The 57,671-nt window shown below is 43.9% G+C and carries 55 protein-coding genes, 1 pseudogene and 1 riboswitch (2 of these 57 running past the window's edge); of the genes and pseudogenes, 39 read left to right on the top strand and 17 right to left on the bottom strand.

Translation table 11 applies throughout. The features are described from left to right. Positions 1-142 carry the 3' portion of a bifunctional metallophosphatase/5'-nucleotidase gene (locus tag L4D79_RS04060; RefSeq protein WP_428647715.1) on the top strand. The gene continues 1,622 nt to the left of window position 1, outside the view, so 142 of the gene's 1,764 nt are visible here — the last part of the coding sequence; its start codon lies beyond the left edge, outside the window; the stop codon is at positions 140-142. Between the two features lie 354 nt (positions 143-496). Here L4D79_RS04060 and ribB read toward each other — a convergent pair whose 3' ends face one another. Both ribB and L4D79_RS04050 read right to left on the bottom strand, forming a co-directional pair. Beyond that, positions 497-1,174, bottom strand: a complete 678-nt coding sequence (gene ribB, locus L4D79_RS04055; protein ID WP_428647713.1) for a 3,4-dihydroxy-2-butanone-4-phosphate synthase — start codon at positions 1,172-1,174, stop codon at positions 497-499. 159 nt (positions 1,175-1,333) lie between these two features. Continuing rightward, positions 1,334-1,506: riboswitch (FMN riboswitch) on the bottom strand. Between the two features lie 93 nt (positions 1,507-1,599). Beyond that, on the bottom strand, positions 1,600-2,544 hold the full coding sequence (locus L4D79_RS04050) for a hypothetical protein (protein WP_428647710.1): 945 nt from the start codon (positions 2,542-2,544) through the stop codon (positions 1,600-1,602). A 270-nt stretch (positions 2,545-2,814) separates the two neighbouring features. Here L4D79_RS04050 and L4D79_RS04045 point away from each other — a divergent pair, with 270 nt between their 5' ends. The 10 genes from L4D79_RS04045 to L4D79_RS04000 all read left to right on the top strand — a co-directional run bounded on the left by L4D79_RS04045 (position 2,815) and on the right by L4D79_RS04000 (position 12,473). Then, on the top strand, positions 2,815-3,006 hold the full coding sequence (locus L4D79_RS04045) for a hypothetical protein (RefSeq protein ID WP_428647707.1): 192 nt from the start codon (positions 2,815-2,817) through the stop codon (positions 3,004-3,006). Positions 3,007-3,271: 265 nt separating this feature from the next. Next, positions 3,272-3,553, top strand: coding sequence for an HlyU family transcriptional regulator (locus L4D79_RS04040; protein ID WP_428651699.1), 282 nt, complete (start codon positions 3,272-3,274; stop codon positions 3,551-3,553). Positions 3,554-3,997: 444 nt separating this feature from the next. Next, positions 3,998-5,554: a Re/Si-specific NAD(P)(+) transhydrogenase subunit alpha gene (pntA, locus tag L4D79_RS04035; protein WP_428647705.1), complete on the top strand. Its 1,557-nt coding sequence runs from the start codon at positions 3,998-4,000 to the stop codon at positions 5,552-5,554. A gap of 10 nt (positions 5,555-5,564) precedes the next feature. Beyond that, positions 5,565-6,941: a Re/Si-specific NAD(P)(+) transhydrogenase subunit beta gene (gene pntB / locus L4D79_RS04030; protein ID WP_428647702.1), complete on the top strand. Its 1,377-nt coding sequence runs from the start codon at positions 5,565-5,567 to the stop codon at positions 6,939-6,941. Between the two features lie 300 nt (positions 6,942-7,241). After that, entirely contained in the window at positions 7,242-8,681 is a 1,440-nt protein-coding gene (gene vxrA, locus L4D79_RS04025) for a sensor histidine kinase VxrA (RefSeq protein ID WP_428647699.1), read from the top strand. Further along, positions 8,656-9,318, top strand: coding sequence for a response regulator transcription factor (locus L4D79_RS04020; protein WP_428647697.1), 663 nt, complete (start codon positions 8,656-8,658; stop codon positions 9,316-9,318). The genes vxrA and L4D79_RS04020 overlap by 26 nt, the downstream gene beginning before the upstream one ends. A gap of 5 nt (positions 9,319-9,323) precedes the next feature. Then, positions 9,324-10,187 (top strand): DUF2861 family protein, encoded by an 864-nt coding sequence (locus L4D79_RS04015; RefSeq protein WP_428647695.1) that lies wholly within the window; start codon positions 9,324-9,326, stop codon positions 10,185-10,187. A gap of 101 nt (positions 10,188-10,288) precedes the next feature. Beyond that, positions 10,289-11,518: an NnrS family protein gene (locus L4D79_RS04010; RefSeq protein WP_428647692.1), complete on the top strand. Its 1,230-nt coding sequence runs from the start codon at positions 10,289-10,291 to the stop codon at positions 11,516-11,518. 67 nt (positions 11,519-11,585) lie between these two features. Further along, positions 11,586-11,756, top strand: coding sequence for a YoaH family protein (locus L4D79_RS04005; protein WP_428647690.1), 171 nt, complete (start codon positions 11,586-11,588; stop codon positions 11,754-11,756). A 201-nt stretch (positions 11,757-11,957) separates the two neighbouring features. Beyond that, on the top strand, positions 11,958-12,473 hold the full coding sequence (locus L4D79_RS04000; RefSeq protein WP_428647687.1) for an HD domain-containing protein: 516 nt from the start codon (positions 11,958-11,960) through the stop codon (positions 12,471-12,473). 66 nt (positions 12,474-12,539) lie between these two features. On the opposite strand, the gene nadE is transcribed toward L4D79_RS04000, so the two are convergent. Beyond that, positions 12,540-13,376, bottom strand: coding sequence for an NAD(+) synthase (nadE, locus tag L4D79_RS03995; RefSeq protein WP_428647684.1), 837 nt, complete (start codon positions 13,374-13,376; stop codon positions 12,540-12,542). Between the two features lie 182 nt (positions 13,377-13,558). On the opposite strand from nadE, the gene L4D79_RS03990 reads away from it, so the two are divergent. Together L4D79_RS03990 and L4D79_RS03985 are read left to right on the top strand one after the other, a co-directional pair. Beyond that, positions 13,559-14,080: a nicotinate-nicotinamide nucleotide adenylyltransferase gene (locus L4D79_RS03990; RefSeq protein ID WP_428647681.1), complete on the top strand. Its 522-nt coding sequence runs from the start codon at positions 13,559-13,561 to the stop codon at positions 14,078-14,080. 50 nt (positions 14,081-14,130) lie between these two features. After that, positions 14,131-14,592: a hypothetical protein gene (locus tag L4D79_RS03985; protein WP_428647678.1), complete on the top strand. Its 462-nt coding sequence runs from the start codon at positions 14,131-14,133 to the stop codon at positions 14,590-14,592. 14 nt (positions 14,593-14,606) lie between these two features. On the opposite strand, the gene L4D79_RS03980 is transcribed toward L4D79_RS03985, so the two are convergent. Then, on the bottom strand, positions 14,607-15,248 hold the full coding sequence (locus tag L4D79_RS03980; protein ID WP_428647676.1) for a hypothetical protein: 642 nt from the start codon (positions 15,246-15,248) through the stop codon (positions 14,607-14,609). A gap of 229 nt (positions 15,249-15,477) precedes the next feature. Here L4D79_RS03980 and L4D79_RS03975 point away from each other — a divergent pair, with 229 nt between their 5' ends. Beyond that, positions 15,478-16,857: a histidine kinase sensor domain-containing protein gene (locus tag L4D79_RS03975; RefSeq protein WP_428647673.1), complete on the top strand. Its 1,380-nt coding sequence runs from the start codon at positions 15,478-15,480 to the stop codon at positions 16,855-16,857. Between the two features lie 57 nt (positions 16,858-16,914). Here L4D79_RS03975 and L4D79_RS03970 read toward each other — a convergent pair whose 3' ends face one another. Continuing rightward, the gene (locus L4D79_RS03970) at positions 16,915-17,391 is read right to left on the bottom strand and encodes a hypothetical protein (RefSeq protein ID WP_428647670.1); all 477 of its coding nucleotides are present in this window, start codon (positions 17,389-17,391) and stop codon (positions 16,915-16,917) included. A 333-nt stretch (positions 17,392-17,724) separates the two neighbouring features. On the opposite strand from L4D79_RS03970, the gene L4D79_RS03965 reads away from it, so the two are divergent. The 13 genes and pseudogenes from L4D79_RS03965 to L4D79_RS03905 all read left to right on the top strand — a co-directional run bounded on the left by L4D79_RS03965 (position 17,725) and on the right by L4D79_RS03905 (position 30,989). Beyond that, positions 17,725-19,818: a TonB-dependent siderophore receptor gene (locus L4D79_RS03965; protein ID WP_428647668.1), complete on the top strand. Its 2,094-nt coding sequence runs from the start codon at positions 17,725-17,727 to the stop codon at positions 19,816-19,818. Between the two features lie 195 nt (positions 19,819-20,013). Continuing rightward, positions 20,014-20,775, top strand: coding sequence for a DUF3450 domain-containing protein (locus L4D79_RS03960; protein ID WP_428647666.1), 762 nt, complete (start codon positions 20,014-20,016; stop codon positions 20,773-20,775). A gap of 1 nt (position 20,776) precedes the next feature. After that, the gene (locus L4D79_RS03955; RefSeq protein WP_428647663.1) at positions 20,777-22,123 is read left to right on the top strand and encodes a MotA/TolQ/ExbB proton channel family protein; all 1,347 of its coding nucleotides are present in this window, start codon (positions 20,777-20,779) and stop codon (positions 22,121-22,123) included. Then, a complete protein-coding gene (locus L4D79_RS03950) occupies positions 22,123-22,683 on the top strand; it encodes a MotA/TolQ/ExbB proton channel family protein (protein ID WP_428647660.1) in 561 nt (186 codons plus the stop codon). The genes L4D79_RS03955 and L4D79_RS03950 overlap by 1 nt, the downstream gene beginning before the upstream one ends. Further along, a complete protein-coding gene (locus L4D79_RS03945; RefSeq protein ID WP_428647658.1) occupies positions 22,683-23,087 on the top strand; it encodes an ExbD/TolR family protein in 405 nt (134 codons plus the stop codon). The genes L4D79_RS03950 and L4D79_RS03945 overlap by 1 nt, the downstream gene beginning before the upstream one ends. Continuing rightward, a complete protein-coding gene (locus L4D79_RS03940) occupies positions 23,087-23,704 on the top strand; it encodes an energy transducer TonB (protein ID WP_428647655.1) in 618 nt (205 codons plus the stop codon). Before L4D79_RS03945 ends, L4D79_RS03940 begins: the two co-directional genes overlap by 1 nt. Next, positions 23,701-24,879 carry a tetratricopeptide repeat protein gene (locus tag L4D79_RS03935; protein ID WP_428647653.1) on the top strand — a complete coding sequence of 393 codons (1,179 nt, stop codon included), beginning with the start codon at positions 23,701-23,703 and terminating at the stop codon, positions 24,877-24,879. The genes L4D79_RS03940 and L4D79_RS03935 overlap by 4 nt, the downstream gene beginning before the upstream one ends. A gap of 325 nt (positions 24,880-25,204) precedes the next feature. Beyond that, positions 25,205-27,229: an elongation factor G gene (fusA, locus tag L4D79_RS03930; protein ID WP_428647650.1), complete on the top strand. Its 2,025-nt coding sequence runs from the start codon at positions 25,205-25,207 to the stop codon at positions 27,227-27,229. A 129-nt stretch (positions 27,230-27,358) separates the two neighbouring features. Then, positions 27,359-27,886, top strand: coding sequence for a GNAT family N-acetyltransferase (locus tag L4D79_RS03925; RefSeq protein ID WP_428647648.1), 528 nt, complete (start codon positions 27,359-27,361; stop codon positions 27,884-27,886). Between the two features lie 244 nt (positions 27,887-28,130). Further along, positions 28,131-28,460: pseudogene (locus tag L4D79_RS03920) on the top strand (DUF3332 family protein); the annotation flags it as partial. A 252-nt stretch (positions 28,461-28,712) separates the two neighbouring features. Next, the gene (locus L4D79_RS03915; protein WP_428647645.1) at positions 28,713-28,898 is read left to right on the top strand and encodes a hypothetical protein; all 186 of its coding nucleotides are present in this window, start codon (positions 28,713-28,715) and stop codon (positions 28,896-28,898) included. A gap of 68 nt (positions 28,899-28,966) precedes the next feature. Then, entirely contained in the window at positions 28,967-30,040 is a 1,074-nt protein-coding gene (locus tag L4D79_RS03910) for a DUF3626 domain-containing protein (RefSeq protein ID WP_428647642.1), read from the top strand. Positions 30,041-30,155: 115 nt separating this feature from the next. Continuing rightward, a complete protein-coding gene (locus tag L4D79_RS03905) occupies positions 30,156-30,989 on the top strand; it encodes a dienelactone hydrolase family protein (RefSeq protein ID WP_428647639.1) in 834 nt (277 codons plus the stop codon). An 89-nt stretch (positions 30,990-31,078) separates the two neighbouring features. On the opposite strand, the gene L4D79_RS03900 is transcribed toward L4D79_RS03905, so the two are convergent. Next, a complete protein-coding gene (locus tag L4D79_RS03900; RefSeq protein ID WP_428651697.1) occupies positions 31,079-31,810 on the bottom strand; it encodes a class I SAM-dependent DNA methyltransferase in 732 nt (243 codons plus the stop codon). A 291-nt stretch (positions 31,811-32,101) separates the two neighbouring features. Between L4D79_RS03900 and L4D79_RS03895 the strand changes: the two genes are divergently transcribed. The 8 genes from L4D79_RS03895 (at position 32,102) to L4D79_RS03860 (ending at position 42,549) form a co-directional block, all read left to right on the top strand. After that, positions 32,102-32,317, top strand: a complete 216-nt coding sequence (locus L4D79_RS03895) for a hypothetical protein (RefSeq protein WP_428647637.1) — start codon at positions 32,102-32,104, stop codon at positions 32,315-32,317. After that, positions 32,310-34,073 (top strand): ABC transporter ATP-binding protein, encoded by a 1,764-nt coding sequence (locus L4D79_RS03890; protein WP_428647634.1) that lies wholly within the window; start codon positions 32,310-32,312, stop codon positions 34,071-34,073. Before L4D79_RS03895 ends, L4D79_RS03890 begins: the two co-directional genes overlap by 8 nt. After that, a complete protein-coding gene (locus L4D79_RS03885; protein WP_428647632.1) occupies positions 34,067-35,860 on the top strand; it encodes an ABC transporter ATP-binding protein in 1,794 nt (597 codons plus the stop codon). The genes L4D79_RS03890 and L4D79_RS03885 overlap by 7 nt, the downstream gene beginning before the upstream one ends. Positions 35,861-36,421: 561 nt before the next feature. Further along, on the top strand, positions 36,422-37,396 hold the full coding sequence (locus L4D79_RS03880) for an autoinducer 2 ABC transporter substrate-binding protein (protein WP_428647629.1): 975 nt from the start codon (positions 36,422-36,424) through the stop codon (positions 37,394-37,396). A 61-nt stretch (positions 37,397-37,457) separates the two neighbouring features. Then, complete coding sequence (locus tag L4D79_RS03875; RefSeq protein ID WP_428647627.1) at positions 37,458-38,951, top strand: sugar ABC transporter ATP-binding protein; 1,494 nt, start codon at positions 37,458-37,460, stop codon at positions 38,949-38,951. Beyond that, on the top strand, positions 38,944-39,942 hold the full coding sequence (locus L4D79_RS03870) for an ABC transporter permease (protein WP_428647624.1): 999 nt from the start codon (positions 38,944-38,946) through the stop codon (positions 39,940-39,942). Before L4D79_RS03875 ends, L4D79_RS03870 begins: the two co-directional genes overlap by 8 nt. After that, the gene (locus L4D79_RS03865; RefSeq protein WP_428647621.1) at positions 39,942-40,901 is read left to right on the top strand and encodes an ABC transporter permease; all 960 of its coding nucleotides are present in this window, start codon (positions 39,942-39,944) and stop codon (positions 40,899-40,901) included. The genes L4D79_RS03870 and L4D79_RS03865 overlap by 1 nt, the downstream gene beginning before the upstream one ends. A 13-nt stretch (positions 40,902-40,914) precedes the next feature. Next, a complete protein-coding gene (locus tag L4D79_RS03860; protein WP_428647618.1) occupies positions 40,915-42,549 on the top strand; it encodes an FGGY-family carbohydrate kinase in 1,635 nt (544 codons plus the stop codon). A 122-nt stretch (positions 42,550-42,671) separates the two neighbouring features. Here L4D79_RS03860 and L4D79_RS03855 read toward each other — a convergent pair whose 3' ends face one another. The 7 genes from L4D79_RS03855 to L4D79_RS03825 form a co-directional block, all read right to left on the bottom strand. After that, positions 42,672-44,276: an ABC-F family ATPase gene (locus L4D79_RS03855; protein ID WP_428647615.1), complete on the bottom strand. Its 1,605-nt coding sequence runs from the start codon at positions 44,274-44,276 to the stop codon at positions 42,672-42,674. Between the two features lie 284 nt (positions 44,277-44,560). Then, positions 44,561-45,361, bottom strand: a complete 801-nt coding sequence (locus tag L4D79_RS03850; protein WP_428647612.1) for a Cof-type HAD-IIB family hydrolase — start codon at positions 45,359-45,361, stop codon at positions 44,561-44,563. Positions 45,362-45,505: 144 nt separating this feature from the next. After that, complete coding sequence (locus L4D79_RS03845; RefSeq protein ID WP_428651695.1) at positions 45,506-46,771, bottom strand: SGNH/GDSL hydrolase family protein; 1,266 nt, start codon at positions 46,769-46,771, stop codon at positions 45,506-45,508. Between the two features lie 215 nt (positions 46,772-46,986). Further along, positions 46,987-47,742, bottom strand: a complete 756-nt coding sequence (locus L4D79_RS03840; protein ID WP_428647609.1) for an alpha/beta hydrolase — start codon at positions 47,740-47,742, stop codon at positions 46,987-46,989. A gap of 5 nt (positions 47,743-47,747) precedes the next feature. Beyond that, a complete protein-coding gene (locus L4D79_RS03835) occupies positions 47,748-48,122 on the bottom strand; it encodes a DUF2784 domain-containing protein (protein WP_428647606.1) in 375 nt (124 codons plus the stop codon). Positions 48,123-48,239: 117 nt separating this feature from the next. Next, positions 48,240-48,551, bottom strand: coding sequence for a hypothetical protein (locus L4D79_RS03830; protein WP_428647603.1), 312 nt, complete (start codon positions 48,549-48,551; stop codon positions 48,240-48,242). Between the two features lie 140 nt (positions 48,552-48,691). Continuing rightward, entirely contained in the window at positions 48,692-49,621 is a 930-nt protein-coding gene (locus tag L4D79_RS03825) for a LysR family transcriptional regulator (RefSeq protein WP_428647600.1), read from the bottom strand. 322 nt (positions 49,622-49,943) lie between these two features. On the opposite strand from L4D79_RS03825, the gene L4D79_RS03820 reads away from it, so the two are divergent. Genes L4D79_RS03820 through L4D79_RS03805 form a run of 4 tightly spaced genes read left to right on the top strand, consistent with a single transcriptional unit; the run spans position 49,944 to position 53,920 of the window. After that, the gene (locus L4D79_RS03820; RefSeq protein WP_428647598.1) at positions 49,944-50,894 is read left to right on the top strand and encodes a ribokinase; all 951 of its coding nucleotides are present in this window, start codon (positions 49,944-49,946) and stop codon (positions 50,892-50,894) included. Beyond that, positions 50,891-51,778 carry a nucleoside hydrolase gene (locus L4D79_RS03815; RefSeq protein WP_428647595.1) on the top strand — a complete coding sequence of 296 codons (888 nt, stop codon included), beginning with the start codon at positions 50,891-50,893 and terminating at the stop codon, positions 51,776-51,778. Before L4D79_RS03820 ends, L4D79_RS03815 begins: the two co-directional genes overlap by 4 nt. Positions 51,779-51,787: 9 nt before the next feature. Then, on the top strand, positions 51,788-53,161 hold the full coding sequence (locus L4D79_RS03810; protein WP_428647593.1) for an MFS transporter: 1,374 nt from the start codon (positions 51,788-51,790) through the stop codon (positions 53,159-53,161). 42 nt (positions 53,162-53,203) lie between these two features. Continuing rightward, the gene (locus L4D79_RS03805) at positions 53,204-53,920 is read left to right on the top strand and encodes an oligogalacturonate-specific porin KdgM family protein (RefSeq protein WP_428647590.1); all 717 of its coding nucleotides are present in this window, start codon (positions 53,204-53,206) and stop codon (positions 53,918-53,920) included. A gap of 180 nt (positions 53,921-54,100) precedes the next feature. Here the strand turns inward: L4D79_RS03805 and L4D79_RS03800 are convergent, their stop codons facing one another. The 4 genes from L4D79_RS03800 to L4D79_RS03785 form a co-directional block, all read right to left on the bottom strand. Then, a complete protein-coding gene (locus tag L4D79_RS03800; RefSeq protein WP_428647587.1) occupies positions 54,101-55,378 on the bottom strand; it encodes a TRAP transporter large permease in 1,278 nt (425 codons plus the stop codon). Between the two features lie 2 nt (positions 55,379-55,380). Then, positions 55,381-55,839 (bottom strand): TRAP transporter small permease, encoded by a 459-nt coding sequence (locus tag L4D79_RS03795; RefSeq protein WP_428647584.1) that lies wholly within the window; start codon positions 55,837-55,839, stop codon positions 55,381-55,383. Between the two features lie 48 nt (positions 55,840-55,887). After that, positions 55,888-56,844, bottom strand: a complete 957-nt coding sequence (locus L4D79_RS03790) for a sialic acid TRAP transporter substrate-binding protein SiaP (RefSeq protein ID WP_428647582.1) — start codon at positions 56,842-56,844, stop codon at positions 55,888-55,890. A 120-nt stretch (positions 56,845-56,964) separates the two neighbouring features. Continuing rightward, positions 56,965-57,671 carry the 3' portion of a zinc-binding alcohol dehydrogenase family protein gene (locus tag L4D79_RS03785; RefSeq protein ID WP_428647579.1) on the bottom strand. Its footprint extends 301 nt past the window's final position, so only the last 707 of its 1,008 coding nucleotides appear in the window; its start codon lies off the right edge, out of view; its stop codon occupies positions 56,965-56,967.

The following is a 57,671-nucleotide window of genomic DNA, read 5'->3' as shown; positions in this document are numbered from 1 at the left end:
CAAGGTTGAGCCTATTCCATTGAATATAACGATGGCTGACGCCTTTGAAGAGTACGCAAGAAACCGAGAGTCCTTTGGTGCGTTTGAGCAGACAATGATTAACTTTATACCGTGCGGCTGTGAACAAGAACATGTTGCCTAGATAACATGTACTGAAATTGTATAAATCCGGTAGTTCATCTACCGGATTTTTTTATTTAATAAATACGTTTTTGTTGATAATGAGATATTCGTTACAGCTTTATTAAGGCTGGTGAATGTTATGGGATCTTTGTGGTCATAATTGCTGAGTCTTATTTTGTGAATTAGCACTGAGTAAATCTGGAGTCAGGGATGAATAAAGACTGGGGTGATGTAGCTATGATAGTGGGGTGGATATCCGCGTGGGGTTTACTGATACATTTTATGCCATCGGCAGGGATGTAAGGCAGGAAATATATTGCCGAGCATTATTAATACCCGGCAGTTTTATAAGGCGGCTATCTGAGTCTGTTAATTAAGCCGTTAACGTCTCAACAGATTCAGAGTTAGCGACTTCCTTCGACAAGCGGTAAGCAGCGAGATCTTCAATGGTCAGCACTGGCATATTGTGAATTTTGCCGAACTCAATGACTTCTGGAAGACGTGCCATTGTACCGTCAGGGTTTGTCAGTTCGCACAGTACACCGTAAGGCTTCATTCCCGATAAGCGCATTAGATCGACCGTTGCTTCGGTATGGCCGCGTCGAGCTAATACACCTTCTGGGTTAGCCTTCAATGGGAAAACGTGGCCAGGGCGACTGAGATCCGCAGGAACGGCATTATCGGCGATTGCTGCTTGGATCGTTGTTACGCGATCAGCGGCGGAAACACCCGTTGTCACACCTTTGGCCGCTTCGATTGTAACCGTGAAGCCAGTTTGGTTCGCACTCGTGTTGTTTTCGACCATCATAGGTAGTTCTAGTTGTTTAACGCGCTCGTCAGTTAAGCACAGGCAAACAATGCCAGAACACTCACGGATCATCAGTGCCATTTGCTCGCTGGTTAATGTTTCCGCAGCAAAAATGATATCACCTTCGTTTTCACGATCTTCATCGTCAACAACCAACACACCGCGACCTTGACGGATAGCTTCGAGACCAGCTTCAACACGTTCAAATGCAGAGCCAAATGGGGTAAGTAGAGACTGATTCATGGTAAGAAACTCCTAAAATTAATATTTACCAGAATCAGGGCATGGAAAGTCAGCAAGCACAGTCACACAAGTAACTGGCAAGAAAAAATACACAGCGCCACTGTGAAGTGGCAACACTGCATAAAAGATCCTTGTCCGTTTGATAGACAAGTACTGTACTGAGATCCTCTTTCATCCGGACTCTAACCGTCGGCTCTGGACTGGAAAGGCGCTGCCTTTTTGTACCAGATCTGCTGACCTTATGACTTGAAAAATCAAGAAATAAGCGCTCGCGGGCTTTCCTAATAAGGACTACCGCCGGTGGGGAATTTCGCCCCGCCCTGAGAATTCATTTGCACTATAAGGAAAACAAAAATGGCGTGCAAGATGGTTAGACCTATTTATTTGATAATTTTGACATCAGGCATTCGATTTCACACCCAATGTTATTCTGTGTTGTTGGTTTGAGGTGAAAGATGGCGAGTTGTAATGTAGTTGTTTATCCACCTGACAAATAAAGGTAGGGCGTAAGTTGGAATTTGTAGCGCGCCGAGCAGTATCAGAAACTCTGGACCTAAATAGGTACCAGCGACGGTAAAGGTTAATAGTACATTCCGGTTTGATGAAGTGATAGCGGCCAGTAGTGCGACATCTTTGCCTTGGCGAAGGTAAACAAGAATGCAGGAAATAAAAAATAAGAAGCACAGACAAAAAGAGATAAAAATGTAGTTTATTGCAAGTGAAGGGCTGCTATCAAACGCTTCTCTTAATGGACCAACAAGACCAAACGGAAACGTAAACACTAAAATAATGGTGACCTGAGATAGCTTGCCGTGCACCCTTGTTAAGGTAGGCCGAGGTACAAAGTGATAAACCAACGCAGAAAATGCCATAGGACAAGCGATGAAAACAACCAAACGGATGAGGTAGCTAGTAATGTCCAATGAAAACTCATCATCCTGGAATATAAGCAGGTTTACGTAAAGAACGACTGGCATTAAAAGTGTGGTTGTTATCGTCATTGCCATTGCTGTCAATGCATTTAGCCCAATTGAGCGCGCAATTGCAGGTGTAGCGAATAAAGAGCCTGTAGCAGAGACGGCGGCAATTGATATTAACAAAGAGTCAGAAGCACCGAATAAGGCTGCGAGTGAACATGATATCACCGTCATCACGACGCTATGTAGTAGCGTGTAAATCCAACAGTTTTTCTCTTTCAATACCTTCAGTAAGGCCTTTTGTTCGATGCCAAGAAGAGTGAATAGCATGAGAAAGAACAATACATAAGGCAAAACCGGAAAGACAACTAGTGAAGCCTCAGGCCAAATAAAACCAGCTAAGGTTGCCACTATAAGTAATACCGATGAATGTTTGGAGATAAAGGACAGCATCGCAAAATTCCATAATAACTGCGTGTTGATTTATTGTTACGGGAAAAGCGACTGATGTGCAAGAGAATCGGTCAATAAGCAAAAATTATTCAATTAACGTTTGTTTATTCACAAACTCAACATGATTTTTCAGGCGGGGGATTGTTGGGTTAACAGTTATTTAACGCATTACAAAAACTAATCCTTTTGTGGAAATATTGTCACTTTTGGTTGTAATCTAATCAGCATAAAATAATTGTAGTTGATTAAAAATACTAACGAGAGGCAATCATGGCACAGGCAATGAATTTTGACACCATCGCAACCCCAGACGCAATGGACCAAAAAGCCTATGCGGTAACTTTCAAAGGATTGATTGCACACGCATTTGATATTGTATTTGGTCGTAAAGGAGTATCAAAGCAATACAACGTTTCAGACCTACCGGTACACATTCAAAAAGATATCGGCATGTACCGTTAAGTCACTGATAGAAAGAATACTAAAGCGCTGGTCTTCCGGCGCTTTTTTGTTCCTGTCGTTAAGTCACTCCATGTTTAAAGAGATTATCCAAGCTTATCTGAATGCTGTGCAAAATATTATACCGTGAAACTGTTTTAGGTTTTCATTACCAGCAGGATTAGCGGTAAAAGAACAGATATCCAAGAATTTAATCTTGCTTTCATACTTTTTTATTAGATTATGGCATCATGTCACTGTATCAGAGCGATTTTTGGAGATAATTGAAGTGGGATTCTTCTCAAAGTTATTTGGATTTAGCAAACAAGAAACGAAAGCGGCTAATGTGGAACCGATTGAGTACGAGGGCTATTTGATTTACCCAGAGCCGAAGGCTGAAGGGGGGCAGTTCCGTATTGCTGGTCGTATTTGCAAACATTTTGGAGATGAAGTGAAAACGCACATGTTTGTCCGATCTGATTTGTTATCTTCCAAAGCAGATGCTGAGTCTTTCATGGTAAATAAAGCAAAAATGTTTATCGATCAAACTGGCGACAAGATGTTCGGTTAACCTTTTTCTTCTGGCCTGCTAGTTACCTCTACCACTAGCAGGTATTTCCAAAAGGTAGAGAGAGCTGCAACGAATGTATGTAGTGCAACACTCATCAGGGAAAGATGTTTGTTTTTATACTCTTCAACGGACTAACCTCATTTCCCCGATGTTTTAAACAACAAAAACACTATTCAGATTGCTGATAATGGATGTTTATGAAGTCAAATTAAGAAAAGTTAGTGATTTATGTATTGTTGAGTGCATGCATTATTAACTTTATTTGTGGTTTGACCTCTGTCCAGGTGTTGTAAACGTTATTTTCTTACTGTTAGAAGGTAACATTTGTTATGTATAACAATGCTTATGTAATTAAATTTTGTATTTCGACTACAAATTGCTTGATATTATGCTCGTGGTTGGATAAAAAATTGTTACTTATTTGCCGTAATTTAGGGATTAATAATGCAAATTGGTGTACCTAAGGAAATACTCGCCAATGAAACGCGAGTAGCTGCGACGCCGAAAACGGTTGATCAGCTGTTAAAAATGGGGTTCAGCGTCGCTGTTGAGACAAATGCGGGTATTCTTGCTAGTTTTGATGACGCTGCTTTTGAAGCTGCAGGGGCGACAATCGTGTCAACAGAAGATGTTTGGTCTTCTGACTTGATTTTTAAAGTGAATGCTCCTCAAGTTAATGAGAAAACAGGGGTTGATGAGCTTGAGCTGATGAAAGATGGCGCTAGTATTGTTAGCTTCATTTGGCCTGCTCAAAACGCTGAACTACTTGAAAAACTGTCTACCAAAAATATCAATGTGATGGCGATGGACTCGGTTCCTCGTATCTCTCGTGCTCAGGCATTGGATGCGTTGAGTTCGATGGCTAACATCGCGGGTTATCGTGCTGTTGTTGAATCTGCACATGAGTTTGGTCGCTTCTTTACCGGCCAGATCACTGCGGCGGGTAAAGTTCCACCAGCTAAAGTACTCGTGGCGGGGGCAGGTGTTGCCGGCCTTGCCGCTATCGGTGCTGCAGGTAGCTTGGGTGCTATCGTTCGCGCTTTTGATGTGCGACCTGAAGTAAAAGAACAAGTCGAATCAATGGGCGCTGAGTTCTTAGAAGTGGATTATAAAGAAGACACTTCAACGGGCGATGGTTACGCTAAAGAGATGTCAGACGAGTTTAACAAAGCAGCTGAGCGCCTATACGCAGAGCAAGCGAAAGACGTCGATATTATTATAACTACCGCTCTTATCCCTGGCCGTCCTGCACCTAAGTTGATCACCAAAGAAATGGTTGACTCAATGAAGGCGGGGAGTGTGATTGTTGACCTTGCTGCGGCAAACGGCGGTAACTGTGCCTATACCGAGGCTGATAAAGTTATCACCACTGATAATGGTGTGAAGATTATTGGCTATACCGACATGGTTGGTCGTCTTCCTACTCAATCTTCACAACTTTACGGTACAAACCTCGTCAACCTTGTAAAGCTTCTGTGTAAAGAAAAAGACGGTAATATTGATATCGACTTTGATGATGAAGTATTACGTGGTTTAACCGTGATCAAAGAAGGCGAGATTACCTGGCCTGCGCCACCGATCAAAGTTTCTGCTGCGCCCCAGCAGCAAGCCCAACCTGTTCAGGCTCCTGCTGAAAAAGTAGAAGAACCGTCCTCGCCGATTAAAAAGTACGGCTTAATGGCTGCAGGTATTGCCGCGTTTGGTTGGTTAGCTAACTATGCACCCGCAGAGTTCCTTTCCCACTTTACGGTATTCGTTTTAGCCTGTGTTGTAGGCTATTACGTGGTATGGAATGTTACCCATGCTCTTCATACACCGTTGATGTCAGTAACTAATGCCATTTCTGGCATTATTATCGTTGGTGCATTGCTGCAGATTGGGCAAGGGATAGGAGTGGTCACTTTCCTTTCGTTTATTGCCGTCTTAATCGCGAGTATCAATATCTTCGGTGGATTCACCGTTACCAAGCGCATGCTTGAAATGTTCCGTAAAGATAAATAAGGAGTAACACATGTCTGCAGGAATCGTACAAGCGGCATACATTGTTGCTGCGGTACTATTTATCATGTCGTTGGCGGGTCTTTCTAAGCAAGAAACTGCACGTGCTGGTAACTATTACGGTATTGCCGGTATGGCAATCGCTTTAATTGCAACGATCTTCGGCCCCGATGCTCAAGGTACTGGCTGGGTCATTCTCGCCATGATCATTGGTGGCGCAATTGGTATCTATTACGCTAAAAAAGTTGAAATGACCCAGATGCCTGAGCTGGTGGCCATCCTACACAGTTTTGTGGGTATGGCAGCCGTACTGGTGGGTTTCAATACTTATCTCGATCACGGTGAATTAACAGGGGCACTGTTAAATATCCATTTGGTTGAAGTTTTCCTTGGTGTGTTTATTGGTGCGGTAACATTTACCGGTTCCGTCGTGGCTTTCGGTAAACTAAGCGGGTCAATGTCATCTAAAGCACTCATGTTGCCACATCGTCACAAGTTAAACCTTGCAGCAATTGTTGTGTCGTTCTTACTCATGGTGATGTTTGTTAAAGCAGAAGGTTCGATATTCGCACTGATTGTTGTGACCTTGATTGCTTTTGCTTTTGGATACCATTTAGTTGCTTCTATCGGTGGCGCGGATATGCCCGTTGTTGTTTCAATGCTGAACTCGTACTCGGGTTGGGCAGCAGCAGCGGCAGGCTTTATGCTCGCGAATGACTTACTGATCGTAACGGGCGCCTTGGTGGGTTCTTCTGGTGCAATTCTGTCTTACATTATGTGTAAAGCCATGAACCGTTCATTTATCAGTGTTATTGCTGGTGGATTTGGTAGCGATGGTGCGGCACCGACAGAAGATGTTGACCATGGTGAGCACCAAGAGGCATCTGCTGAAGAAGTCGCTGAAATGCTGAAAGATGCACGTTCTGTCGTTATCACTCCAGGATATGGTATGGCCGTTGCTCAGGCTCAGTACCCTGTGCATGAGATCACCGATAAGCTGCGTAAAAAAGGTGTGGACGTACGTTTCGGTATTCACCCCGTTGCGGGTCGTTTGCCGGGTCATATGAACGTTCTTCTTGCTGAAGCTAAAGTGCCGTATGATATTGTGTTGGAAATGGACGAAATCAACGATGACTTCGGTGAAACGGATGTTGTCTTGGTTATCGGTGCTAACGACACGGTTAACCCTGCTGCAATGGAAGACCCGAACAGCCCAATTGCTGGTATGCCAGTATTGGAAGTATGGAACGCCAAACATGTTATCGTATTTAAGCGTTCGATGAATACGGGTTATGCGGGTGTTCAGAACCCATTGTTCTTCAAAGAAAACTCGCAGATGCTATTCGGAGATGCAAAAGAGTCTTGTAATAAGATCCTTGAGCATATCTAATTTAAGAGTCGTTACAATCTATTGATAGCAGCAAGGGAGCCTAGTGCTCCCTTTCTTTTTATATACCCAAGTGGCTTCAAGCTGCTTGGGTATATATATCAAGAACAAAACCGCCTAGTTGAATATCATCGACAGCTATAATTGTTTGTTAGTTTGGACAAAATAACGATAAGATTAAGTTATTACATGTAACTGCCGTTCTTCTATGTGGAATGTTTACATGATTTGAGTGCACATTTATCCATCAGGCTAATGACAAAGCCCTGACAAATAGAGAAAGTGGGGTGATAGACTTCTCGTATGAAAAAATTCGTCTTACTGTTCTCACTGCTGTTTGTCGGCACCAATACTGCGTCAGCAGAAAATTTACCCGAGCGCTTAAACGGCGTTCGGGCAGATCTATTAGCCAGTGATTCAGTTGCGACTTATGATTTCAGAAAGCTACAGGGCCAATTCCCTACGCAGTTGTTGTTACCGTCTTCGTTGTTACCGCAATCAGCAACGTATCCGCTGAAATCATTACAGCGTTTATATAACAGTTCGTTGTCCTGTAAGGGACCTTGGCCTGTTACACCGTTGTTGACTCAGCCGTTGGTTTTTACGCGTGCGATTTGTAACAACACGATCTTGCCTATTGGCTGGTTTGCGAGGGCTGGTTATATTCACCCCGGTGGTGGAAGTTATGCGTCAAGATACTTGATCAAGCATCCAAGTCTTGAAGAAAAGCTGGGGAATTTCCTCCATATTCAAGAACGAGATTTAGCGCCGACGAATACTGCTTTGGGCCGCTTACAGCGAATGAGCCGAGATGAGATACAGGTTTATATTGCTGGTGCAGAAGCTTTTATTTCAAATGGTGAACTTTGGATTCGTAATGGCAATGAGTATCATGTGTATGACCAACCTAGATGGTCGCCGGTCCTCAGTCAGTTTGATGTGAACTTCACTCGATTGAATACAACCAGCTTTTGTATACTGAAAAGCGGCAATATCTGTTGGGAAGAAGAAGATAAATCGCATCTGACTTTCTACCTTTTGGTAGGCTTGTTGGTGATCAACATAGGCTTATTGTTTGGTTGGGGGTTTTATCGGTGGCGCATCCGCCGCAGGGCAATGCAGGAGCGTATGTTGGTCCTTCAAATACTCACCCATGAATTGCGAACACCCATCGCAAGCTTGGCGATGACTGTGGAAGGATTTCGCAGACATTTTGATGCGCTACCAGAAACCCTATATGATGAGTTTAGGCGTTTGACCGAGGATTCTAGGCGTCTAAGACAACTTGCAGAGGCAAGTAAAGATTACTTACAAGCGAATCAACAAGAGCTAAGTGTACAACATGTTGATTCGTTTAATGAATGGGTTGAGTACCTGAGTGAGCCGTATGAAGTTACACTGGAGCTTGCTGAGGATCGCCCTGTAGATGTAAATATATATTGGCTGGGCACTTGTATCGACAATCTGTTGTCTAATGCCCACAAGTATGGCGTTAAGCCTGTAAAATTAACATCATCGTATTCGAACGGAAAACTTATTGTTAGCGTTTCAGATAACGGCCAGCTCGGTGCTAAAGACTGGGCAAGATTAAGAAAGCCATTCGTCAGCGAGCGCGGACTAGGGCTTGGGCTGACAATCGTAGAATCGATGATCCGAAGAATGGGAGGGCGAATGAAGTTAGTTGGCCCTCCGACAACTTTTATATTGGAGATACCGTGTGAATCAAACTCTGCTTCTGGTTGAAGATGACCGCAACCTTGCTGATGGTTTACTCGAGAGCTTAAGAGGGGCTGGTTACCACTGCCTCTATGCTGATTGCGCGTCTAACGTTGCTGAGCACTGGGCTCATGCAGATTTGGTCGTGCTTGACCGTCAATTACCTGAAGGGGACTCCCTCAGCTACCTGAGTGATTGGTTGAAGATAAAACAAGTGCCAGTGATCTTGCTGACTGCTATGGTTTCTGTTACCGACAAAGTGATTGGACTTGACTCGGGTGCCAAAGATTACCTTACCAAGCCGTTTGCGGAAGAAGAGCTGCTGGCGCGAATTCGTCTTCATCTTCGTTCTGGCGCCCCTGAAGCGGTGCCAAGTAATACGGTGACCGTAGGCGATATCATGATCGACTTGGATAGTCGCGAAGTTAATCAATCAGGTGACGCTGTCACTTTGACGCGTACTGAATTTGAGTTATTGGTATTCTTGGCTAAAAATGCTGGCCGTGTGTTTACACGTGATGAGTTGCTTGATCAGGTTTGGGGATATAATCATTACCCAACGACGCGGACTGTCGATACGCATATACTACAGTTGCGTCAAAAACTGCCAGGCATTGAGATCGAGACATTGCGTGGTGTCGGTTACCGAATGAAGTCTGCGTAAGTCGGATGTCCAACTTTTCCGTTACCTGTTCACTATTGATTTTGCATTCGGCGCTTTGGGCGCCGAATGCCTTAGCCAATTGGTTTGTGTCACAGGATGTGATTACCATGGCCCACCAAAAGTTACTCGAGGGTAAAACCAATGAGAGTTTTGGTGCGATGGTGCAAGCTTGGCAGCAATCGCCCAATATTGAATATCAAAACAACCTCAATAACTTGTTACAGCTTGCGATCACTGAAGATTGCGGGCGTAGCCTTGACGCAACAGCTTTGCCGCCTTGGCTATCGAGCTTAGTTATCCAGCGCGAAATGGTGCAGAATCAAAACCAAGTTTTGCCCCGTTTGGTAATTACAGGTACATCTGAACAGCGGATCACTAACATCGATTTCATTCGCTGGCCTGAGCAGTCAGTGCTTTCTGCAACCCCTAAAAGGGGGGAGGGAGGCTATTTTTCACTCGAAACCAAAAGGTTAGAAAAAGCGAGCAGTGAAGGGTTGTACCAGATGATCATCAGTGCAGATGGTGAAGAAAGCTACAAAACCTGGGTACTGCTAACTCGCCCTTTGGGTATACAGCGTATTGGGTGGGTTGATAGCCAAAACTGGCGAATTGAAAAGAATGGCCTTCCCGATAAAGCATGCCCGTCACCTGTACTCTCAATGAATATCTACGATCTCAATGATACATCGTGGACCCCGCTTTGGACGGAGAATGTTGATGGTAAGCTCCCAACGACACTGCCTGATTTTGATCTGCCTCAAGGACGGTACTGGTTGAGCGTCGGTATTGTTCAAAGTCGCTGGCAAGGGGAAATTGCAATTCGCGATATTCAAAGTATTACTAGGCCTGTAGAACATTCAGAAATGTAATTCATACATTAAGGCTATGATTATATAGATAATTAAATACATCTTTAATTTATTCTAAAAGATGTATTTTCATTGCAACTTTAAAGGTGTATTATTTATGCATGTTTAAAGTGGGTAATGAAACCATGATGCAAATCCTAGATAGCGAAAAAGAGCAAAAAATACTGCCGTTGTTTCGCTTAGCATTCCGTCCTTTTTTCTTAGCAGCCAGTATGCTGTCTGTTGTCTCGATGCTGCTGTGGGGGCTTTTCTGGGCCGGAAATGTTTCTTTGGCAAGCTATATGTATAGCAATCCTGTTTGGTGGCATAGTCATGAAATGCTGTTTGGCTTCACAGGCGCGATTATTGTCGGCTTTCTGTTGACCGCCGTGCAAAACTGGACCGGTAACCCTGGTGTAAGAGGCTGGAAACTAGCGGTTATTTTTGCATTTTGGCTGGTAGCCCGGCTGGGGATGTTCTCAAGTACACCCAACATCATCTGGATGATTGTAGATCTAGTGTGGATGCCTTTGGCGGCAGGATTTCTTGCTCACCCAATTATTATTCGTCGGCAATGGAACAATTTGTTTTTTGCACCTTTAATTGTACTGATGACGGCACTTAACGCTTTGTTTCATCTTATCGCGTTGGGGATGAGTGACATTCCATTACGCACAGCCTCGTTTGCTACGGTTATGGTGATCAGTGTTATCGTCCTAGTTGTTGGGGGTAGGGTGATCCCATTTTTTACTTGGCGTGGAACTCAGACAGAACAAATTACACGGATAAAATGGTTGGAACTTGGGGCTCTAGTGCCAAGTTGGTTGTTATTGATTAACGTACTGTTGCCAATACCGAGCCATATTTCTGAAGTGACATTACCCGTGTTGCTCGTTGCTACAGGGGTTATGCACCTTATTCGGTTTATGCGTTGGCGTAGCCTATCAACGCTCCGTGTGCCATTGCTTTGGTTGCTGCACTTTGCTTATTTAGCAATGGTAATTGGGATGTTGTTGCTCGCCATCCACTACTTGTTTGGAAGTGTGAGTTATAGTATTGCACTCCATACCCTGACTGTTGGTGGTATCGGCTGCATGATCCTAGCGATGATTGCCCGTGTCTCTTTGGGCCATACCGGGCGGGCATTGCAAATTAAACCGATCATAGTGGTTGCCTTCATTGCTTTGGTGCTAGCGACACTCGCTCGTACATTGCTTATTGCTTTGCAACCTATGCTGACTATTCAGGCATATGTTATTTCAGCAGGGTTATGGGCATTGGCCTTTGCTATTTTCACTGTTGTGTATTTCCCGATCTTATCTAAAGCACGTGTAGATGGTCGACCGGGTTAAATATCAGGTGACAACACCTGTGCAAGTCAATAAACTATGCGCTCAATTATTTCGGGTAAGATGAATTATGCTTAACAACGGTCCTACACTGACTCACGCACAGCAACAAGAAGCTGCTGATAAGATCCATGAGCTGATGGCTCAAGGGATCAGCAGTGGTGAAGCGATTATGATGGTCGCCAATGCAATTCGTGAAGCTGAAGCAAAAAAAGCGGACTCGGAGAGCGAACAGGAATAATTTGTCTTATCCCTGAAACGAATATTTGAAACGGGTGCCATTTGGCGCCCGTTTTTTCATCAAATCGTGCAATAAATCCCATTAGTTTATTACCAATTGAGTAAAATCTAACGTTGAAAGAGTGGATCGCACCCTCGCTTTCACCTTGGCCTTATTTTGTTTGGGTGTGGTCGTTGTCAGGTTTAGATGAAGGAGGGAAGGATGAATAACCGTTACCTCAAGGCTCGTACATTGGCCCGAGCCAAACACAAAGGACAAATGTACGGTGACGTTCCATATTATATCCATCTCGATGCAGTTTCTCGCTTAGCCAGCCCGTTTGGCACTGATGCGATGATTGCAGCTCAGCTGCATGACGTACTTGAAGACACTGAAACATCGATAGACGAGCTGGTCGCCGACTTCGGATTTCTTGTTGCTGATGCGGTCACTTATATGACCGATGACAAGCTTGAAAACCGGCAAGAAAGAAAGCATCACGTCAATCAGCGGTTGGCGGCATTGGACACCGTTGAAGAAGCGGCAAGAATTGCTTTAATCGTTAAAGCTTGCGATCGTCTAGCCAATGTAAGGGCGAGCTTGTATAGCAATCATCATTATTATCAGATCTACCAAGAAGAGCACCAAGCATTCAAGCAATCGGTATATCGTAAGGGACTCTGTGAAGCGATTTGGTGGGAGCTCGATAACCTATTACGTTTTTCCGAAGCATCATAAAAAAAGGGCTCAGTAATGAGCCCTTTTTATATTTCTGTAATTTATAACGATATAGAAATCTGTCTGTTATTCTTCGTCGTAAATTGTAGGGATCGGCTGGCGCTTGTGTTGTGTTGCCTTGTAGATCCCAACCAAGCGATCGGCAACAGACTGCTCAATAGCTTTGCCTTCTAGGAAATCATCAATTTGATCGTAGCTGATGTTGAGCGCGTCTTCGTCAGCTTTTTGCGGCGCAAGTTCTTCAAGATCCGCAGTCGGTACCTTAACCACGAGTTGCTCTGGTGCGCCAAGCTTTGCCGCTACCTGGCGAACTTGGCGCTTGTTTAGGCCAAATAGCGGAGCAAGATCACAAGCACCATCACCAAACTTGGTGTAAAACCCAGTGATATTTTCTGCTGAGTGGTCAGTACCTAATACAAGGCCGCCGACTAAGCCGGCAATTTCGTATTGTGCGATCATTCGGGTGCGGGCTTTAACATTGCCTTTCACGAAATCGATAGCACCCTGACACTCAGGAATAAGGCCTGTACCCTCTAGCGCCACTAGTGTATTCGCGTGAGTACCTTCTACGCCGTCTTTGATGTTCACGCTGACGGAATGACTAGGCTTGATAAATGATAATGCTAGCTGCGCTTCATCTTCATCTTTTTGCTCGCCATAAGGTAAACGTACAGCAATGAATTGATAATCATTGGTTTGATCGGCAGTATTCAGGCCTTCAACAGCGAGTTGTGCAAGGCGGCCAAGGGTGGTTGAATCAACCCCGCCACTGATACCCAAGACCAGTGATTTACATCCTGATTGTTTGAGTTTCTTCTGAATAAACGTAATTCGACGTTCTATTTCAAAGTCCGTATCAATTTCTGGTAATACGCGCATTTCGTCGCGGATTAACTGTTCCATAATGAATCAATCCTCAGGGACTTGCCCAGTTTGTAACCATATAGCATTATTTAATGCAAAAAAAAGATGAATTGCATTAAACCTTTTGCAAAATATGCGATAACTCTATGTAAGGATCAATCCTCTTACGCTAAATAAGTAAAATAATCAGTAAAACGGAACAAAAAAAGGACATTCCAGCCATGACAGCATCAATTGCCATTTTCGGTAGTGCGTTCAACCCACCGAGTCTTGGCCATAAGTCAGTGATTGAACGCTTAACGCATTTTGATAAAGTGATTCTACTTCCGAGCTTCAGTCATGCTTGGGGAAAACAGATGCTAGACTACGATGCCCGTTGTGAACTAGTTACAGCCTTTATTGAAGATTTGTCACAGGATAATCTCGAACTTTCAACGTTGGAGAAAGATATCGCGATAGGGGATGAAGCCATTACGACTTTTGCTGTGCTTGAAGCTTTCGAGAAACATTTTCCACAGGCAAACCTGACTTTCGTCGTAGGCCCTGACAATTTTCTTCACTTTGGCAAGTTCTATAAGGCTGATGAAATCACTCAGCGCTGGCAGGTGCTTGCGTGCCCGGAGACCGTGAAGGTACGGAGTACACAAATTCGTGAGGACATTGTCAATAGTCGCGAAATATCACATTTAACAACGAATAGTGTTGCTAAAATGCTTTGTGATAATGAGTGGTATGCCAAGTAAGCATTCTGGGGTGTTGGTTGTATTGTAGTGAGTGCGTTTAAGTAGTAATCATGATTGTGTTGAATTTATCTGCCGGGCTGTTGTTTTCAACAATATACTTTAATACTTCGACGTGTAACTCTGTCGTTGAATGCTCTCCACTCGACATATATGAAACTCATAGACATACCGAGACTTCACCGACACCGGCTATTAGTGAATGGAGAACGGTAGAGCAACCAAAAGAGAGTTTTTGGGATAACTGGGCTCGACAACTCGACTCTCCATTTTTATCTTCGAATGTATCATCAAGCTTTTATGGATTGGGTGTTTGGATGCCTGATAAGTTTGCTGACGATGATTTTCTGGATGTGGAAGAAGTCAAAGAGCTAATAAAAAAATACGGCTTGCAAATGAGTTTTGGTATTGGAGGGGAAAACGGCCAGTCACCGAGGTTAAGGTTTGACTATCGTTGGCATGATGACCGTAACTTAGAAGATGTGTTTATCCAAGTAGAAATCCCTTTTCAATAGCCCTTAGGTACTCTTCAATTCTCAATAACCTTCGAGGCAAGTTTATTTGCTTCATATCCTACTAATTCAGCTTCATAAAAAGAGAGTGCTTCTATTACCGGGAAGCGCTCTGTCATTAATGGCTGATCCCTTTCCGCAACATAGCTATGATGAACGACAGCGAACCCACTGGGGTAAGGGGTATTCCAAAGTTGGCTTTTCGCAACCAAACTTGAAGTGAGGAACTGTCCAATATAGGTCACTTTGTCAGCTGATACGTTGAAAAAAATGCCGAGGTTGTCATTCGATTTTGAACGAACCGTTTTGCGTCCGTTAGTCCCTTTGAATATAGCCTGATTAATTTCATATTGGCCTTCGGGTAAAGCGGTAACAAAAATCTGACCTTTGTCTGTGTCTGACTGGAAATCTGATTTCTTAGTGCTGGGGGTGGATAAGACGATTTGCTCCGATTGGCCGACAGGGCGGATAAGCAGGGTCGTGATGATACCTTCACCGGTTGACGGCCATTCTGTTGTGACGCCCAGGCTACCAGCGAGGTATCCCTTAGCTGCGTTTGTATGAGCGATACTGTCTGGGACATCCAGGTTTATACCTGAGCTACAGCCCCAAATGGCTAAACAAAATATCAAAATAGCGAAGCGTTTCATCTCTTGCATCCTTGCACTGGTATTGCCTTTTATATTTCCAATATAGCAACTGTAATTAAACATGATACATTGCGAATAAGACAGTTGTGTAAACTAAATTTGTTAATTTGATACCTAAATTTAGTTAAAAAGTATGCTTTGTTGCCTTATTTGCCACATTTCGGCTTGGAATGGCGAAACGACTGAATATTGCTCGTATCATATGTTAATCTAGCAAAAAATTTTTACGTTATTTGTAATGAGTCGTATTGTTATCCACAGAATCAAATCTTCATTTAGTCTTGGTGATCGAGATGGATTAGCATTTAAGCTATTTTCTTCATTCGCTATCAGTCTCTTTATTATTCTTTTGCTGCAGAATCTTGCTGAAGCAGCGATGATTCGGGTGCTGTTACATATTCCGGATAAGATCCGAGCAGAAATGGTTGAGTTGGCGTATCAGGCTGAGGTCAATATCAATGAAGGTGATATGGATGAACTGGCTGACTGGGAGCGGGGACAGAAGTATTACTTATTTGTCTTAGACGATAATCAGAGTGCTATCAGTGGGAGAGACATGCACCCACATTTCGAGTTCAAGCTACAATATGCCCGAGACATTGACACGGTTTTTGATAATGAGGTCAATCAGCCTATTATTGCCATTCCATTGCAGACCGGTCATACGTTAGTCATTCAGTTCCCTCATAATCATCACCCCGCACGCTACTTTACCTATTACTTCACCATTATAAAGGTGGTGATAGCTGGTTTGATATTAGGTGTCTTGTCTTTGCTGTTAGCTCGGTATTTACAAAAGCCACTTAATAAGCTTCAAGGTGCCAGCCATCGTCTAGCTGAAGGTGACTTTTCGGTAAGGGTAAGTCATGAAGTCGGTGATACTGTGACTGAGTTTGCCGCACTGGCAAATAGCTTTGACCATATGACACGTCGAATAGATGCTTTGTCAGAAAAGCAAAAATGCTTGATTAGAGATGTTTCACATGAGCTTAAAACACCGTTAGCGCGTCATGATCTGGCATTACACCTACTGAGAAGAAAGTTACCTCAAGAGCATCATGGGCTGTTAGATCGCCTTGCGCGTGAATCAACGGAGATGAACGAGCTTGTGAGTGAGATCCTTGAGTACAGCAGGCTTGAAAATGCCAGCTACCAATTAAGGCTTGTTCCTACGGATTTATCCAGCCTCTGTGTACTGCAAGTCGATAAGATGCAACATAATTTAATCGGAAAGCAGTCGCTACGATTCACGGGAGATAACGTTGAACAGTTAGCACTGGTAGATACCTGCCTTACACTGCGTATATTGAATAACTTGATTGGTAATGCCATTAAGTATGCGGGAGAGCAAGCACAAATCAGGGTATCAGTGAGGGCTGATAAAGGGGCAGGGCTCGAGCTTTGGGTTGAGGACTCAGGGAGTGGGATATCAGCTAAACATTTAGCGTCAATATTTAATCCGTTTACCCGGATACAGTCGTCACGTGAAAAACAATTCGGTGGCTACGGATTGGGCCTTGCCATTGTCAAGGAGGCGGCAACTATCATGAATGGCAATGTAGATGCAGAGAACCACCCTGGGGGATTCAGGGTTAAGGTTCAGTTGCCAAAGGCGTAATATATCCAAAGTAACTTGGCATACAAAAAAGCCCGATGATAGACATCGGGCTTAGTGTTATTTCTTTAGACGTTCAGTATCGATAACGTTCTTGAATTTACCGGCTTTGCTAAAAATGTAGTCTACATCAGGCGGGAAATCTTTATTGCTTTTGGCATGTTTCATCATGTCGAAGACAGTGAATTCAGTCATGATAGCGTATTGATATTCTTTGAAGCCGCCTTCAGCTTGTAGTGTTGGATCATAGTACTTATCGCCTTTACGGATAATAGCATGATCAATCACTTCTTCATTACAGCGGTAGCCAAGCACGTAGCGATCACCTCTACCGTAGATGACATTCATATAGCTGTTAAAAAAACATTCACCCTCATTAGATGTACACGATTCAAGTACATCCTCATCCATAGCAGAAACGGTGACAATACGCATTTTGTCTGCTTTTAGGTTAAGGGCTGTCAGTTGCTGACGAACGTTATCTAGGTTTACTTCTGTCACTTCACATGTACCGATAATTTTTAAAAAACGTCGCATTATACCTGCCTGCCATGAAAATGACACATTTCCTGTATCGTTATACCCAAGTTACCTCAAGGTGCAGGAGTCAGAGGGGGTCAGCGCATTCAATGCAAGGCGAAGGTTTGCAGGAATAGCGCTCGCTTTTAAAAAGCGTATGTCTCACCGCGGTACCTGCTTGACGCCAGTTTACACTTCTTTACGAATGCAAAGAATGTAAATTAACTGCAAATGGTAATAGTTATCACTTATATTCCTCCCAGCACAAAAATGCATGTGGGTACAACAAAGACGCCTAATAGCAAATAAATAACAAGGCGCTGTATCTCAAACGATTTGGAGTAACGGAATATGTTTAACAAAAGTCAGTTGACTTTACTTATTGGTGCCATCCTAGCGGCGCCTGCTGTCTATGCCCAAGAGCACACTGCCACGACTGATGTCGATGAGCACATGGTCGTAACAGGTCGTGACTATGGCTACAAAGCAGATACCAATACAACAGCTATGCGTATTGAAGCGAGTCAGCTTGAAACAGCTGGTCAAGTATCGGTTATCGATGAACAACTGATTGACGAGCAGCGAGCAAGTTCACTAGATGAAGTTCTGCAAAACGATTCCAGCGTCTCGATTGGTGACAAAACACGTAACCGCGTGACGTACTCGTTGCGAGGTTTTGAGATACAAAGTGGTAGTGGCTTCCTGCGTGACGGAAAGCAGCATTGGTCTCATTACCGCCAGCCGATCGAACTGCTGGAGCGAGTAGAGGTTGTTAAAGGGCCATCGGGCTTGCTATATGGTAAATCTGCGCCGGGCGGCCTGATCAATATGGTTTCAAAGAAACCAACATACGAAACGCAAGTTAATGTCAGCCAGGATATCGGTTCGGACAATGAATCACGTACTGTTGTTGATGTGAGTGGGGCGTTGAACGAAGCGCAAACACTGCGTGCCCGTGCGGTTGTATCCCAGCAGACCTATGACAACTGGCGTCATTACACAGATGGTAGCACGCCATCAACTGAACGCTTTGTTGGTGGGTTGTTTGTTGATTATGATGTTAATGACAATGTAACGGTATCTGCGCATTATGATAAAACCCGCGATAAGGGCAGTGTCGACTCAGGCGCATACGTTAAAGATGGCCAGGTTGTTCTGGGTAATGAGCACATCTGGGATGCTCAGTGGTCAGAGATTGAAAACAATGTCGAAAACTACGGTGTTGATGTTGTCGCACAACTGAATGATGTATGGCGCCTTTCAGCAAGTTACAACCACCAGAATTTCTTGCGTCACGATACAGAAAGCTTTTCAAAGCCAGAAACGTACAACCCTGAAACCGGTACATTTGAATATCAGGGCTACGATCGTCTAGATGACTGGCAGTATGATACGGCCTACTTGGACTTTGTTGGTGAGTTCACAGCTCTTGGAGTTGATCACCAGCTGCTAGTTGGCTCGAACTGGTTGGGTTATTACTATCTGGGCAAAACGGACTCGATTAAAGGTCTTACCGCTGAGGTTGGCAAACCAATGGAAAAGCCTGATGGTTTGAACTATCAAAATGCCGGTCCTAAAACCCCAACGGAGCGTGACTCTTACGGCTTCTATATCCAGGATATGGTAACGTTCAATGATCAGTGGCAAGCTTTGGCGGGATTACGTTATGACCGTGAAGAAACCAAAGGCAGTGACATTGTAGAAGACGCAATTACGCCTAAAGTGGCGGTGATTTATCACCCAAGAAGTAACGGCTCTATCTACGCATCGTACTCTGAGAGCTTTGAGCCACAAGGCGAAGTAACAAGTGGTCGAGGTAAAGTTTACCGTAATGATGGTGAGCACTTGAAACCTCGCAGTGGTAAGCAGTACGAAATGGGTACCAAGTGGGAGCTGTTTGACGAGCGTTTGTTTGTTACTGGTGCGGTGTTTGATATTGCACTGGAAGATGTTGCACTTGATATCGAAAATTCTGACGGCACTTACACCAAAACACAAGGCGGTGAGCAAGTACACCGTGGTGCTGAGTTCGCTATGCAAGGCTACCTGACAGAGCGCTTCTCTCTGCACGGTAATGCGATGTACCTAGACGCAGAATACAAGAGCCACGAGAAATATCAGGGCAACCGTCCAGCAGATGTGCCTGAGTTCGGTGCAACAGTGTGGTCTCGTTACGCGTTTGAGAACAACACTAATGTTAACCTTGGTCTGACGTATGTTGGCGAGCGCTACGGTGATGACTCCAACACGTTTAAGAAAGATGCGTACACTCGGGTAGATATGGGTGTATCACATACTATCCACTACGATCAGAACCTAGACTTTATTGCTCGATTCAATGTAGAAAATGTATTTGATACTGATTACATGATGGGTGGCGATAATACCAACGTAACGCTAGGCGAAGGTCGAAACTACATGGCGACGTTACAAGTACGTTACTAATTGATTAATAAAGGGGGAGGGCCGTGTGCTTCCCCCTTTATCGTTATATTAATTAATGTAAATTCAAATGATATCGATTTTCATTTGATGTATATTGATTCTACTCATCGACTAGCACTCGGTGAGTTTATTTGTTTTTGGTATAGCCTTCAGTATTTGAAGATTTTTAATTTTTATTAGTGCATTGATTTTAAAATGAATATTAAGAAAACTAGCCTAGCACTATTGGTGTTTGGTCTTACAGCTGGTGCCCAGGCCAGCACTTTGGGTGAAGCTCGAAATCTTGAAAGCTCGATGAACAAAGCGTCGGCGAGCAGTCAGAAAAAGATTGATCGTAGCGCGGAATCAACGTTGTCGATGAAAGCCGAGATTGAGCAATTGCAAGAAGAAGTACAGAACTTGCAGGTTTATCGTGATCACCTTGCTAACTTGGTTGATAGCCAGAACCAAGAGAAAGCGAGTATTAACCAGCAGATTGATGGGATTAAAGATACCCGTCAAGGTGTGGTTCCTCTGATGTACAGCATGCTGAACGGTTTGAAAAACAATGTTGAAGTGGATAAACCGACCCGCAAAGAGCAGCGTTTAGTACGTATTGAAAAGCTTGAAAAAATGATGGTTCAGGCTGATATCAGCGATGCTGAAAAATACCGCCGAATCTTAGAAGCCTACCAAATCGAACTTGATTACGGTACCAAGATGGGTACCTATCAGGGTCAGGTGGCGCTTGAAACGGGCGCGATTGAAGCGGATATGCTTTACCTAGGCCGTGTTTCTCTTGTTGCTCGCAGCCTTGACGGCACTCACTATTGGACTTGGAATGAAAAAGAGTCGGTGTGGCAATCGCTTGAACATAGCTACGCCGCGGATATTAATAAGGCATTTGCCATTGCGTCTAAGCAAGCAGCCCCAAGTCTAATTACCCTGCCAGTTTCAGTTAACGTGGAGACGAAGTAAGATGAAGATCAAAGCGTTAGTGGCAGCATTGTGCCTATTTTCAGTCCCTGTTGTTTCTGCCCAAGTTGTTTCTACTAATACTGCATTGGTTCAAGATACCCGCCAAGAGATGAAGGTTCAGCAGCAACATAATGCTGAGCGTGAGCAGGGCTTCAAGATGACTGAACAAGAGTTCAAAGCGCAGCGTGATGCGCTACTCAAGCAACGTCAGCAGCTTCAAGCTGAAACAGACCAGCTAAGTACGACTTTCAGCAAAAACGAAAACGAACTAGCGAAACTTGAAGAACAGCTTCGATTGGAAACCGGTAGCTTGGGCGAGTTATTTGGCGTCGTTCGTCAGGCGGCTAAAGATCTTGACTCAGAAATGGGTTTCTCGGTTACCGGCGTTGACCGTAACGAATACCGTAACGTTATCGACAGTATTGTTGAAGCAAGAACATTGCCGTCGCTAGATGAACTTAATGGTTTGTGGAAAGGCCTTGAAGAGCAAATTACCGCGAGCCGTGAATTGCGTGCTGTATCTGTCCCATTCATTGATGGTCAGGGTAAAAGTGCCAATGTTGATGCTTACCGTTTAGGTAGCCTCGGTTTGATTGGTGAGCAGGGATACCTTGCTTGGGATGGTAAACGCGCAAACGCCAAGCCATACCTGAAGCAGCCGCAAAACGGCCCAGTAAGCAATCAGCTTTCACAGCTTGCACAAAGTGGCATGCAGTCAATGGTTGTTGACCCGTCACGCGGTATCATGCTGGAGCAACTTGCCAATGCACCAGAGCTTAAAGATCGTATCGAGCATGGTGGCGTGGTAGGTAAGATCATCCTTGGTCTACTGGCTATTGGTCTGAGCATCGGTCTTTTCCGCGGCGCTAAACTGTTCGCGATTCGCCAACAGATCAAAAAGCAGCTTAAAACACCTGAAAGCCCGGGCAATAACCCATTGGGTCGAGTGCTCAGCGTATACAGCAAAGAGCAAAACCGCAGTGTGGAAGCACTGGAGCTTCGCCTGCTAGAAACGATAGTTGATGAGCAGCAAGGTTTGGAGAAAGGTCTTTCTATGCTTAAACTTCTGGCGGCACTTGCACCGATGTTGGGCTTATTGGGTACGGTTACCGGTATGATCGAAACCTTCCAGGTGATCACGCAGTTCGGTAATGGTGATCCAACTGTAATGGCTGGTGGTATTTCTATGGCTCTGGTGACAACCGTCCTTGGCTTGGTCGCGGCGATGCCTCTGCTTCTTGCCCATAACATGTTGACCACCCAGGCTGAAACTATCCGCACCATTCTTGAAAAGCAGGGTATTAGCCTAGTCGCTGAGCAAGCTGAAAAAGCAGGAATTACCGCATAATGGAAAGCAATCTGTATGAAGTGCCGCTAGTGCAAGCTTCATTCTTTGATGCTTGGAAATTCTCGCTAGAGACCTTTATGAACCAAGGTGGTCAGGTGCTCTGGTGGTTGGCAGCGGTAGTGATGTTTTGCTGGATTTTAGTGATTGAGCGGGTGTTGTACCTGCTCATTACCTACCCAAAACAGCGCCAGCTTTGGTTGGAACAATGGCAATCAAGGGATGACCATTCATCTTGGTATGCACGCTCAATGCGAGAAGGTTGGTTAAGCCAAGCACACATTGCACTAAATCAGAACCTTAATCTGATTAAGGTTCTTGTAGCAATTTGTCCAATGCTTGGTCTGCTAGGTACCGTTACCGGTATGATTTCGGTATTTGATGTGATGGCCACTCAAGGCAGTAGCCAACCAAGGTTGATGGCGTCAGGGATTTCCCTTGCTACATTACCGACAATGGCGGGTATGGTAGCAGCCCTATCGGGAATGTTTGTACATTCCCGCTTAGCGAAGTCCTGCCACAAGCGCGAAATTAAGTTAGAAAAATTATTGAGGAGTCAGTAATGAGACTGAGTCGTCCTTCTTCAGCACGTGAAGATGCCCAGGTAGACCTGACGTCTATGCTGGATATTGTATTTATCATGTTGATTTTCTTCATTGTAACCAGCTCGTTTGTCCGTGAGTCTGGTGTTGAAGTCAATCGCCCGCAAGCTAGTAATGTCGTCAGTCAAAAAGATGCCGGTATCTTTATTGCTATTACTTCAGCCAACGATGTGTATATCGACAAACGTGTTGTTGATGTCGAGCGTGTTCAAGCGACGTTAGAGCATTTGCTGCTTGAACAACCTGACGCCTCTTTGGTGATCCAAGCTGATGAACATGCTTATAACGGTACGGTTGTCAGAGTGATGGATGCCGCTAAAGGAGCGGGTGTACAGAAAATAGCGCTGGCAGCGGAGAAGCGCTAATGCTGCGTGTACTTATTGCAATTCCCGCGGCTTTTTTGATGGCGTTAGGTTTGTTTACCTTCATGGCTTGGATGGTGGATAACGGCAACCATCGGCCTGAAGCCGAAAAGCAGTTGCTAGCGTTTGATATGGTCATGGTGGAACAGGAGCGTGATGCTCAGCGCCGTCAACGCGCTGTGCCGGAGAAACCAGAAACACCGGAACCGCCACCGAAGGCCATGCCTAAAGCGTCTAATCAGGCAGTGACCAATACGGTGAGCCCATCAATGCCGAGTCTTAACCTAGACGCGTCTGTATCCGGCTTAGCGATCAATGTGCCAACGTTTTCTGACTTCGGTGCAAACCAGCAAGCGATGCCGCTGTATCGCGTTGAGCCTAAATACCCGGCTCGCGCGATGAAGCAGGGCGCTCAAGGGTATGTTGTCTTGTCATTTACGATTGATCCACAAGGACGTCCAACAGATATCAGTGTACTTGATGCCAAGCCTCGTCGTTTGTTTGAACGTGAAGCCATGAGGGCTTTGAAAAAATGGAAGTACCAGCCTAAGGTCGTTGATGGCAAGTCGATCGCTCAGGTCGGTCAAACGGTCAGATTGGAGTTTAAGATAGAGAAATGATCAAAAAATTGACATTAATTGCTGCTTTATCGCTTCCTCTTGGCCTTATCCCTGAGCAAGCGGTATCTGCTGAGCTATCACAGTATACAGCGGGTAGAGTGCAGCGTGCCCATAACCTTCAGCAGGACGAGAAACTCGGTGACGCGATTGTGCTGCTGGAAGAGTTGAACCCGTCACGTGATTACGATAAAGCCTACGTTCAGCGTATGCTGGGTGTATTTTATTGGCAGCAAGATAACACCACGAAAGCGATATCGAATTTGACCAAGGCCGTTGATTCGGGATTGCTGCAAGATGAGCAAGCCTGGATTACTCAGCGAATGCTCGCGGATATCTTGCTATCTAGTGAACAGTTTAAACAGGCGCTGCCGCATTACTATGCGTTAAGTAAACATATCCCTGAAAACCAAAAAGCTGATGAGTTGTGGCTCCGAATTGCTCAATCGCATTATCAGGTTTCTGAGTGGAAACAGACGATATCGGCTATCAATACTTACGCAAAGTATGCGGGAAAAATGGATGTTCAGCCTCTGACTATTCAGTTAGGCGCCCAACTACAGCAACAACAGTGGAAGGCGGCATTGCCAACACTGGAAGCGTTGATTGTACTAGAGCCAAATAAATTGGTTTGGTGGCAACAGACAGCGGGTATTCAATTGCGTCTGGGCCAGTCAAACTCGGCATTGGATACGTTAGCGTTGGCGCGTAGGCAAGGTGTTGAGCTTTCCCAACAAGACTTAAAAACCCTCGCTCAGCTTTATGCACAGCGCGGTATCCCTGAAATAGCTGCGATATTGTATTCGCAGCTAGAAGGGGCTGAGTCAGATGTTGAGCTTGTTGTCTTGCAGGCGCAATATTGGCAAATTGCCAAAGAATGGGATAAGTCCATCGCTGTTTGGCAGCAAGCCGCGAAGTTGGATAACCAATACCGATGGCAACTCGCTCAACTATTATTGCAGCAGGGCGACTATCAACAGGCGATTGTCGAATTGGATAAGGTCTCAGACAAAAAGCACGATGCAGCTGTGGCCTTGGCCAAAGTACGTGCCTATTACAAGCTGGATAACTTTGATAAAGCGATAATCTTCGCCAAGCAAGCAGATAATATTGAATCGAGTTCTGCATCGAAGAGTTGGATAAAGTATCTTTCTCAAAAGCGAGAAATGGCGAGTTAAGTTAATCACCGCTTTTGCCTAAGGCTACGATTGTGATATCAGCAGAACGTCTGTTGAATATCACAAAAGTAGCCTTTTTTTGTAACATAAAGAAGACAGCGCCCGCTGATATGAAATAACTCACATTAAATTAAAGCGAATGAGCGCAAGCTATTCGAGACAATGGAAAACCATTCATTGGTTATTCTTAATATTATTCTCTTGGCGATTTGGGCCCCTGCTTATGGACGTACCCATCCGAAAATTGACCTGGAAGACGACAAGGCGGGAAACCGCCATGCATGCAGATAAATAGCGTTTGTCTTTCAGAACTTCGGAGGCTGATATGTCCATGAATGAAATCCGCAATATCGCAATAGTAGGCCAAAGTGGGGTAGGTAAAACCACCTTAATAGAACGCCTACTGTATGAATCGGAATGCTCTACGCATTTAGGTAGTGTTAAGTTGGGTGACACTGTCACTGACTTTGATGACCAATCTATCCATTATCAACACAGTATCGAAGCAACTCCTGCCGCGCTTTGTTGGCAAAAACATCGAATGAACGTTATTGATACTCCCGGTTTGCCTGAGCTATTGGGGCGTACTTTGAGTATCTATCCAGCGGTTGAGACCTCGGCTTTAGTCTTTGATGCAAATACCCCTTTAAATCAAGTATCAGAAAAACTCTATTCTTTTGCCAAATTGCAGAAGAAATGCCAGATGATCGTTATTAATAAAGTTGATCTTAATCCGGATAAAATTCCGCAGATTATCTATGAAATACAATCTCATTTTGGTCAAGAATGCCTGCCTATAAACCTACCTTCTGATGATGGAAAAACGATTGTTGATTGTTATTTTTCTCCAGACTATGACGCTTCTACACTTTGGGATAGTGTGGAGTCAGCACATGAGCAACTAATCGATCAGGTTATTGAAGTCGATGAGAACCTCATGGAGTTATATTTAGAGCAGGGTTCATCATTAACCGCTAAGCAATTACACGATCCCTTTGAGGAAGCCTTACGTACAGGGCATGTGATCCCGATTTGTTTTGTTTCCGCAGAGACAGGGCAAGGCATTTCATTACTCCTCCAAACACTCGCTGAAATCATGCCGATGCCATCGGAAGGTAACATGCCAATGCTGGAGAAAAACAATCAGCAAATCCGGGTTGATTGCGAAAAGCTCGATCATACCGTTGCCCATGTTTACAAAGTCAGTGTTGACCCTTATCTGGGTAAGTTGGCTTATTTAAGAGTGTTCCAGGGCGAGATCAATGCAGGCTCTCAGCTCTATATTGGCGAAAACAGTAAAGCGTTCAAAGTCGGCCATCTGTATCAGTTACAAGGAAAAAAGCGTATTGAGATCGCAAATGCCCGTGCTGGGGACTTTTGCGTATTAGCCAAGGTTGATGATTTGAATTTTGATTCAGTGGTTCACGACTCACATGATGAAGATGATGTCACGATGCGCACGCTAGATTTTCCTGCGCCAATGTATAGCTTGGCTATACAAACAATCAAAAGGGGGGATGAGCAGAAACTATCAGAAGTTCTACATAAAATCGCTGCTGAAGACCCGTCCCTGAAGCTTGAACACCGTACTCGCACCAATGAAACGGTACTGAGTGGACAAGGGGAATTTCATTTAAAAATTGCCCTAGAGAAAATGGCTTCAGTTTACAAACTCAATGTGAATACCGAGCAGCCGAGCATCGAATATTTTGAGACCATCACACAACAGGCAGAAGGACATTACCGTCATAAGAAGCAAAGTGGTGGTGCTGGGCAGTTTGGTGAAGTTCAACTAAAGGTAAGGCCACTGGAGCGAGGTGATGGCTTTGTATTCGTTAATAAAGTTGTTGGTGGGTCAATTCCAACATCACTTATTCCGGCAGTTGAGAAAGGCATTCGGCAAGCGGTAGAAGAAGGTGCAATTTCGGGGAATCCAATCCATGACATTGAAGTCACGGTGTTTGACGGTAAATATCATTCCGTAGACTCGAAAGAAATTGCGTTTGTTATTGCAGGAAAAAAGGCCTTCTTAGATGCAGTTAATAATGCGAATCCTATCGTACTAGAGCCAATTGTTGAGCTAAAACTGCAAATCCCAACCGATTCAGTGGGGGACATTAGTGGCGACTTAGCTGCTAATCGTGGCGTGATTTTAGGCACTCAATCTGAAGAGAATAACTTTACGTCATTGCAAGCAAGGATCCCGCAGAATGAGCTTCTGGATTATTCTCAGCGCTTAAGAGCAATGACTGGCGGTGAAGGCATCTTTAGCATGGTGTTGAGTCACTACGAGCCCGCACCAAATACTGTACAGAAAAAGGTATGTGGTGCCGCCGAAGAAGCGTGTTAGCGTAAAGTACCATTACCTTGTTTAACTACATGAATACTCAGAATAGGCTCCTGTAATCAGGAGCTTATTTATTGTACTGGTGCAACTGGTTTGATATTTTGGTGTGTGTTTATGTTAAGGGGTATTTTTATGGAGACCAAAAGACTGAAGTTATTGCCACCCTCATTAGAAAGGGCGTCAATGATGTTAGAGGCTATCCAAGAAAGTCAAAATGAGCTCGGAGTCTATCTGCCTTGGGTACCGCATGCGTTAACTGAAGCCGCTTCGATTGAAAATACCAAGCAAGCGATAGCAAACTTCGAGGCTTTTGACGGTGAGCTTCGATATTCCATCATTGATAAAAAATCAGGGAAATTTCTAGGTGCTATAGGCCTTATTATTAAGGATAAAGCGGTGCCTTATTTTGAGATAGGTTATTGGCTACGTACGTCTGCTTATGGCTACGGTTACATGACAGAGGCCGTTAATTGGTTAACAGATTATGCATTGCAAGAGTTACATGCTAACCGACTTGAAATAACAGTAGCAGAGACAAACCAGCAAAGCCGCGCAGTTGCCAAGCGTTGTGGTTTTGAATTTGAAAGTTTAAAGAAAAATGAGCGACGCCTTCCTTCCGGCGAGCTGTGTCACACCGTGATTTATAGTAAAACGAGTTAAAAAATATGTAAGTCTCCTTGAGCAATTAGCACTTGATAGGCATTCAAGTGCTTTTTTTAAAGAAGAGGCTTACTCATGTGAAGCGTATTGACTATAGGATAATGAAATTAGGCAAGGTGATCGGTTTTATATCTCAGGTTGCTAACGAGCTTTAAGAAAAATACAGGCAAAATTGGCAAAAGATAAGACGAAGTGTGAAGCGATATATGGCTTTTCTTTTGAAAATTATAACTTGGATATAAAAATGAAGGTTACGCTTTTTAATAAAGTAGCTATTGCCGCTGTTGTTGCGGTGATGTTGAGTGGCTGTGTTGGCAGCAATGTCGCAACCAGTAAGCTGATGGAGTATAACGTAAAGGCCGTTGATAACCGTTATGCGCGAGGTGGATTAAATATGCTGATGTCGCCGATTTATGGTGTCACTATCACAGCTGACTACCTTGTTTTGAACTCCTTAGAGTTTTGGACTGGAAGTAACCCTGTCAATGGCAACCCACATATCTTTGATACGAAGACTGATACATGGTTGGACGTAAATGAGAATATTGATGAGTCGCTTCACTCAGCACCGATAACTCTCACTGAGGAATAAATAAAGAAGAGGTACAACCTAAAACGATGTGTATGCTTGATTGAGGTATGTTTGCCCCCTTTTTGGGGGCTTTTTTATTTCAGGTGTTCAAATAAAGAAATGGGTATGAGTCGTTTTACCCAAAAGCTCAGTAACACTGCTTTAATCCTCGAAAGTAAATTTTGGCTAATGGACTTAAGTTACCTATTATCTGGTCGTTTATTTCTAAGAGAATAAATGTAGTTAGGGGGTTGCATGTCTCTTGGAGTAAATCTGTCAGTCGACGATAAACAAAAGCTCTTATCAGAACTAAAGATGGTTGTAACGAATCGCTTTCCAAACCGTGAAGTGAAAATTATTAAGCAAACGCATCAAGAAGGCACAGTCTCGCTGCATTTTGAAGTCAATGATGGCAACCTGATAAAAATAGACCTTCCATAGAAGCGCTTGCAGAAACCCGCCTCCGTGATAGATTGTTGAATAATAATCATATCTATCATGGGGTTTGGATGAATCTGACGGCGGCACAGTTAAACGCGGTTCACTATGTTAATGAATATGCACAGTTAATAAACACAAACGAGTTACAGGCGTTTGAACATATTCTTAATATGTCGAATATTAGCCAACACCAAGTTTCACAGTTTTTGGCTAAGATTCAACAGGAAGCACAAATAGCGGCTCATTTTCATCCTGACCGTATTACAGGCAATGGCTTAACCGTTGTTGAGTCAATGCTATCAACTGGCCAGTACCTCAACCAGTTCGAATCATTGGTTTCGAATGGCAAACTGGATCCAAACCAGGGCGGGGAAAGGGCGACATGGGAAAATCACTTGTTTGGTGATGTGTTTACTTCGAAACCATTACACCAACGGCCAAAGTACGGTGCGTTAGATATTGCGCAGCATAGTGATGGCCCATGTCCAAGGTTTGGTTCATGCTATTTTGTGTTTAAATCTGAAGTCAGCCAGCGTGCCACCTTGTGTTTTGGCGACTCTCACTTGTCACCCAAAAACAGGGGGACCGCAGAAGTGTTTAAGCCATTGCTAGCCGCCATTTTGTTGGAGTCCTTTGAGAGAGATTCGGTACTAGGCTTATCCAATACCCGTCCTAAGCAATTTGTTGATAGTTTTATAAAAGGCGAATTATCCAGTACCTGCGAGCAATACGATCACCGGTTGATTAAGCCAAGGGCTAGAAACCTTGACCACTACATCGAAGCGCAGGTTCACGGTGATATCAGTTTATCCGATGATGTCGAAAGCTTAGTTGCCGATGCGTCATTTAAAGGTACCGACATTGGTGAGAAGCTTGGCAAGCTCTGCGAACGCTATGGCATATCATTATTTTGGCGTCCTGCGTATAGGCTCGCGGCAGATAACGTGCCGGATGATTTTCGTGGCCCTGCAATGGTACAGCTAGCTCGGAGTATTGCCATTCAAGGCGAAGTCACCGCGTGCGCGATTGGGCAAGCGGCGAGGGATGTCGTGAAAAATGCATCTTCACGTTCTGAAAATGAAACCCAGTCACAACTCCAGCAGCTGAAGCTACTTTGGCATGTGTTGGTTAAATTCGGATAATTAGATCAAGAGCATAGCGCTGATATGTCGGTGTGAAATTATGCTTGTACGCTCACAAACCGTATGGGTATTGCTGTGTTTATCATACCAGCAATATATTGGTTTGGAGTGTGTAATGGGAAATCGTCTAGCTCTAGGTTGTATCCTGCTTTGGGTTTCAACCAGTTCATTTGCTAATGATTATGGTGAAAGTGTTAAGGTTCCCTTTGCCGATAATGGCCTATTTGGTAAAAGCAGTATCAACCTAGAAGCGACCGTTTATAAACCAGAGGGAAAAGGGCCGTTCCCCACTGTTATTTTTAACCATGGTTCAACGGGGCCGCATGTTATTCCCGAAGGTTACACTATAAATCCTTGGGGGTTCGGGAAGTATTTAGTCAGTAAGAATATTGCGCTAATCATACCGATGAGAAGAGGGCGCGGTAAGTCCGAAGGCAGCTATAACGAGTTATATACGTGCGATCGTGAAGGCATTAATGAGGGATTGGACTATGCGGCGAAATCTTTAGACGCAACGTATAACTATCTAATGCAGCAACCGTGGGTGGACAAAGAAAAGTTGCTGCTGTCAGGTAACTCTAGGGGCGGGATCCTTTCTCTAGTGTACGCTTCAGAGCATCCAGAAGCCTTTGCGGGTGTAATCAATTTTGCTGGTGGCTGGGTGGGCGATGTTTGTAATAAAGGTTCTAGGTCACAAAATATTGAGATATTTGAAGATGTAGCCCAGAAACTGAAAACGCCGACCTTGTTTATTTATGGCCGTAACGACCCATATTATGCGGATACGACTATTGAAAGCTTTGTCACTGCATATGAGGAAGCGGGTGGGGATGTTGATTTCAAATTCTATCAGCTAGGAGCTGGTGTTTCGGGGCATGAAGTGTTCTACAACTATGGCCATTTGTGGTCGTATGTTGTCGATAATTACTTGAATGAGGCATTTGAGTGAAGCCTTTCAGTATAGCCTTCCAATAAAATATAAAAGGAAAGCCGCAGGTGGTTCATTTATCACTGCGGCCTAAATAGCCTATAGAGTGGTTATGCTGCCAGTTCCTGTCCAGCAAGTTCAGTATTCCCACGCTTTACGCAGGCAAAGAAAGCATTACCTGATGTATCGCTGAGCGGGACAATTTTTTCATAGTCGTGGTCGAACATGTAGACATCAAAATACGGCAACAGCAATTGGCGCATTTGCTCGAAGCTGACTGCAACCATCGGGTGCTCATCGTGCCACTGCAAGGTCTCATCGCCGCAGCGTTTCTCGATGCTTAGTTTCAGTGACTGGCGTTCACCATCGCCCGGATAATGCCAGCCAGAGGCAAACACAAAGTCTTCACCGTTGTGTTGTGCGCTATGGCGAGCGAACGAGTGGTTATCGATCATGTTTTTCTCAACAACATTAAAGCAGAACATACCACCCTCACGCAGCGCAGCGTGGGTACTGGCAATACAGGCTTTGAGCTGCTCTATTTCACCACTGTAGTGGATAGAGTAGAGAAAGCAGGTGATCAAATCGAGTTTGGACTCGACGGTAAAGCCACACATATCTTGTTGCATGAAGTTTGCTTCAGGGCAACGTAGTTTGGCTTGATCCAGCATTGGTTGGTTTAGGTCCAAACCTTGGCTTTGGTAGCCATTGTCAATTAGGTGGCGAATGTGAGGCCCAGTACCACATGCCAGATCAAGATGACGTTTGCCTTCATTGCCAAATAACTGGTGCAACCTGCGTACATAGTTACTTTGTGCCTGATAGTCGATATCAGCACACATCAAGTCATAGTAACCTGATAGGTCGGTGTATAGAGCATTGGAAGACGTTGTTGTCACTGGCATTTACCTGAAAACATAAAGGTTGCGCAGGATAAGGCCAGTCAGGCAGTTAGCAAAACAAATTAAATTGCATGTAACGATTAAAGGTATAAATCGACAGGCGGCAAGCCCGTAATCGCAAGCTATGTATCAAAGGTATTAACTTAGGGCCTCTGTTTGAATCATGTGACGGATGCTATTTAGGTTTGATAAGTGTACACTTATCAAAGTTACATAGTATTTGGACCTACCTTGAAAGAGAAGACTAACAAACACCAATGTGGAAGCAGGGGCGGTTCTAGGCCGGGCTGCGGTCGCAAACCCGGTGTGAAAACACGGCCAGTACGTTTGCCGGAATGGCTACTGGATGCGTTAGAAGAAATTGATGACCCCCGCTACTGTATTGTCAAAGCTTGCATTGAACAGTACGGCATTGAACCTCCCCGACAGAAAGAGTCACATGACTAAAAAACAGTTTTTCGCGCATTTTCTGCGTATGAATCGTAAGTCGTATCTACTTGCGATAGTTTTCATATTTCTCGTTAACTGGCTTCAAGTTGAAATACCACGTTATATTCAATTGGCAATAGACCTCATTGAAGACGCGTCTCAGACCGGGCATCAACAGCTTAAAACATATGTCGGGATCGTGGTGATCATGGCTGTGTCTATGATCGTGGTCCGTATTTTATCGCGTATTTATGCTCTTAACCCTGGTCGTATCACCGAAGCAGCGCTTAAAAACATGCTTCTGAAAAAATTGAATCTATTACCACACAACTTTCATGACCGGTTCGCATCGGGCAAACTCATTTCCATTGTTAACAATGACCTAGGTGGAGTTAGGTTACTGTTTGGTGTGGGCTTTCTTCAGTTTTTTAATGCCTTGCTTGCACTGTCGTTAACACCACTGTGGATGTGGCGGATTTCACCAGAGCTGACACTGTATTCGGTTATACCGATTGCGATTGCGTTTGTTATTTTCCGTATTGGCTTTAAACGTATGAAAGCCCTTCATATGGAGCATATGCATCGGTTGCAGAATCTCTCTGCCCAATTAATGAGCTACTTGTCTGGCATCGATTTGATAAAAAGCCAGCAGATGTCACCTTGGGTGAAAGCGGAAATTGAAAAGCTCAACCAGCAATTACTTCATTGTCGAATGAAGATCACCCGTATTCAGGTGTTCTTTATGCCTATTCTCGATTACGCCAATGACCTGATGAAAGTTCTTATTCTGGGCTTAGGTGGCTATATGTTGATGAATCAGCAACTCACTCTAGGTGAAATTACCGCTTTTCTTACCTATTCAGTATTGCTGGCTATGCCACTAATGCAACTCGGCCGAATTGCCACTATCTATCAGCGCGGCATGGTCGGGATAACCAGTGTACAGACGATTTTGAATGCTGAAATTCCTGAGCAAGATGTGAAGCCACTTTCTCAATCAGATGTTGAAAGCCTGCAAGGTAAAACACTTTCAGTTCAAAACCTGAATTTTAGTTACCCGGGTGAAGAGCGATTAATTTTAGATAATATCAGCTTCGAAATTCCGCCTGGCAAAAAGGTCGGGGTACTGGGCAGTATCGGGGCAGGTAAAACGACACTGGTCAATTGCTTGAACCACCATCTTGATGTGCCGGTACGCTCTGTTTTTCTTGGTGATAAGGACGTGACGACTTTTGCTCGTAGTGATTTACGCCGCTTTATAAAAACAGTGACACAGGAGCCTTATCTATTCTCGGCAACGGTGGAAGAGAATATTCGCTTTGGTAGCCGTGATGGTGATATTGCCAAAGAGCAGGTCGATGAGGTACTTGAACTGAGTCAACTGGCCAGCGATGTGTCACGGTTTGAAGAGGGTGATCAGACGCTTGTTGGCGAGAAAGGCATTATGCTATCCGGTGGTCAAAAGCAACGTTTAAGTATTGCCCGCGCACTGCTTCAACCTTGTGATCTGATCATTATGGATAATGTACTGTCGGCGGTTGATTATGAAACCGAACGGAAGATTCTAGAAGGATTGTTCGGGCAGCTGAATACACAATCTGTGCTTGTGGTATCGCATCGTGTGAATGCGCTTGAATATATGGATGAAATTATCGTACTCCATGAAGGTAAGGTTATTGCCAAAGGTAACCATGCTACGTTGCTCCAAACGTGCCCTTATTATTATGAAACTTGGCAACTGCAACAAAATGAAGCGGAGGCCAAAGCATGTTAAAAGGTGTTGATGTTAAATACTTAAAGCACTTTTTCAAATTTGCTAAAAAGTACAAAGGGTCTGCGTTACTTGGCATAGCCATGCTGCCGCTTACCGTAATCACCAGTTTATTGTTCCCTTGGCTGATTATTAAAGTGATTGATACTCACCTTACTCAGGGAAACATGGATGGATTACTGCTACATATTTTCTATCTGCTTGTCGTACTCGTTGTAAGCTATGTGGTTGATACCACGTATTCTTACCAACTCCGAAAAACCGGTCAGTACACCATTACGGATATGCGGACGGTGCTATTTGAGCGTGTACTTAAATTGCCACGTAGCTATTTCGACAATACGCCGACCGGAGTAACACTTTCTCGTTTAACGAGTGATTTGGAAACTATCGGTGAGTCATTTGTTCAATCCATTGTTGGACTGGTGAAAGACTCGATAAATACAGTCGCGCTACTAATTATGATGCTATTCATCGACTGGCAGCTGACACTTATTGTCTTGGTCATCATGCCGCCAGTGATGTATCTCACTCGGTATGTCCGAAATCGACTTCGGGCAACGTATCAGATCACTCGCTCGGCATTGGCTCGTGGTATCGGCTTCTTGCAGGAAGTGTTAATTGGTGTGAAAACGGTTCAGCTGTATCGCGCCGAAGAGGAAGTTGAGAGCAAGTATAAGGGGTATACCGATGAGTTTTTAAAGGCTCAGATGAAGGCTAATAAATATGATGCCATTTTGTTTGCTTTTATTTCGGGGATTACCTCAATTACCATCGCGTTGATGATCTGGTATGGCTCGGGGCAAGTGATGGATCATGCCTTGACCTTAGGTGTTTTGATCGCATTTATCAACACGTTGGAAAAAGTCTTTGTGCCTATCCGGGACTTTACCTCACAGATTGCTTCAATCCAAAGCTCGTTCGCCGCCTTTGATCATATAGAAGAACTCTTTGTTGAGCCGATGGAAGAAGAAGGGCGTCGATTACAGCCGAGCCATAAGGTTAAACAGCAGCTAAGTGAGTTTGTCAGCCTAGAGTTTAAGAACGTCAGCTTCCGCTATAAAGATGATTCTCCTTACGTACTGAAAGATGTGTCATTTGTTTTGGAAAAAGGTCATCAGGTTGCGCTGGTGGGGTCAACAGGTTCAGGCAAGTCGACCATTTTACGTTTGCTCTCTAAAACCTACCAGAGGTATGAAGGAAGTATTCTTTTAAACGGGTTAGAGCTTTCTGAAATTTCGATTGATGACTCATCCCACCTGTTTTCATTGATGATGCAAGATGTGTATTTGTTTGAACAGAGTGTTGAATTCAATATTGCTTTGGGTAAGCAGGCGATCTCGCGAGAACAGGTTGAGCAAGCATCGCGCTATGTTTATGCCGATAAATTCATTGAGAACTTGCCTCAAAGCTATGATTTTCGTTTGGATAAAAACGGCTCAAATCTATCAGTTGGTCAAACGCAGTTGATATCATTTGCTCGTGCGGTGGCACAGGGTGGGCAAGTCATGATGCTGGACGAAGCGACTAGCTCCGTTGACTCCATTACGGAGGATTTGATCCAAAAAGCGATGCAGAGGCTGTTTAAAGAGAAAACGGTTATCGCGATCGCGCACCGTCTGAGTACAGTACGGCACTCGGATATGATTTTGGTGCTAGAAAAAGGTGAAATCGTCGAACGTGGTAACCACCAAGAATTAATGGCTCATAATGGTATTTATGCGGGCCTACTCAATGAGTCTCTTTCGCAGCCGTCTGAGCCGTCAGAGCAGAAGGCAACGATAGCCTAAGCGAAAAGTTCATTACAGGCTATATAGTTTCCTGCTACATATCAAAAGGCATTTGCAAAATTAGCAAGTGCCTTTTTTATTGCCATCATTATTGCTATCTACCACATATCGTATTGATGTAAATAAACTACAGTAGAGTTACTAATAATTAGACGCAGCGTACTTTAAAATTCCATTAGTCTGGGGCTATGTCTCATTAGTGGTGTAAAAAAGTGAAATGAATTCAACTAATTTGAACTTTTATCAAATTTGAGAGTGTTTTTATGAGAGGTATATATAAGGTGAATACTTCCATGCAATGAATGCTTCAAATTAACACTAAGTTGTTATTTGTTTGTTAACATAAGGTTTGCTTTTGTCGGTTTGTTTGCTGAGTTATTTTGTTTGAATTACGTAAGAGTTACCATTTAACAATGTGTTAACTGGATGTTGTTTCAATGCTTACATAAATGTGCTTATGTCACACTTTGAGGGTGTGTTTCAGTTTGTTATGTCCTGATCCTTCATATTTGTCTCATCGAATCTCCAATACCCTATACACATAATAAAGGATTGATAACGATGAAAAAGGTCTTATTCAATGTCGCCGCTCTTACACTTGCTCTAGCTACAGCAGGTGTTCAGGCTAAAGACTATGAAATTGTGAACGTCGTGAAAGTCTCAGGTATCCCTTGGTTTAACCAAATGAACAAAGGTATTGAGCAAGCTGCTGGTGACTTTGGCGTTAATGCTCGCCAATTGGGCCCATCCACACCAGACCCTGCACAACAGGTTAAAATTATTGAAGATCTTATTGCTAAGGGTGTTGATGCAATTACGGTCGTCCCTAATGATGTGACAGTACTAGAGCCTGTATTCAAGAAAGCACGTGAGAAGGGGATTATTGTACTGACTCACGAATCACCAGATGGCCACAGTGCTGATTGGGATATAGAAACTATTGATAATAAAGCGTATGCAAAAGCAACGATGGATGAGCTTGCTAAAAATATGGGTGAGAAGGGTGGCTATGCTGTTTATGTCGGCTCATTGACGGTACCACTTCATAACAACTGGGCAAATTTGGCGATTGATTATCAAAAACAGACATACCCTGAGATGTATGAGGTAACGAGCCGCATGCCTGTCGCTGAAAGCATTGATGCATCGTATGCTGCGACCAATGATTTGATGAAAGCCCACCCGGATATGACAGGTATCGTATCCTACGGCTCATTGGGTGCCATTGGCGCAGGTGAGGCAATCAAGAAGAAACGTGCGAAGAACAAAATGAGCACAGTCGGGATCATGATGCCAAGCCAAGCAGCACCTTATTTGATGCGCGGTGAGATTGATAAAGGTTTCCTATGGAACCCAGCGGATGCTGGTTATGCAATGGTTGCTGTGGCTAAACAAATGCTAGACGGTCAGAAGGTTGCTGATGGTGTAACCGTAAACAATCTTGGTGTTGCAGAGATCGATAAAGAAAATCGAGTGATTAAGTTTAATAAGATCCTTGAAGTGGATAAATCTAATGCTCGTGAATTAGGCTTCTAATTTCTCAATCGAAAATATCATTCAGGGCAGTGCAATGCTGCCCTATAGCTGGAAATCCATCATGTCAAACGAAGCATTCATCACCTTAAAGCGGGTGTCCAAGCACTTTGGTTCCGTTAAGGCCCTTGATGGCATCAACCTGACTTTTAATAAAGGTGAAGTCCACTGTCTCGCCGGTAAAAATGGTTGCGGGAAGAGTACGTTATTCAAAGTTATTTCTGGGGTCCATGATCCGGAAAAAGGTGCCGAGATTATTCTCAATGGAAAAAGCTACTCTCGGTTAAATCCGCAGCAATCCATAGAGCATGGCATTCAAGTTATATATCAAGATTTATCGCTATTTCCCAACCTGACAGTTGCTGAAAATATAGCCGTGCAAGATCATATGGCATGGACAAAAGGGCTGGTTAAGCAAGCTCGTATTAATACGATAGCTAAAACGGCGATGGAAAAAGTTGGGGTGACGCTGCCTTTAACCAAGCGGGTAGAGCAACTTTCTATTGCTGAATGCCAATTAGTAGCGATTTGCCGTGCAATGGCTTCGGATGCCAAGTTGGTTATTATGGATGAGCCAACCGCTTCATTGACACGAACTGAAGTGAATAACCTTATTAGCGTGGTTGCCGATCTTAAATCGAAAGGTGTGACTGTGGTGTTTGTTAGCCACAAACTCGATGAAGTGATGGAGATATCAGATCGTATTACCGTTATCCGGGATGGCAAAACCATAGGGACTTATCCCGCCGAAGATATAAACAGTGATGAGTTGGCCTTTTTGATGACGGGGCAACGCTTTGAATTCTCACCATTGGAAGAATATAAGCAGCAGGGAGAGGTGAAACTAGAGGTCTCACAATTAACCAAGAAAGGCCAGTTTAAAGATATCAACCTTCAAGTTCGTGCAGGGGAGATAGTCTCTATCACAGGGCTGCTGGGATCTGGTCGTACAGAGCTATGTTTGGCCTTATTTGGCATGACACAGCCAGACAGTGGTGAAATAAAGTTAAACGGTAAACCCGTTAAGTTTCGCTCTAACCGTGATGCGATTGCACATGGTATCGGTTATGTATCAGAAGACCGGATGAGTACTGGACTGGTGATGGAGCAAACCATTCAGGATAATACAACGGCGGCAGTATTACCGCGGTTAAAACGCCCGAATGGTTTTTTGGATCATACCAAGGGGAAAGAGTTAGTGAGAAAACTCATTGCTTCTTTATCAATTAAAGTGGCCGATCCAATGTTGCCGGTGACGAGCTTATCTGGTGGTAACGCACAGCGTATCTCCATTGCCAAATGGATCGCTGCGGAGCCGGATGTGTTAATTCTTGATTCGCCGACAGTGGGTGTCGACGTGGCAAATAAAGAAAGCATTTACCAAATAGCCAAAGATCTTGCTGCAAAAGGGATGGCAATCATTATGGTGAGCGATGAAATCCCAGAGGTATTTTATAACAGCCATCGTGTCATTGTGATGAAAGATGGGCAGTTTACCCACGACTTTCACCCAGTAACAACTACCGAGCAAGAAATAATGGAGGCCGTCAATGCCTGAGCAAATTCGTTCTCACTGGGGAGCATTAGTTAAGCGGCATGAATTTTATCTTGCTGTACTAATTGGTTTGATTGTTATTGGACTGAGTATTACCTCTGAAGATTTCTTTACGTTAGGGAACATCTTCGATATGTCTGTCAGTTCTGCCATCTTAGGGATAATGGCATGCGGGCTTTTTGTTGTATTGATCGCTGGTGGCATTGATATTTCATTTCCTGCCACGGCTGCTATTGCTCAATATGTCATGGCAACGTATGTACTCTCGATTGGTGGGAACTTCTTCGTTGCGTTTTTGATTGCAGCAGCAGTTGGTATTGCGCTCGGCCTTATAAACGCCATATTGGTGTACAAACTGAAAGTACCGGCCATTATCATTACGATTTCCACCTTGAACCTGTTTTTTGGTTTACTGATTTACTTTACCGATGGGGCATGGTTGTACGGTTTTCCTGAATGGTTTATGGACGGCGTTGAACTGTTTACCTTCGTCGGCAGTGATGGATACGATTATGGCCTATCACTCCCGATTATAACCTTGGTAGCGGTTGTCTTGTTCACCTCCTTTTTAATGTCTAAGACGCGCCTTGGGCGTCAGATTTATGCGATGGGGGGGAATGCAGACGCGGCGAGCCGTATTGGCATCAATTTGTTTGGTATTCATCTCTTTGTTTACGGATATATGGGGGCACTAGCAGGCATCGCTTCAGTGGTTCAAACCCAAATAACGCAGTCAGTTGCACCAAACTCGTTGATGGGTTTTGAGCTCATGGTATTAGCCGCGGTAGTGCTAGGTGGAACAAGTATGACCGGCGGTAAAGGGACATTAATGGGGGTTGTCCTAGGTGTAGCGTTGCTAGCCATTATGAAAAATGGCCTGACACTGCTAGGTGTTCCTTCCTATTGGCATACTGTTGTCACCGGTCTCATCATTGTATTCAGTATCAGTATGACTGCGCTGAATGAAAAGAAACAAGCATTGCAGGAGGCGTAATGGATCAGGTATTGAACGCACTGAAGCTTCCAACAGATCGGAATATTCGTTATCTGTTAGTCATCCTCATGGGTATTTTTGCCCTAATGGCGATTACAAGTGGGGATACGTTTTTCTCTTTAGCAAATTTACAGTCGATGTCGTCCCAAATGCCTTTATTAGGGATGTTAGCTCTCGCAATGGCTGTGTGTATGCTCACGGGTGGCATAAACCTGTCTATTATTGCGACAACTAACGCTTGTAGCCTAGTGATGGCCAGTATTATCACGTTGGCACCTGAGAATGGCATGGTACTGTTGCTGGCATTATTGGCGGGTCTGGTCACGGCGATTGTGATTGGCCTGCTAAACGGTGCGCTAATTGCTTATGTCGGCGTATCGCCAATCTTGGCAACACTCGGGATGATGACATTAATCAATGGATTGAACGTATTGATCTCTGGGGGCAGTGTGATCTCGGGCTTCCCAGAAGCCTTGCTAGTATTGGGTAACGGCTCGTTTGTTGGCATCCCAATGCCGCTCATATTATTTGTGTGTTTTGCCATTGGTATGTGGGTATTGCTCGAACACACCAGCCTAGGCCGCACTATTTATTTAATGGGCTCGAATGAGAAAGCAACGCGGTTCTCGGGTATCAATACGCAAAAAGCGGTGCTTTATGTGTATGCCATCTCATCGATTTTGTGTTGGGTTGCCGCTCTGATCATGATGGCTAAATTCAACTCGGCCAAAGCGGGTTATGGCGAATCTTTTTTATTAATCGCCATCTTGGCATCAGTGCTGGGTGGTATTAACCCTGACGGCGGTTTTGGCCGGATCATCGGTATTGGCTTGGCATTGATTGTATTACAAACGTTAGAAAGTGGTTTGAACTTACTGGGTGTAAGTAGCTACCTAACAATGGCTCTTTGGGGCGGCATTCTGATTCTATTTATTGCCCTACAAAAACGAAAAGCTTAGCGGAGAGAGCAAGATGAGTATTTATTTTATTGGCGTTGATGTTGGTAGTGGTAGTGCCCGAGCCGGTGTTTTCGACGCCTCTGGTCGAAAAGTCGGTGAAGCAAAACGCGATACACAGATGTTTAAGCCACGCGCAGATTTTGTTGAACAGTCATCTGAAGATATTTGGCAAAGTGTATGTATGGCGGTTAAAGATGCCGTTTCACAAGCCAATATTGATCCTATCCAAGTCAAAGGCATCGGTTTTGATGCTACCTGCTCTTTGGTTGTATTGGATAAGAAAGGGCAGCCGTTAACAGTAAGCCCGACAGGGCGCAGCGAACAAAACATTATCATGTGGATGGATCATAGAGCGATCGCCCAGGCTGAGCGAATCAACGCCACTAAACATCCGGTATTAGCCTATGTAGGGAATCGTATTTCGCCAGAAATGGAAACCCCTAAGTTACTTTGGCTAAAGGAAAATATGCCAAATACTTGGGCGCAGGCAGGGTACTTTTTTGATTTGCCGGACTTTTTGACTTGGAAATCGACATTCGACGATAGCCGATCGTTGTGTTCCACGGTGTGTAAGTGGACATACCTTGGCCATGAAGGGAAGTGGGACAAACAATACTTTGAACAAATTGGATTGGATGATCTGCTTGCTGATGATGCTAAAACAATAGGTAATACGATTAAGCCGATGGGGGAGCCTGTCGGGCAGGGGCTTACTGCACATGCAGCAGATGACCTAGGTTTAGTGCGAGGAACACCTGTTGGAACTTCAATTATTGATGCCCATGCTGGTGGTATCGGTGTACTGGGTGCAGCAGGCATGACCGGTGAGAGCGCCGATTTCAACAAACGCTTAGCACTGATTGGAGGCACTTCGTCATGCCACATGGCTGCTTCAAAGACCGCACGATTTATTGATGGCGTATGGGGTGCTTACTATAGTGCAATGATCCCAGGATATTGGCTGAATGAAGGTGGACAATCGGCAACCGGGGCCTTAATTGACCATATCATTACTTCTGATCCGTTATACGAGCAGCTAAAAGCGCAAGCGACATTGGAAGGTACAACCGTGTATCAGTTGCTGAATGACCATCTGTTGAAACTGGCTGGCAGCAAGGAAGATATTGCTTTTTTGACGAAAGACATTCATGTGTTGCCATACTTTCACGGTAACCGTTCGCCACGCGCTAATCCAAATCTCACTGGGACGATCACAGGCCTAAAAATGTCGAAGACAATCGACGATACGGCATTGGCGTACCTTGCCACCATTCAGGCTATCGCATTAGGAACAAGGCACATTATTGAAGTGATGAATCAGGCCGGATACGAGATTGATACCATCATGGCTTGCGGTGGGGGAACAAAGAACACTATTTTCCTCCAAGAGCATGCGAACGCCACAGGTTGTGTCATGTTATTACCTGAAGAAAGTGAAGCCGTGCTATTGGGTTCTGCGATGTTAGGTTCGGTCGCTGCTGGGTTTTATGCGGATATCCCCGACGCAATGAATGCCATGAGTCGTATAGGAAAGACGGTGACACCGCAAACAGATAGAATTAAGCGCTTTTATGATATGAAATATCAGGTATTCCATCAGATGTACGAAGATGATGTGAAATACAAACAGCTGATGTCTGAGTTCTAAACGGGACAACACGCTGGATTGCTGATTCGTTCGTGAGCTGCCGAATAGCAAGAAAGACTAAGCAGTTGTTGCAAAGTTGGCAACAACTGCTTCTTTCTATACTTTTTTCTAGAATGTAATGCTTATGCGACGCTTAACATTTTCTGTTGATGTGCAAGATACTCATCATAAGTACCTTGGAAGTTAACGAGTTTCTTGTCTTTCACATCAATAATAGAAGTGGCAAGAGACGATACAAACTCGCGATCATGGCTGACAAAAATAAGTGTACCTTCATACTTTTTCAAGGCGTTGTTTAGCGCTTCAATGGCTTCCATATCCATGTGGTTCGTTGGCTCATCCATAACAAGAACATTAACGTCTTGCATCATTAACTTACCAAACAACAAGCGGTTCTTTTCACCACCAGAGCAGTTCTTTGCTTTTTTATTTGCATCATCAGCGGTAAATAATAAACGACCTAAAATACCACGAACCATCAAGTCATCATGCTTCGTTGTACGCCACTGTGAAATCCAATCAAAGATACTCAAATCGTTATCGAAATCAGCTGTACTATCCTGTGGACAGTAACCGATAGATGCATTTTCAGACCATTTAACAATGCCGTGGTTTTGTTCTAACTCGTTTACTAGGCAGCGAAGGAATGTTGTCTTACCCACACCATTTTCACCTATTACCGCTAAACGAGTTCCTGCTTCTAAAAGTAAATTACCTTTCTCGAACAGTAGCTCATCATCAAAAGCATGGCCTAAATCTTGTAGCTCAAGCGCCTGGCGATGCAACTTCTTGCCTTCACCAAAGTCAATCGATGGGCTAATACGGCTCGACGATTTAACTTCATCTAGCTTAATTTTATCCAGTTTCTTCGCACGAGAACTGGCTTGTTTAGCTTTCGATGCGTTGGCACCAAATCGGTTAACGAAGTCTTGAAGTTCGCTAATCTCAGCCGCTTTTTTAGCATTTCCTGCGAGCAATTGTTCGCGGATCAAACCTGAAGCCTCAAGGAAGTATTCGTAGTTACCTGGGTAAATACGAAGCTCACCGTAGTCGATATCCGCCATGTGGGTGCATACCGAGTTTAAGAAGTGTCGGTCATGCGAAATGATGATCATCGTACACTTACGTTGATTCAACTCTTCAGCAAGCCAGTTAATGGTATGAATATCCAAGTTGTTGGTTGGCTCATCTAACAACAAGATATCAGGGTTAGCGAAAAGTGCTTGTGCAAGTAACACACGAAGCTTCCACCCTGGTGCGACGTGTTGCATGAGACCGAAATGGAATTCTTCTTCGATACCAGCTTGAAGTAAAATGTCGCCAGCACGGCTTTCTGCTGTGTAGCCGTCCATTTCTGCGAACTCACTTTCAAGTTCAGCGACTTTCATGCCGTCTTCTTCACTCATTTCAGGTAGTGAGTAAATACGGTCGCGCTCTTTTTTAATCTCCCATAGCTTACGGTCACCCATAATAACTACATCGATAACATTGTGTTGCTCGAAAGCAAACTGGTCTTGACTCAGGACGCCAAGTTTTAACCCCGGGGTAATAGAGACATTGCCAGAGCTTGGAGTAAGAGCCCCACTAAGTATCTTCATGAACGTTGACTTACCACATCCATTGGCTCCGATTAAGCCGTAACGGTTACCGTTACCGAACTTAGCAGAAATGTTTTCAAATAAAGGCTCGGCGCCGAATTGCATGGTGATGTTAGCGGTTGAGATCAAAGAAGTATTCCTAGGTATAAGATGAGCTAATTGCTTAGTCAGATATGCCAAATCAACAGAAATGAAAGCACGAATTAATAGCTGGCGGATTATACAGATATATTGAACAAATAATAGATGTGGGAGGTAAGTCACAGAAGGTGATTGTGTTGGATGAAAAATCAAGAGGGTACACCGTTAAGTTTCCCCTTAAAGTCTGGGCTGCTCAAACGCTCCCAATTTGGAAGCGTCTTGATTACATTAAGCGGTGATCCTGATGGTTTATCGTCCGAGCTTTATCAGGTTTAATCGAGTAGCTCACGTTTAATCACGGTCATTACACCAGAATCACGATGACTAGGCGCTGAAAAGCGTGCGGCTTGTTTTACTTTAGGGTGGGCGTTGTCCATTGCGTATGAGTGATAGCTCGCTTTGAGCATTTCCAGATCATTGAGGTAATCACCAAAACTCATCGTCTGCTCATAGCTAAATCCAAGTTTATTTTGTAAGTGTTCAATCGCCGCCCCCTTCGAGGCTTCGGCATTCATCACATCAAGCCAGATTTTGGCGCTCACCACGACTTGATGGCTTTGACCAAACTCGCGGTCAAAACTTGGAAATACATGCTCTTCAGTGCCATCAAAATGACAAATGGCAATTTTAATAAAGTCATCATCGACAGCTAAAAGGTCGTCGACATACTGACAACGGTGGTAGTACTTAGCGAACTCTTCTAGCGCCTGTGGGTCTTGGGTTTCAATGTAAGCCGACTGCGTACCACATAAGACGATATTTGCCCCGTCGATTGTACGTGCTTGCTTAATAATCGCTTCAATAGAAGGTTTGTCGATTTCACAGCGATACAACTCTTTACCTTGGTGCATCACCATGGTGCCATTTTCAGCTACAAACATCATACGATCGCGAATGGGTGCGAACGTCTCCATCAAGCTGTAGTACTGACGGCCCGATGCGGCAGCGAAAATGATATCGCGCTGCTCTAATTGTTGGTAAACCGAGTAAAAGTCTTCTGGGAGTTGGCTATTTTGATCGAGCAGAGTCCCGTCCATATCGACGGCAATGAATTTGATGTCTTTACTTGGCATAGTTGACCGTGTTGTTGGGAAAAGGTGTGAATCAAGCATGACAAATTACATCAGTCACTATTGTCTGCAAGTGATTTCCATCAAGCGAAGGGTAACTATAGACAATATACCCGGCCTTAGCCGGGTATATTGACATTGGTAAGGTTAGAAATTGTACTGATTCATTACTCCAGCCAAGATCTTGTCAGCGATATACTTATGCGTCGCAGTCGTTGGATGGGTGACGCCCCAGAATACATACTTGTCAGAACTGTGGTAGGCACAGTCATTGGTTAGGCTATGGCTGTAAAGATAATCCATCGCGTTACTGCGATTGATGTTCAGGCATGCGTCTTTAGCGTTTTCAAATCCATGTGCTTTGGGTTCTGTGGTCAGGTCATTAAACATCTGCGCGGCATCCACAAGGGCGATATTGATCCCTGTATCCTGGTAGTACTGAGCTTGCTCGCGGATATAGACATTAAATAGTTCGATCTTTGCGCGGACTTTCTCAATCTCATCTTGGGTTGAGTATTTAAATTGTGGTGCCTTAGTTGCATCCGGCAGGGTAAATAGCATGATATTCTGCGCGCCTGCATCCGTAAGACGAATAAGTGCGCTGCTAAAATCTGCTTTCACTTCTGAGACTTCACGGTCGTAGTTCATAAAGTCGTTCAGACCAAACTCTAGAGTAAATAGGGTACGCTCTGGCCGATAGTTTTTAGCCATTTTCATATAGGTCAGGTAAGAGGTAACCTGTTCAGTCACACCAGTCAGTGCCACGTATTGATTGGTACCTGCAGCGCCACCTACAGCCCAGTTATAAAGAGGGATATTTTTGTCGCGTGCCAAGTATTCTGTCCATACCAGTCCATTGGAGAAGCGGCCCAAAAACCAGGAGTTGCGGTTAGGGAACAGCCACTGGGAAGCGTTAAACATGTTGCCGGTATCTGAAAGGCTATCACCAAAAGCAACCATCTTGTTGATGGTATCCGGCTGGAAAACGGAATCGTTGGTCCAGATAGAATGGTTATAGGAAGCTCGGTTATCTGCCGCATAGTAGCTCATATCGGCCGTTTTATGCTCTACGCCCAGAGTCGCCTTACAGCGCTCGGTGATTTTCTCCTGGCTAGTGTCGGTATAGAACATGTTTTTAAATGAAACCGATGACCACCAGTATCCGTCAAGGGTGAAGTAGTCACCGTTTTCATCTAGCGCCCACTCCCAGGTAGTGGCAGGGTCGTCATGATTAAAATGAGGGCGGTACCAGCAGCGAACGTAAGTATAAGTCTGGTCAGCCTGAATATTGCTGACTTGGGCTGAAGTAATGGCTTCGGGTGTAATTCTTTCGGTTGTAATGGTTTCGTGTGTAATAGGTTCTGAAGCGTATGCGGATACAGGCAATAACAGAGTAAGTAGTAATTTCTTCATCATATTCTTCTTCTAGTAAATGAAATCTATTCTACTAACCATTTGATTAATAGAATGATTATTGAGGACTATCCAACTATAATTGGTAGCGATATTCTGCATGTGAATATGTTTGGGTCAATTACTTTTCTTGGCTAATGCATTAACTTGGTATAGGGATCGCTTTATAAACAAAAACGGAAAAATGACTTAGTCAATAAATCCTGTATCAAGGGCTAATCCAATATACGTTTCAGCCCTGATACATAGGAAGGAAATTGCGAAATAGTATTGTGGCCTGCACCGGTAATGACGATCACTTCTTCCAGCTGATCGCCAAATTCAGCGATTAGCTGGTCGGCTCTTGCCCGCGGGATCACCCGATCTATTTCTGCTATGAAGATATAGGTTTGAGCCGAAATATCTTTTACTCTATCCGAAGATCGGAACCTGTCTTTGATCATCCATGAAACGGGGAGCATCCAATAAATATCTTTTGCGACATTTTCAATGCTATCAAATGGCGTCACCAATATAAGCTTGTCCACTTTCCTATTAGCTGCTACGTATGTGGCAATACCTGAGCCAAGGCTGCGGCCCATCAAGGATATTGAATCATGTTTACTTTTAACCGACTGAAATATCTGTACGGCATCGTTATATAGAACCTTCTCGGTAGGTGTACCTAAATTAATACCATAACCTCGGTAAGGGATCAGGTAGACGGTATAATTCGGGATTAACTCCTTGAAGAATGGAATATTGGCTTCGATACTTTCTGCGTTCCCGCCGTAATAGATTAACGCCTTAGGTTGTCCTTCATTGAGCGCCCAACCAAAAAGCTGGGCTCCATCAACAGCAAAGCTAGTATTCACCTCGCCGTAAACATCACTGGCAGGCTGGGGAAAGTACAGAAACTGGCGTTGCAGCGAACAAAAAGTAAGAGCAAAAAGGGCGTATAACACCACGAAGGTAACCAATATACTATTCATGTTCGTTACCTGTCTTGTTTGAGCTTATTCCAATAATAGACGAGCGCATAAATAACTAAATTGATCCCCATAGCCGCAATACCCAGTAAAACCTGGACATCAAAGCGTAATCCAACAGGATAAATAACAGGAATGATATAGTGCTCGACAAATCCTCCCGGGTAACCTTCGCCACCTGCCGCTTGCCTCAATTGGTTTTCCAATGGCGTTAAAGGGCAGATCCAGCCTTTGAAACTGATCACCGCAACCCATAGTGCTGCAGGAATATGGATAAACAGCATATAGCCACGCCATAGTACCAGCGAGCCACCAAGCAACGCGAAGATGATAAATAAAAGGTGAAGTATTACGACAAGATCTGCCAGTATTCGATAAATCATAAGCTATCATCCCTTCCCTAGGTCAAACATAGCTTATTAAAGCAATAACTGTTATCCACATTCAGACTAATGTTGGAAAGTTATACCGACCTGAAACACGTGGGTTCTTAGCTGTTATCAACAAAATCTGGGGACAGTTCCACCTGAACCAAGTTTTAACGATGTTGGAAAACAAATCGTATCGATTTCACTCTTCAATCCAGCTTGAGTTTGAATATTTATGTAAAAGTGAGCACCAAAAAAGCCAGTTTGTATGGGGTGGCCATACATAACTGTTTTTTCTTGATTCGTCATCCCCTCTAAACTGACTCCAACTTGAGAGTTGGCCGATTCATAAATCAAAGGGGATGAAATGAAAAAATCAGTTATTAGTTTATGTATTATCGCTGCAGCAACGCTGAACTCTATTTCAGCTTTTTCTAACGACAACTCGAAACTATCGTAAAGGCGTGTGCTTGTTCTTTGGACTTAGCGAAAACTCCAGAGAAGAAGTCTCTCTCGCTCTGGATACATTGAATCGCAATGCTGGTAAGTATTTGACCTGACAAGAGCCTGATTGTTGCTGTTGATTAAGTTTTAGCCTTAAACGCAATAAGCTCTTGCTTGATGTGCAGCAAGAAAGTGTCGAGTACGGAGTTCTTGCTCCTGTAATCAAATAATGCAGATAGATCACCGGGGATAGTTTCTCTCAGCTTTACAAAATGGACATTACTCCAGCGGTGATAGCTGAAAGTCGTCGGGACAATGGAAGCCAAATGACTTGTACCGACAATAGACATAAGTGTGTTTGGCTCGTATACCTCTTGGTTGACGTTGATATGATGGCCGTGGGCCAGGAAAGTATCGATGATGAGCTTTGAAGACGCCGAATCCTGCCTTTGCATGAATACGAAACCTTCATCCTTAATCTCGTCGATTGAGATGACTTTGCGGTCTTTGAATGTGTGGTTATTCGCAACCACCAGGCACATGGGGTCTTCTAACAGTCTTTCGGAGACAAGTGGGGAGGTATTAATGGTATCTGCAAACCTTAGCAATCCGACATCGATCTGTTTATTCAACAGTGCATTCTTTTGTTCTTCGGGGGTCATTTCAAAGATATTAAAGGTATAGTCCGGATAGGTGTCTTTAAAGCTCCTCAATGCCTCCCCCAGACCAGCCCAGAAGAACGAACTGACGAGACCGACATTGATAGTTGAAGCTTCGTTACGACCTGCTTCCAATACCTTCATTATTGAGTTATCAAACACACGAAAAATCGTCTGACACTCATCAAACAAACGCTCGCCAATTGTGGTGAGTTCAACCGTCCTGGTATCTCTAACAAACAGTGAAGATCCAATGAGGTTTTCCAGTTCTTTGATCTGGCTGCTCAATGGAGAAGGTGAAATATTCAATTTCTTCGCTGCACGCCCAAAATGCTTCTCCAAGGCAACTTCATGAAAATACCGCAACATCTTCATGGTGATTTTCGACGAAGGATTGTTGAATCGATTCATACTTCTCTCATTTATAAAAGTGCCTGTTATCAGACTGAAATGTAGTTTGATCTATCTCTCGTTTTTTCACGAAGCGGAGGCATGGCTGTTCCGATACTAAGAAATGTATATCACAGCCTATATGTAGACTTAAAGCCTTGAAAATAAATAAAACAGTCAGAAATGGCAAGAAACACTCCGTTTGTTTTCTGTGGTTTTGTTATGTTCATCTCTCTATTGTGCTGAAAATCAGCATAATAACTCTGTTTTTTGAAATATACAAAGGAGTGGCTCTTCGTAGAATCAACGCAAATTTCGCAATCTTTGAGTTGGTTATCAGTAAGTGAAAAAGAGTAAATCATCAGGCGCGGTATTTGTCTTTGGTTCATATAATGCGGACATTGTCTCTTATGTCCGTATGTTTCCTAAACATGGACAAACTGTGACGGCAGACAGCACCAAAATACTTTCAGGAGGGAAAGGCGCAAACCAGGCTATCGCCTGCCGCCGCCTTTGTTCTGACACGCATTTTTTTGTGAAAGTCGGTAATGACGAATTTGGTAGTAAAGCCGAGGAAATACTTAAAAATAACGATTTTGCAGGGCTGTACCTCAATAGAAGCCACAGTAGGAAAACCGGCACGGCCAGCATTATTTCATCCTTAAAAGATCGAGATAATATGATTGCCATTGATCTTGGTGCCAACTGTACGGTCACTCCAGAAGAGATTGATGCTGTCGAGGGGGTCATCAGACAATCTGCGGTTGTATTGACTCAGCTGGAAAACAACCTTGATGCCATCAGTCAGGTGATCCAACTAGGTTCAGAGTCAGGCTGCAAGACAATCCTCAATCCGGCCCCTTACCATCCTAAAGCCAAGCAATTGCTTTGCTGGGCGAATATTGTCACCCCTAATGAAACAGAAGCTAGCAGCTTGAGTGGCATAGAAGTCGTCGATATCGAATCTGCAACTTCTGCCGCACAAGCCATTCGAGATATGGGGGCCAAAGTTGTGATCATCACCCTGGGCAGTAACGGCTGCTTACTGCATACCCATGAAGGGACGACACATTACCCTGCTTATCCATGTCATGTCACCGATACCAGCGGAGCCGGCGATTCGTTTAATGGTGCGTTGGCTGCATCTTTGGCGGCCAATCAACCCATAGAGGAGGCCGTTAACTTTGCCAATGCATTTGCTGCGTGTGCAACGGAAAAGTTGGGGGCTTCGAATATGCCGACGCTGGATGAAGTGAATACAAAGTTGGCAAGCATGACAAGGAACATCAAGTGAGAAAAATAATAATTGATACCGACATTGGTGATGATGCCGACGATGCGCTAGCAATTGGACTCGCGTTGTCAGCTAATCAATTCAATATTCTGGGTATCACTACGGTATTTAAGAATACCCAAATGCGGGCAAAGATGGCAAAGCACCTTGTTACATTAGCTGGCCATGACAATATTCCTGTTCACTCGGGGATAGGGCATTCACTAAATAATGAAAATACAGTCGATGAAATTCCGTGCCAATATCGTAAGGAAATGGGAAAAGTCCATTATGACGGTGACGATGCTGTTGAGTTTATTGCTGAAAAACTACGCAATGAAAGGCTGACAATCGTCGCAATAGGGCCTCTTACCAATATTGCTACGTTAATGACAACCTATCCTAATTTGATTGGGCGTATCGAAGAGCTCGTAATAATGGGTGGCTGCTATTACCGGCATGTCAATGAGTGGAATATTGTCTGTGATCCGGAAGCCGCCGATATTGTATTCAAATCGGGTGTCAATATTAAAGCCGTTGGGTTGGACGTAACAACGAAGTGTCACTTCAACGACGGTTTATTGAGATCCGCTTATGAAAATGCTGACACCCCGCTGAAGCAATTGATGATTGATTGCTGTGACGCCTGGCTGAAGAAGACAGGCTTTACTCCCATACTCCACGATCCATTAACCATTTTTGCTTTGATGAACGAATCGGATATCCAGTATTCATTCGAGAATATCCAAATTGAATTAACGGGGGAGTTAACCCGGGGGATGACCGTGTGCTCCGAAGATGGGATCTGGGGGCGAAAGCATGAGTCTCCGACAGCCAGTGTCGCAACAACATTGGATTATCAGCGCTTTATTCAAATATTCCATTCAAATTTATTTCTCAATTAAGGTCTCTCTATGTCAAAAATAAAAATGACCACCTTACAAAAAATAGGGTTCGGGGCTGGTGACTCCGCCATCAACTTATCCATGATCTCAGCCGGCATGCTCATTTATGCCTTTCATGTCCAGATTGTCGGTCTGACTCCGGTTGATGCCGGTTGGCTGCTTTTACTTGTCAGGTGTATTGATGCCGTTACTGACCCAGCAATGGGGTGGATGACCAACCGCTACAAGACACGCTTTGGCCATTATCGTCATTGGATCTGTTTCGCTGCTATCCCGATGGGGATCTCGATGTACCTGATGTTTACCACTGTCGGCGATACCTACAACGTCAAGCTGGCATGGGCATATGCGACTTACATCTTCAATACCTTGATGTTTACGATGGTCACCATTCCATATATCTCGATGATCGGTGTGATCACCAATGATCCAGACGAGCGCATTACGGCAAACTCATGGCGATTTACTATGGCCAAGGCTGCAACATTACTGTGTACCTCACTGGTTCCGTACTGGGTGACATCACACGAAAACCAAGTCCAGGGTTATGCCACATCATTTATGATCCTTGGGGGGATCGGTACTGCCTGTCTGCTGTTCTGTGCTTACCATACCAAAGAAGTGGTTGATATTGAGCCCAATAAACAGCCCGTTAAAGAGCAGCTGAAAAGCTTGCTCAGAAATGACCAGTGGATAGTCCTTTGCACGGCCTGTATCACTCTCATGCTGGCATTTTTAGTACGGGGCAATATTGCCTTTATCTATGCGACGGAGTTTGCCGGTGCCAGCTTTGGCCTTCAGGTTTCAATCTTCCTCGGTATGTGGTCGGTCGGTGGGATCCTGGCTGCGATGGTATCGAAGCAGCTGACCAAGCGTTACTGCAAAATCAAAGTATTTAGATTTTCGATGTACGCATCGGCATTGATGGGGGTATCGATCTACTTCCTAGTGAGTGAAGGGCAATACATACCGGCTGTGCTTTGCTACTTTCTCTATTGCTTCTTGACCGATCTGAATACACCTATTTTTTGGGCATTAATTTCAGAGGTGAGTGATTACGGCAAAAAGAAAACCGGTATTGATGCTTCGGGTATCTCGATGGGCGCGATCTCATTCTGCCAAAAGCTGGGAATGGGATTATCCGGCATTGTTACGGGTTACACCTTGCAGTATTTCGGCTATTCCGCAGAGGCAGAAAAAACGGCAGATGTCTTAAATGGCCTGTCTTTATCACTTTCTATCGCCCCTGCATTTTTCTTCTTGCTGACAGGGCTAATAATCAAAAAGTATTTCATCACAACGGAGTACTATAACAAGATGATGAATGGCGAAATAGACCCATCAAAGACAGTTAGTAATACCACCATGAAGTCACAGGCTTAATGTAAATAAGCCAAAGCAATAATCTAAACAAAAGTGAATAAAATGAATTATAAAGCAGTACCATTCTTGCTTCTTGCCTGCTCGTCTTTATCTATTAATGCGAGTGAAAGCGAGCCAGAATATAGTGAATCAAATCCGTTATGGATTGAAGTATATACACGATACGAAGAGGATAAAGATCTTGGCCTTCAAGGTATTATTGGACGTATCGATTTTCCAGAGTTTTGGGGAACTTACTTCGCAGCCGAATTAAACACTGATGGTTATTACGAGTGGGCGATGGGTAAAGGTTTTGGCATTGGAGATAACGGGTATATCGATGCCTACCTTGGTTATACAAAATGGAATTACCGCCTGTCTTTGCGTACAGGCTATAACTTTGACAATGGTCTGATGTTAAGTGCCCGTGTCCGTCCTGAGTTTGGCTATGATGACTGGATTGGAGAGGATAGTGAAGGCAATACAATTAACTATGGTACAAACTTAAGTGTTCGCACTGATTTATTTGTAGGATACAATAGCAACGATTACGAATTCTTCTATAACCGAGTTGATCACTTTGAAACTGACGAAGAGATCGCTGATGCCTTTAAGCATGGTAAACAGCATACCACTACGGATCACGAGTTCAGAATTACTTACACCAAGAATAAGTGGCGACCATACTTTCAGTGGGTCTATATGGAGAACGGACTTTATACGCCGCAATCATACAAAGATGATATACGCTGGCAGTTAGGCTTTACACTGCCGATGTAGTCAAGAGTAGAAAAGCGCCTAATAAATTAGGCGCTTTAAAATGTTAGCCAAGACAAATTAGAGTATATGTACGAGAGAATAGTATTTGTAATCAAGACTAAACTGATTCTTCCCACATATAACGTGAATATTATATGGGAAAAGAATCAGTAAGTTGGTCACTACTATGAGCACTATCTTTTAGTTAAAAACTAATCCAGGTAGGGTCATTACAACTGCAGGGAAGAAACTTAAAAAGAGTACGATGAAAATGAAAAGAATGATGTAAGGTAAGATAGCCTTGACGATCTGATCAACTTCAACTTTGCCTACAGAGGATAACACATAGAGAACCATTCCCATTGGTGGCGTTAGCAAACCTATCATTAGATTAAGGATCATTATTATCCCAAAATGAACAGGGTCGATACCGTAGCTAGAGGCCAGAGGGAGTAGGATAGGTGTCAGTATTGTCAGTGCCGCAATCGTTTCTAGAAATGATCCGCATATAAGAAGAATGATATTGATAGCAATCAACGCTACAAAAACATTAGGGATATTACTCGAGAATGCATCAGCTATCATTGTGGGGACTTGCTCAATCGTAAGTATCCACGCAAACATTGCTGATGAGGCCACAATAAATAATACGCCAACAACAATCTTTGATGCTTCCGTAACTAGGCTCGGCAATTTTCTTAGTGTGATTTCCCCACTGAACAATGACAGGCCAAGTGCATAGAATACAGCAATAACGGCAGATTCCGTTGGTGTAAATACACCTGAAATGATGCCTCCAATGATGATGACTGGAGTCAAAAGTGCCCAGAATGCCCCTTTAAATGCTTCCCAGCGTTGTTTCCTAGATGCCTTTGGGTCAGGGACAAGGCCTTCTTTCTTGCATCGGTACCAAATGAACAGTGACAGTGATACTGATAACAGTATTCCTGGAACTATCCCCGCGACAAAAATCTGCCCGACAGAAACACCTGCAATAACAGCGTATAATACGGCTGGTACGCTGGGTGGAATGATGGGGCCGATAATGGAGGAGGCACCGGTGACCGCTAAACTGAAATTTTCTTTGTATCCGGCGTCACGCATCGCTTTTAGCTCGATTGCACCAAGGCCACTGGTATCAGCAACGGCAGTACCAGACATACCAGAGAAGATAACGCTAGCTGCGACATTTGTATGTCCCATACCGCCGGTTATATGCTTTACCATGCAATTGGCAAAGTGAAAGATTTTCTCTGTGATACCTCCAGTATTCATGATTATCCCAGCAAGTGTGAAAAGTGGTATGGCAAGTAAAGTAAAAGAATTGCCAATACTCATCACCATCGCTTGCGATGCCATAAATGGGTCTTGACCACTGTAAATAAAGTAAGCAATAGAACTTAAAAAAAGAGCAATTGCAACAGGTGCACCTAGAATTAATAAAATGAAAAATGCACAGAGTAGGATAAAGACTGACATTGTTAACCTCTTATTCTTTTTATATCTAGGATTGATTGGTGAGAAGAAAAAATGATGTAGCTAATCAAACCTACAGGTAATGCTAATACGATCCAGCTCATAGGTATCTGTAGTACAGACGACATTACATACCGTTGGTCATCAAATAATTCCCAACAATATGGAGCAAGATAAATGACTGCCCCTAAGGTTAGAAACTCAATAAATAAACGTATTCCTAGTAACTTCTTCGGGCTAAGGTTCTTGGTGAAAAAGTTTATTTGGATATGGCTACGTTCAGAAACACCATAGCCAATACCAAGAAATGCCACCCATACAAATAGGTATCTTGCTAGCTCTTCAGTCCAAACTAGAGGTATACCAAACAAATACCTGCTTAAAACTTGAACCAATAAAATTAGGGTAATCACAACTAGTAGGGAATCAACGACAACTCTATTGAAGAAAATGAGGTATTTCATAGGGTATCTCCAGCGCGGTGGCCAACAGTAAGTTGGCCACCATGATCGTTATAGTTGTGATAGGGTTTTATATTTATCTTCACCCCAAGCACTGGAGTATTTTTCTATGACAGGTTGTATCTTTTCAACAAATGAAGCTTGGTTCGGTTGAGTAAATACGACACCTCTCTCTTTCATTTCTTCGATCTTATCTTGTTCTACAGCCAGGTTGAGACCGTCAATGAGCTCTTGGGTTTCTACCGCCACTTCTTTGATTGTCTGTTGGTATTCCTCAGGCAGCTTATTGAAGGAGCGCTCAGACATGAGTAATGGTGTGAAAGCCATGATATGGTTGGTCAATGCAACATACTTTTGTACCTCATAGAACCTTTGCTCATAGATGGTAGGTACTGGGTTCTCTTGGCCGTCGACAACCCCTTGGCTGAGAGCGAGGTACACCTCTGAGAGCGACATAGGTGTTGGTCGTGCACCAAGAGCACGAAGCGTGTCAAAATAAATTGGCATGTCAGGAGTACGCAGTTTCATATCTAGCAAGTCATCTGCACTTTCAATAGGTTTATTCGATGTAATTTGCCTTGCGCCGTAGTAATTAACACTAAGGAGCTTTGAGCGAGTGACTTTCTCCATTTCGTCATACATCGATTGAAGTTGATCGCTATCTAACACCCTCCGGCCATGCTCGTAGTTTTGGAAGATGAATGGTGCTTCTATTACTGACATTGCAGGGTAGCGCTTACTGATTTCCCCTGGGCCAACAAATGAAATATCAACGCCGCCGCGTCGAATTCCGTCAGCCATTGCCTTTTCATCACCAAGTTGGCCAGCAGGGAAAATGCTGATACTGATGGCGCCTTCTGTTCGTTTTTCTACTTCTGACGATAGGTATTCAGCCCCTTTATGGTAAGCATGCTCTGGTGGATATATATGAGCAAACTTCAAGTTGATTTCAGCACTGAAGGCTAAACTGGAGAATAGTGCAGCAGCAAGGGGGAGCATTTTTTTCATCGTATTCACCTTGTTGGATTGTCGTTCTTGCTTGTATTTATTTACTTCGGTCTATGAAGCATATTTTTGAATTGTTTTGATCTTTACCCTCAAACTATCAAAACACTAAAAAATGGCGTGCTACATTTCAATCACTGTTTTTAAAATATGTTTGTCATATAGCGAATTAAATTCACTGCTGACATTTGTAAAAGGTATCGTTTTGCTAATTATTTTTGCCGTATCAATTTTTTGCTCTACAAGTAGACGAATAACTTCATTGAAATCATCTTTGGTTGCTGCTCGGCTAGCAAAAAGTGTGACTTCTTTTTTATGAAAACTGATGTCTTTGAACGACACGTCTCCCTTGTGAAGACCAACGAAAATGACTTTTCCACCTACAGATACGTTTTCGATTTGGTCATTCATCGATTTCTCATGTCCTGTTGCATCAATTATTACGTTAGGAGAGCCGTTAAGCAGCCTACGGATTTCTTGATCAGAACTAGGTTCTCCTATTTGAATTGTGGGTAATGAGAATCTGCTTCCGGCGAGCTGTAACCGATCGCTGTCGATATCTGCAATGACGACGTTGTGTCCATAAGCCAGGCATATGTCAGCTGCTGCAATACCAATGGTGCCTGCACCAATAACAAGAACTGTTTCATTATCAGCTAATTGAGCTCTTCTGACAGCGTGAGCAGAAATAGCATAGGGCTCGATAGTCACAATTTGTTGTTTGCTTAGTGAGTCTGGAACAGGAATGACATAGGTATGATCGAGGTTAAAACTCTTCGCCATAGCACCATTTTCATGAACTCCGAGTACAGAAAGAGACTCACAGCAAT

The sequence above is a fragment of the Photobacterium satsumensis genome (genome assembly GCF_050336935.1).
GTDB classification, from domain to species: Bacteria; Pseudomonadota; Gammaproteobacteria; order Enterobacterales; family Vibrionaceae; genus Photobacterium; species Photobacterium satsumensis.
The sequence above is the reverse complement of the archived record's forward strand: the minus strand, read 5'-3'. Positions and strand labels throughout refer to the sequence as shown.

Coding starts and splice junctions, on each gene's coding strand:
- L4D79_RS03940 (WP_428647655.1), top strand. CDS start 23,087: ATGCTGCGTGTACTTATTGCAATTCCCGCGGCTTTTTTGATGGCGTTA.
- L4D79_RS03850 (WP_428647612.1), bottom strand. CDS start 45,361: ATGCCAAGTAAAGACATCAAATTCATTGCCGTCGATATGGACGGGACT.
- L4D79_RS03965 (WP_428647668.1), top strand. CDS start 17,725: ATGTTTAACAAAAGTCAGTTGACTTTACTTATTGGTGCCATCCTAGCG.
- L4D79_RS03870 (WP_428647624.1), top strand. CDS start 38,944: ATGCCTGAGCAAATTCGTTCTCACTGGGGAGCATTAGTTAAGCGGCAT.
- L4D79_RS03900 (WP_428651697.1), bottom strand. CDS start 31,810: ATGTGTGCTGATATCGACTATCAGGCACAAAGTAACTATGTACGCAGG.
- L4D79_RS03890 (WP_428647634.1), top strand. CDS start 32,310: ATGACTAAAAAACAGTTTTTCGCGCATTTTCTGCGTATGAATCGTAAG.
- L4D79_RS03875 (WP_428647627.1), top strand. CDS start 37,458: ATGTCAAACGAAGCATTCATCACCTTAAAGCGGGTGTCCAAGCACTTT.
- pntA (WP_428647705.1), top strand. CDS start 3,998: ATGCAAATTGGTGTACCTAAGGAAATACTCGCCAATGAAACGCGAGTA.
- L4D79_RS03960 (WP_428647666.1), top strand. CDS start 20,014: ATGAATATTAAGAAAACTAGCCTAGCACTATTGGTGTTTGGTCTTACA.
- L4D79_RS03925 (WP_428647648.1), top strand. CDS start 27,359: ATGGAGACCAAAAGACTGAAGTTATTGCCACCCTCATTAGAAAGGGCG.
- L4D79_RS04010 (WP_428647692.1), top strand. CDS start 10,289: ATGTTTAAAGTGGGTAATGAAACCATGATGCAAATCCTAGATAGCGAA.
- L4D79_RS04050 (WP_428647710.1), bottom strand. CDS start 2,544: ATGCTGTCCTTTATCTCCAAACATTCATCGGTATTACTTATAGTGGCA.
- L4D79_RS03975 (WP_428647673.1), top strand. CDS start 15,478: ATGAGTCGTATTGTTATCCACAGAATCAAATCTTCATTTAGTCTTGGT.
- L4D79_RS03885 (WP_428647632.1), top strand. CDS start 34,067: ATGTTAAAAGGTGTTGATGTTAAATACTTAAAGCACTTTTTCAAATTT.
- L4D79_RS03790 (WP_428647582.1), bottom strand. CDS start 56,844: ATGAAAAAAATGCTCCCCCTTGCTGCTGCACTATTCTCCAGTTTAGCC.
- L4D79_RS03805 (WP_428647590.1), top strand. CDS start 53,204: ATGAATTATAAAGCAGTACCATTCTTGCTTCTTGCCTGCTCGTCTTTA.
- L4D79_RS03985 (WP_428647678.1), top strand. CDS start 14,131: ATGATTGTGTTGAATTTATCTGCCGGGCTGTTGTTTTCAACAATATAC.
- L4D79_RS03950 (WP_428647660.1), top strand. CDS start 22,123: ATGGAAAGCAATCTGTATGAAGTGCCGCTAGTGCAAGCTTCATTCTTT.
- pntB (WP_428647702.1), top strand. CDS start 5,565: ATGTCTGCAGGAATCGTACAAGCGGCATACATTGTTGCTGCGGTACTA.
- L4D79_RS03810 (WP_428647593.1), top strand. CDS start 51,788: ATGTCAAAAATAAAAATGACCACCTTACAAAAAATAGGGTTCGGGGCT.
- L4D79_RS03970 (WP_428647670.1), bottom strand. CDS start 17,391: ATGCGACGTTTTTTAAAAATTATCGGTACATGTGAAGTGACAGAAGTA.
- L4D79_RS03795 (WP_428647584.1), bottom strand. CDS start 55,839: ATGAAATACCTCATTTTCTTCAATAGAGTTGTCGTTGATTCCCTACTA.
- L4D79_RS04015 (WP_428647695.1), top strand. CDS start 9,324: ATGTCCAACTTTTCCGTTACCTGTTCACTATTGATTTTGCATTCGGCG.
- L4D79_RS03905 (WP_428647639.1), top strand. CDS start 30,156: ATGGGAAATCGTCTAGCTCTAGGTTGTATCCTGCTTTGGGTTTCAACC.
- L4D79_RS03945 (WP_428647658.1), top strand. CDS start 22,683: ATGAGACTGAGTCGTCCTTCTTCAGCACGTGAAGATGCCCAGGTAGAC.
- L4D79_RS03910 (WP_428647642.1), top strand. CDS start 28,967: ATGAATCTGACGGCGGCACAGTTAAACGCGGTTCACTATGTTAATGAA.
- L4D79_RS03955 (WP_428647663.1), top strand. CDS start 20,777: ATGAAGATCAAAGCGTTAGTGGCAGCATTGTGCCTATTTTCAGTCCCT.
- L4D79_RS03980 (WP_428647676.1), bottom strand. CDS start 15,248: ATGCAAGAGATGAAACGCTTCGCTATTTTGATATTTTGTTTAGCCATT.
- L4D79_RS04045 (WP_428647707.1), top strand. CDS start 2,815: ATGGCACAGGCAATGAATTTTGACACCATCGCAACCCCAGACGCAATG.
- L4D79_RS03990 (WP_428647681.1), top strand. CDS start 13,559: ATGACAGCATCAATTGCCATTTTCGGTAGTGCGTTCAACCCACCGAGT.
- L4D79_RS03860 (WP_428647618.1), top strand. CDS start 40,915: ATGAGTATTTATTTTATTGGCGTTGATGTTGGTAGTGGTAGTGCCCGA.
- L4D79_RS03865 (WP_428647621.1), top strand. CDS start 39,942: ATGGATCAGGTATTGAACGCACTGAAGCTTCCAACAGATCGGAATATT.
- L4D79_RS04005 (WP_428647690.1), top strand. CDS start 11,586: ATGCTTAACAACGGTCCTACACTGACTCACGCACAGCAACAAGAAGCT.
- L4D79_RS03835 (WP_428647606.1), bottom strand. CDS start 48,122: ATGATTTATCGAATACTGGCAGATCTTGTCGTAATACTTCACCTTTTA.
- L4D79_RS03845 (WP_428651695.1), bottom strand. CDS start 46,771: ATGAAGAAATTACTACTTACTCTGTTATTGCCTGTATCCGCATACGCT.
- fusA (WP_428647650.1), top strand. CDS start 25,205: ATGTCCATGAATGAAATCCGCAATATCGCAATAGTAGGCCAAAGTGGG.
- L4D79_RS03880 (WP_428647629.1), top strand. CDS start 36,422: ATGAAAAAGGTCTTATTCAATGTCGCCGCTCTTACACTTGCTCTAGCT.
- nadE (WP_428647684.1), bottom strand. CDS start 13,376: ATGGAACAGTTAATCCGCGACGAAATGCGCGTATTACCAGAAATTGAT.
- L4D79_RS03825 (WP_428647600.1), bottom strand. CDS start 49,621: ATGAATCGATTCAACAATCCTTCGTCGAAAATCACCATGAAGATGTTG.
- L4D79_RS03840 (WP_428647609.1), bottom strand. CDS start 47,742: ATGAATAGTATATTGGTTACCTTCGTGGTGTTATACGCCCTTTTTGCT.
- L4D79_RS04000 (WP_428647687.1), top strand. CDS start 11,958: ATGAATAACCGTTACCTCAAGGCTCGTACATTGGCCCGAGCCAAACAC.
- L4D79_RS03800 (WP_428647587.1), bottom strand. CDS start 55,378: ATGTCAGTCTTTATCCTACTCTGTGCATTTTTCATTTTATTAATTCTA.
- L4D79_RS03915 (WP_428647645.1), top strand. CDS start 28,713: ATGTCTCTTGGAGTAAATCTGTCAGTCGACGATAAACAAAAGCTCTTA.
- L4D79_RS03935 (WP_428647653.1), top strand. CDS start 23,701: ATGATCAAAAAATTGACATTAATTGCTGCTTTATCGCTTCCTCTTGGC.
- vxrA (WP_428647699.1), top strand. CDS start 7,242: ATGAAAAAATTCGTCTTACTGTTCTCACTGCTGTTTGTCGGCACCAAT.
- ribB (WP_428647713.1), bottom strand. CDS start 1,174: ATGAATCAGTCTCTACTTACCCCATTTGGCTCTGCATTTGAACGTGTT.